50 protein-coding genes (1 of these 50 only partly in view) are annotated in these 57,671 nt (G+C 35.5%); 27 read left to right on the top strand and 23 right to left on the bottom strand.

The window, feature by feature from the left end; genetic code table 11:
- Window positions 1-129, top strand: the 3' end of a protein-coding gene (locus tag EGI22_RS00725) for a ThuA domain-containing protein (protein WP_255065680.1). It extends 834 nt beyond the left edge of the window; only the last 129 of its 963 coding nucleotides appear in the window; its start codon lies beyond the left edge, outside the window; its stop codon occupies window positions 127-129.
- A gap of 7 nt (window positions 130-136) precedes the next feature.
- Window positions 137-496, top strand: a complete 360-nt coding sequence (locus EGI22_RS00720; protein ID WP_255065678.1) for a hypothetical protein — start codon at window positions 137-139, stop codon at window positions 494-496.
- 7 nt (window positions 497-503) lie between these two features.
- Here EGI22_RS00720 and EGI22_RS00715 read toward each other — a convergent pair whose 3' ends face one another.
- Entirely contained in the window at window positions 504-1,364 is an 861-nt protein-coding gene (locus EGI22_RS00715) for a dienelactone hydrolase family protein (RefSeq protein WP_255065676.1), read from the bottom strand.
- Between the two features lie 226 nt (window positions 1,365-1,590).
- Between EGI22_RS00715 and EGI22_RS00710 the strand changes: the two genes are divergently transcribed.
- Genes EGI22_RS00710 through EGI22_RS00700 form a run of 3 tightly spaced genes read left to right on the top strand, consistent with a single transcriptional unit; the run spans window position 1,591 to window position 6,859 of the window.
- Window positions 1,591-4,335, top strand: a complete 2,745-nt coding sequence (locus EGI22_RS00710; protein ID WP_255065674.1) for a glycoside hydrolase family 2 protein — start codon at window positions 1,591-1,593, stop codon at window positions 4,333-4,335.
- A 34-nt stretch (window positions 4,336-4,369) separates the two neighbouring features.
- Entirely contained in the window at window positions 4,370-5,353 is a 984-nt protein-coding gene (locus EGI22_RS00705) for an esterase-like activity of phytase family protein (protein WP_255065673.1), read from the top strand.
- Between the two features lie 18 nt (window positions 5,354-5,371).
- Entirely contained in the window at window positions 5,372-6,859 is a 1,488-nt protein-coding gene (locus EGI22_RS00700; protein WP_255065671.1) for an arylsulfatase, read from the top strand.
- Here the strand turns inward: EGI22_RS00700 and EGI22_RS00695 are convergent, their stop codons facing one another.
- On the bottom strand, window positions 6,860-8,035 hold the full coding sequence (locus EGI22_RS00695; RefSeq protein ID WP_255065668.1) for a hypothetical protein: 1,176 nt from the start codon (window positions 8,033-8,035) through the stop codon (window positions 6,860-6,862). It lies immediately after the preceding gene.
- A gap of 59 nt (window positions 8,036-8,094) precedes the next feature.
- Between EGI22_RS00695 and EGI22_RS00690 the strand changes: the two genes are divergently transcribed.
- Both EGI22_RS00690 and EGI22_RS00685 read left to right on the top strand, forming a co-directional pair.
- Window positions 8,095-8,910 (top strand): metallophosphoesterase, encoded by an 816-nt coding sequence (locus EGI22_RS00690; RefSeq protein ID WP_255065667.1) that lies wholly within the window; start codon window positions 8,095-8,097, stop codon window positions 8,908-8,910.
- Between the two features lie 379 nt (window positions 8,911-9,289).
- On the top strand, window positions 9,290-10,555 hold the full coding sequence (locus tag EGI22_RS00685) for an MFS transporter (RefSeq protein ID WP_255065666.1): 1,266 nt from the start codon (window positions 9,290-9,292) through the stop codon (window positions 10,553-10,555).
- 58 nt (window positions 10,556-10,613) lie between these two features.
- Here EGI22_RS00685 and EGI22_RS00680 read toward each other — a convergent pair whose 3' ends face one another.
- The 6 genes from EGI22_RS00680 to EGI22_RS00655 all read right to left on the bottom strand — a co-directional run bounded on the left by EGI22_RS00680 (window position 10,614) and on the right by EGI22_RS00655 (window position 14,385).
- Complete coding sequence (locus tag EGI22_RS00680) at window positions 10,614-11,303, bottom strand: triacylglycerol lipase (protein WP_255065665.1); 690 nt, start codon at window positions 11,301-11,303, stop codon at window positions 10,614-10,616.
- A 1-nt stretch (window position 11,304) separates the two neighbouring features.
- Window positions 11,305-12,111 carry an alpha/beta hydrolase gene (locus EGI22_RS00675; RefSeq protein WP_255065664.1) on the bottom strand — a complete coding sequence of 269 codons (807 nt, stop codon included), beginning with the start codon at window positions 12,109-12,111 and terminating at the stop codon, window positions 11,305-11,307.
- Window positions 12,111-12,569, bottom strand: coding sequence for a hypothetical protein (locus EGI22_RS00670; RefSeq protein WP_255065663.1), 459 nt, complete (start codon window positions 12,567-12,569; stop codon window positions 12,111-12,113). Before EGI22_RS00670 ends, EGI22_RS00675 begins: the two co-directional genes overlap by 1 nt.
- A 72-nt stretch (window positions 12,570-12,641) precedes the next feature.
- On the bottom strand, window positions 12,642-13,001 hold the full coding sequence (locus EGI22_RS00665) for a type II toxin-antitoxin system HigA family antitoxin (protein ID WP_255065662.1): 360 nt from the start codon (window positions 12,999-13,001) through the stop codon (window positions 12,642-12,644).
- 31 nt (window positions 13,002-13,032) lie between these two features.
- Window positions 13,033-13,827 (bottom strand): bacterial transcriptional activator domain-containing protein, encoded by a 795-nt coding sequence (locus tag EGI22_RS00660; protein WP_255065661.1) that lies wholly within the window; start codon window positions 13,825-13,827, stop codon window positions 13,033-13,035.
- A gap of 6 nt (window positions 13,828-13,833) precedes the next feature.
- A complete protein-coding gene (locus EGI22_RS00655; RefSeq protein WP_255065660.1) occupies window positions 13,834-14,385 on the bottom strand; it encodes a hypothetical protein in 552 nt (183 codons plus the stop codon).
- 86 nt (window positions 14,386-14,471) lie between these two features.
- Between EGI22_RS00655 and EGI22_RS00650 the strand changes: the two genes are divergently transcribed.
- On the top strand, window positions 14,472-16,295 hold the full coding sequence (locus EGI22_RS00650) for a wax ester/triacylglycerol synthase family O-acyltransferase (protein WP_255065659.1): 1,824 nt from the start codon (window positions 14,472-14,474) through the stop codon (window positions 16,293-16,295).
- A gap of 50 nt (window positions 16,296-16,345) precedes the next feature.
- On the opposite strand, the gene EGI22_RS00645 is transcribed toward EGI22_RS00650, so the two are convergent.
- The 3 genes from EGI22_RS00645 to EGI22_RS00635 form a co-directional block, all read right to left on the bottom strand.
- On the bottom strand, window positions 16,346-17,074 hold the full coding sequence (locus tag EGI22_RS00645) for a hypothetical protein (protein ID WP_255065657.1): 729 nt from the start codon (window positions 17,072-17,074) through the stop codon (window positions 16,346-16,348).
- Between the two features lie 273 nt (window positions 17,075-17,347).
- Entirely contained in the window at window positions 17,348-18,349 is a 1,002-nt protein-coding gene (locus EGI22_RS00640) for an NAD(P)H-dependent glycerol-3-phosphate dehydrogenase (protein WP_255065656.1), read from the bottom strand.
- A gap of 11 nt (window positions 18,350-18,360) precedes the next feature.
- Window positions 18,361-21,648: an HAD-IB family hydrolase gene (locus EGI22_RS00635; protein WP_255065654.1), complete on the bottom strand. Its 3,288-nt coding sequence runs from the start codon at window positions 21,646-21,648 to the stop codon at window positions 18,361-18,363.
- Window positions 21,649-21,862: 214 nt separating this feature from the next.
- On the opposite strand from EGI22_RS00635, the gene EGI22_RS00630 reads away from it, so the two are divergent.
- Complete coding sequence (locus EGI22_RS00630; protein ID WP_255065653.1) at window positions 21,863-22,630, top strand: triacylglycerol lipase; 768 nt, start codon at window positions 21,863-21,865, stop codon at window positions 22,628-22,630.
- Window positions 22,631-22,637: 7 nt separating this feature from the next.
- On the opposite strand, the gene EGI22_RS00625 is transcribed toward EGI22_RS00630, so the two are convergent.
- The 7 genes from EGI22_RS00625 to EGI22_RS00595 all read right to left on the bottom strand — a co-directional run bounded on the left by EGI22_RS00625 (window position 22,638) and on the right by EGI22_RS00595 (window position 27,728).
- Window positions 22,638-23,504 (bottom strand): hypothetical protein, encoded by an 867-nt coding sequence (locus tag EGI22_RS00625; RefSeq protein ID WP_255065651.1) that lies wholly within the window; start codon window positions 23,502-23,504, stop codon window positions 22,638-22,640.
- A gap of 482 nt (window positions 23,505-23,986) precedes the next feature.
- Complete coding sequence (locus tag EGI22_RS00620) at window positions 23,987-24,979, bottom strand: SDR family oxidoreductase (protein WP_255065650.1); 993 nt, start codon at window positions 24,977-24,979, stop codon at window positions 23,987-23,989.
- A gap of 56 nt (window positions 24,980-25,035) precedes the next feature.
- Window positions 25,036-25,293, bottom strand: a complete 258-nt coding sequence (locus tag EGI22_RS00615) for a Txe/YoeB family addiction module toxin (RefSeq protein WP_255065648.1) — start codon at window positions 25,291-25,293, stop codon at window positions 25,036-25,038.
- Window positions 25,290-25,544: a type II toxin-antitoxin system Phd/YefM family antitoxin gene (locus EGI22_RS00610; protein WP_255065647.1), complete on the bottom strand. Its 255-nt coding sequence runs from the start codon at window positions 25,542-25,544 to the stop codon at window positions 25,290-25,292. Before EGI22_RS00610 ends, EGI22_RS00615 begins: the two co-directional genes overlap by 4 nt.
- A 170-nt stretch (window positions 25,545-25,714) precedes the next feature.
- Window positions 25,715-26,380, bottom strand: coding sequence for a DUF1080 domain-containing protein (locus EGI22_RS00605; protein ID WP_255065646.1), 666 nt, complete (start codon window positions 26,378-26,380; stop codon window positions 25,715-25,717).
- A gap of 134 nt (window positions 26,381-26,514) precedes the next feature.
- Entirely contained in the window at window positions 26,515-26,910 is a 396-nt protein-coding gene (locus EGI22_RS00600) for a hypothetical protein (RefSeq protein ID WP_255065645.1), read from the bottom strand.
- A 128-nt stretch (window positions 26,911-27,038) separates the two neighbouring features.
- Entirely contained in the window at window positions 27,039-27,728 is a 690-nt protein-coding gene (locus EGI22_RS00595) for an energy transducer TonB (protein WP_255065644.1), read from the bottom strand.
- A gap of 170 nt (window positions 27,729-27,898) precedes the next feature.
- Between EGI22_RS00595 and EGI22_RS00590 the strand changes: the two genes are divergently transcribed.
- The gene (locus EGI22_RS00590; RefSeq protein WP_255065643.1) at window positions 27,899-28,702 is read left to right on the top strand and encodes a winged helix-turn-helix domain-containing protein; all 804 of its coding nucleotides are present in this window, start codon (window positions 27,899-27,901) and stop codon (window positions 28,700-28,702) included.
- Between the two features lie 5 nt (window positions 28,703-28,707).
- Here EGI22_RS00590 and EGI22_RS00585 read toward each other — a convergent pair whose 3' ends face one another.
- The 3 genes from EGI22_RS00585 to EGI22_RS00575 form a co-directional block, all read right to left on the bottom strand.
- Window positions 28,708-29,541, bottom strand: a complete 834-nt coding sequence (locus EGI22_RS00585) for a hypothetical protein (RefSeq protein ID WP_255065642.1) — start codon at window positions 29,539-29,541, stop codon at window positions 28,708-28,710.
- Entirely contained in the window at window positions 29,538-30,212 is a 675-nt protein-coding gene (locus EGI22_RS00580; protein WP_255065641.1) for a DUF2306 domain-containing protein, read from the bottom strand. The genes EGI22_RS00585 and EGI22_RS00580 overlap by 4 nt, the downstream gene beginning before the upstream one ends.
- 132 nt (window positions 30,213-30,344) lie before the next feature.
- Window positions 30,345-32,315 (bottom strand): von Willebrand factor type A domain-containing protein, encoded by a 1,971-nt coding sequence (locus EGI22_RS00575; RefSeq protein ID WP_255065640.1) that lies wholly within the window; start codon window positions 32,313-32,315, stop codon window positions 30,345-30,347.
- Window positions 32,316-32,430: 115 nt separating this feature from the next.
- Here EGI22_RS00575 and EGI22_RS00570 point away from each other — a divergent pair, with 115 nt between their 5' ends.
- From EGI22_RS00570 to EGI22_RS00560, 3 genes are all read left to right on the top strand, one after another.
- Complete coding sequence (locus EGI22_RS00570; RefSeq protein WP_255065639.1) at window positions 32,431-32,997, top strand: RNA polymerase sigma factor; 567 nt, start codon at window positions 32,431-32,433, stop codon at window positions 32,995-32,997.
- A complete protein-coding gene (locus EGI22_RS00565; protein ID WP_255065638.1) occupies window positions 32,990-34,198 on the top strand; it encodes a carboxypeptidase-like regulatory domain-containing protein in 1,209 nt (402 codons plus the stop codon). The genes EGI22_RS00570 and EGI22_RS00565 overlap by 8 nt, the downstream gene beginning before the upstream one ends.
- Before the next feature lie 211 nt (window positions 34,199-34,409).
- Entirely contained in the window at window positions 34,410-35,381 is a 972-nt protein-coding gene (locus EGI22_RS00560; RefSeq protein WP_255065629.1) for a DUF4382 domain-containing protein, read from the top strand.
- Between the two features lie 61 nt (window positions 35,382-35,442).
- On the opposite strand, the gene EGI22_RS00555 is transcribed toward EGI22_RS00560, so the two are convergent.
- Window positions 35,443-36,192: an NIPSNAP family protein gene (locus tag EGI22_RS00555; protein ID WP_255065627.1), complete on the bottom strand. Its 750-nt coding sequence runs from the start codon at window positions 36,190-36,192 to the stop codon at window positions 35,443-35,445.
- A gap of 179 nt (window positions 36,193-36,371) precedes the next feature.
- Between EGI22_RS00555 and mqo the strand changes: the two genes are divergently transcribed.
- The 9 genes from mqo (at window position 36,372) to gldJ (ending at window position 48,743) form a co-directional block, all read left to right on the top strand.
- Entirely contained in the window at window positions 36,372-37,868 is a 1,497-nt protein-coding gene (mqo, locus tag EGI22_RS00550) for a malate dehydrogenase (quinone) (protein WP_255065626.1), read from the top strand.
- Window positions 37,869-37,998: 130 nt separating this feature from the next.
- Window positions 37,999-38,883, top strand: coding sequence for a PPK2 family polyphosphate kinase (locus EGI22_RS00545; protein WP_255065621.1), 885 nt, complete (start codon window positions 37,999-38,001; stop codon window positions 38,881-38,883).
- Window positions 38,884-39,227: 344 nt separating this feature from the next.
- The gene (locus EGI22_RS00540; protein ID WP_255065619.1) at window positions 39,228-40,151 is read left to right on the top strand and encodes a cell envelope integrity protein TolA; all 924 of its coding nucleotides are present in this window, start codon (window positions 39,228-39,230) and stop codon (window positions 40,149-40,151) included.
- Between the two features lie 116 nt (window positions 40,152-40,267).
- Window positions 40,268-40,852, top strand: a complete 585-nt coding sequence (locus EGI22_RS00535) for a Uma2 family endonuclease (protein WP_255065617.1) — start codon at window positions 40,268-40,270, stop codon at window positions 40,850-40,852.
- A gap of 117 nt (window positions 40,853-40,969) precedes the next feature.
- Window positions 40,970-41,554: a transposase gene (locus EGI22_RS00530; protein WP_255065616.1), complete on the top strand. Its 585-nt coding sequence runs from the start codon at window positions 40,970-40,972 to the stop codon at window positions 41,552-41,554.
- Window positions 41,555-42,353: 799 nt separating this feature from the next.
- The gene (locus EGI22_RS00525; protein WP_255065613.1) at window positions 42,354-42,647 is read left to right on the top strand and encodes a hypothetical protein; all 294 of its coding nucleotides are present in this window, start codon (window positions 42,354-42,356) and stop codon (window positions 42,645-42,647) included.
- 420 nt (window positions 42,648-43,067) lie between these two features.
- Window positions 43,068-43,883, top strand: coding sequence for a sugar phosphate isomerase/epimerase (locus EGI22_RS00520; protein ID WP_255065611.1), 816 nt, complete (start codon window positions 43,068-43,070; stop codon window positions 43,881-43,883).
- A gap of 166 nt (window positions 43,884-44,049) precedes the next feature.
- Complete coding sequence (gene mfd / locus EGI22_RS00515) at window positions 44,050-47,421, top strand: transcription-repair coupling factor (protein WP_255065610.1); 3,372 nt, start codon at window positions 44,050-44,052, stop codon at window positions 47,419-47,421.
- Between the two features lie 53 nt (window positions 47,422-47,474).
- Window positions 47,475-48,743, top strand: a complete 1,269-nt coding sequence (gene gldJ / locus EGI22_RS00510) for a gliding motility lipoprotein GldJ (RefSeq protein ID WP_255065608.1) — start codon at window positions 47,475-47,477, stop codon at window positions 48,741-48,743.
- 32 nt (window positions 48,744-48,775) lie between these two features.
- Here the strand turns inward: gldJ and EGI22_RS00505 are convergent, their stop codons facing one another.
- Window positions 48,776-49,480: a ComF family protein gene (locus EGI22_RS00505; protein ID WP_255065607.1), complete on the bottom strand. Its 705-nt coding sequence runs from the start codon at window positions 49,478-49,480 to the stop codon at window positions 48,776-48,778.
- Window positions 49,481-49,486: 6 nt separating this feature from the next.
- Here EGI22_RS00505 and EGI22_RS00500 point away from each other — a divergent pair, with 6 nt between their 5' ends.
- The 5 genes from EGI22_RS00500 to EGI22_RS00480 are packed head-to-tail and all read left to right on the top strand — an operon-like array spanning window position 49,487 to window position 57,446.
- A complete protein-coding gene (locus EGI22_RS00500) occupies window positions 49,487-49,846 on the top strand; it encodes a hypothetical protein (RefSeq protein ID WP_255065606.1) in 360 nt (119 codons plus the stop codon).
- Complete coding sequence (locus EGI22_RS00495) at window positions 49,843-50,607, top strand: exodeoxyribonuclease III (protein ID WP_255065604.1); 765 nt, start codon at window positions 49,843-49,845, stop codon at window positions 50,605-50,607. The genes EGI22_RS00500 and EGI22_RS00495 overlap by 4 nt, the downstream gene beginning before the upstream one ends.
- A 53-nt stretch (window positions 50,608-50,660) precedes the next feature.
- On the top strand, window positions 50,661-53,957 hold the full coding sequence (locus EGI22_RS00490) for a DUF4175 family protein (RefSeq protein WP_255065601.1): 3,297 nt from the start codon (window positions 50,661-50,663) through the stop codon (window positions 53,955-53,957).
- A gap of 55 nt (window positions 53,958-54,012) precedes the next feature.
- The gene (mnmG, locus tag EGI22_RS00485; protein WP_255065600.1) at window positions 54,013-55,875 is read left to right on the top strand and encodes a tRNA uridine-5-carboxymethylaminomethyl(34) synthesis enzyme MnmG; all 1,863 of its coding nucleotides are present in this window, start codon (window positions 54,013-54,015) and stop codon (window positions 55,873-55,875) included.
- Window positions 55,872-57,446, top strand: coding sequence for an Ig-like domain-containing protein (locus EGI22_RS00480; protein ID WP_255065599.1), 1,575 nt, complete (start codon window positions 55,872-55,874; stop codon window positions 57,444-57,446). The genes mnmG and EGI22_RS00480 overlap by 4 nt, the downstream gene beginning before the upstream one ends.
- Window positions 57,447-57,671: the final 225 nt, after the last annotated feature.

The following is a 57,671-nucleotide window of genomic DNA, read 5'->3' as shown; positions in this document are numbered from 1 at the left end:
GAATGTGTTGGCTTTATAACTAGCTTACTAAGAGGTTCGCAGTGGGCGGCAACGGGAAAAGTGAATATTCCTATACCAAATGATTTCCCAACGGCAGATACATCGAGTTCAAGACCTTTCAAAAAATAACATGAATATGAAAAACTTAAAACTTGCTCTTACCCTAATTTTTGGAGCATTTATGGTTTCAGGAGGAATCAATCACTTCTTGAAACCTGAGATGTATTTTCCTTTCTTCCCAGATTTTTTACCGAAAGAAATACTCAATTATACTGCCGGGGCCATAGAAATAGTTGTTGGAATAGCTGCTTTTGTACCAAATTTCAGAAAAATGGCTTGTTTGGCTATTTTAATTATGATGATAGGCTTTTTGCCACTCCACATTTGGGACGTATTTAGGGCGGACCCAGCCATCGGAAGTCATTCTGCTGCTTTGGTTCGTTTGCCTGTACAAGCTTTGTTTATTTTATGGGCTTGGTATATTTGGAAAGACTAAGTCTAACTTATTTCAGTACCTCCTCAAACAAAGCCAAAGTCCTTTCCCATGCCAATTTGGCTACTTCTGGATTATATCGAGCTGGCGAAGCGTCGTTGTTAAATGCATGTTGGGCACCTTCGTATACAAAAACCTTATAATCAACTTTGTTGGCTTTTAGGGCTTCTTCATAAGCCGCAATTCCAGCATTGATACGCTCATCTAAACCTCCATATTGAAGCAGTAATTTTGCCTTTATTTTTGGCACGTCTTCAGCTTTGGCTTGTCTGCCATAATAGGCTACACCACCATCAAGCTCTGGATAATTTACGGCCATGTCGTTTACCAAGCCTCCGCCCCAACAAAAACCCACACATGCTGTTTTTTGGTTACTTTGTTCAAGACTATTTAAATACCCAAAACCACTCATTACGTTCTCAATGTTTTGTTTTGGGTCTAGTTTTGGAAACAATGCCCTACCTTCATCTTCATTGCTAGGCGTCCCCCCAAAAGGCGAAAGAGCATCTATGCCAAGGGCCAGATATCCCGCTTTCGCAATCCTTCTTGTAACATCTTTAATATGAGGTGTTAAACCTCTGTTTTCATGAATAACCAGCACTCCGCCTACTTTTCCCTTTAAATTTTTAGGCTTAACTAAATATCCCTTCATCGTACAGTTTGGGCCGGCAAAGCTTATATCTTCAGCAACAATATCCTCGTCATCTTCCGCTACTTTGTTTGCAAATGCATACTTACCCTCTAACATTGGCAAAACGGCCATAGCCGCAGCCGTCCCACCTACCATTTTGGTTAATTTCGACAAAAAAACTTCCCTAGAAAGAGGCTTGTGGGTATATTCGTCAAAAAGGTTAATGATTTTCTGATCCATGGTAAATATTATTTAAGTTTAAGGCAAATAGTTTTTCTTTAAAAATCCTTTCTAAAAAAATCAAAAGGATAATATTAGGTAAAGCTAAAATGTAACTCGCTTATTTCTAAAGAAAACTTTATAAATCTATAAAAATTTAATTTTTAATAGATATCACGAAGGTTTAATCCTTTGAGCATTTTATTTTTTAAACTATCTTGAACCATAATTCAACCATAATAAAAAAATGAAATCAATAATTCTAAGTTTTTGTCTTTTTCTCTTCTGTATTTCATCCATTGCACAGTCCATTCCTTTACCAGAACATCCTCGCCCAGACTTCGAGCGGGCAGATTGGCTAAACCTAAATGGTAAGTGGGGATTTGAGTTTGATAGCTTGCAAGTAGGCGAAAAACAAAATTGGCAAGAAGGCAATTTTAGATTTTCAAAAAGCATAAATGTACCATTTCCTTGGGGTTCACCTCTATCTGGCGTAAAAGACGAAGCAGATATTGCATGGTATCAAAAAACCATAGCTACACCAAGTTCATTCAAAAACAAACGAACTTTTCTGACTATCGGAGCATCTGATTGGGAAACCACAGTTTGGCTAGATGGCAAAATGGTAGGTAAGCACCAAGGTGGATATACGCCGTTTTCGTTTGAATTGACGGATTTTGTAAAATACAACTCCCCACAAAAACTTGTCATCAGAGTAGATGACGTCCGCCGTGATTTCATACTTTATGGTAAGCAAGGCTACGGAAATGCCCGTGGAATCTGGCAAACGATATATTTAGAAGCTCGTGGCCAAAACTATCTCGACTATGTGCACTTTAGCCCAAATATTGACGAAAATAAAGTGGCAGTAGAAGCAAAGTTTGGCGAAGTTTTAAGCCAAGATCAAAAAATAACGCTTGAAATAGAAACGCCAAATGGTAAAATAAAAGCAGATTTTTTAGGTAAAAAAGGAAGCGATATGGCACTTTCAACCATGGAAATTCCCAACGCTAGACTTTGGACGCTCGAAAATCCATATCTTTATAATGCAACATTAAAAACTGGAAACGATGAGGTGAAAACGTATTTCGGGATGCGTAAAATCTCCGTTTCCAAACTCCCAGGAACTGATATAAGCTATGTAGCTTTAAATAATAAACCAATATATTTACAACTTACCCTTGATCAATCTTACCATCCTGAAGGCTATTATACTTTCCCGTCGGACGAATTTATGAAAAACGAAATCCAGTTATGCAAAAACATAGGTTTGAATGGCCTTCGTACACACATAAAAGTGGATATCCCTCGCAAACTTTATTGGGCAGACAAACTTGGACTTTTGGTCATGGCCGATTTACCAAATTTTTGGGGTGAACCTACAGCACAAGCTCAAGAAGAGTCTGAATATACTCTCCGAGAAATGATAAAGAGAGATTACAATCACCCCGCTATTTTCTCTTGGATAGTATTTAATGAAACCTGGGGGCTAAAAACCAAAGTTACAAACCCTGAAACAGGCAAAGACCAATCTAAGTATTTACCCAAAACGCAAAATTGGGTAGCCTCAATGTATTATTTGGCTAAATCGCTTGACTTAACGCGTTTGGCAGAAGATAATTCTATCTGTTGTGGAGCCGGCCATACCGAAACCGACATCAACTCTTGGCACGAATATTTGCCTGGCTATGAGTGGGAAGCTCACATGCAGAAAATAGACAAAGGCACTTTCCCCGGCAGCAGTTTTCATTTCGAAAAAGGCTTTACGCAGGGTGACCAACCCATGATAAACTCAGAGTGCGGCAACGTCTGGGGATATGATGGAAGCACAGGCGATGTTGACTGGAGCTATGATTATCACCGTATGATGAACACTTTCCGTATGCACCCTAAAATGGCGGGTTGGCTATATACAGAACATCACGACGTAATAAACGAATGGAACGGTTACTGGAGATTTGACAGAACCATGAAATACACAGGCCTAAACGAAATAGCCAAAGGGATGACCGATAAAGATTTTCATTCTTTGGTGTATTTATCAAACGGACAAGACATTACGCATACTGTAAAAGCCAATGAAGAGGTTTCTGTACCAATATTTGTTTCTGTAATGGAAGACATTAAAATGGTTGACAATGTATTTTTAGTAGAATATATGCTCGAAGGGACAGACGTTTTAGGCAATTTCAAAACTATTAGCGAAGGAAAACTTAACCTTCCTTATACTCCATGGATGCAAAAAAGTTTTGATCCTTTAAAAATAAAAATGCCAGAAACTGATGGTATTTATACCTTAACATTTACCCTCAAAGACAGCAAAGGAGGTACTGTTTACCACAAAAACTTTGTTTCCTTTATAGTTAAAGATGGCGTATTACCCCAAAATACCGAAATTGTAGAAAAAGCACCAGATGCTTACTCTGATAGTAAATGGTCTTTGAAAAGTTGGGAAATAATGGATGGCAAAAAAATGAACGGTGCTGGAAATGGTTCATTTACTTATGTTTTTGAAGGAAAAAACAAAAAAGCAAAGTCTGGATATATTTTAATGGAATTGGGAGCAAAAGAACTTTTCTTTAAAGACCGCGAAGGCTCTGAAATAAAAAACAGCGACTATATGTTAGGAGCAAAAGCCGAACCAAGCCAAAACAAAAATTCGTATCCGATGACAGACGAAAAGAAATTTGCATCCAATGTCAAAGTTAGTATTGATGGTATATTGGTGAAAACCATAAAATTAGAGGACGACCCTGCTGACCATAGAGGCATATTAAGCTGGCATAATCAATTACAAAACCGTAAACTTTCCGAAGCAGGAAGCTATGGTTATTTAGTAAAAATACCTTTGACTGCCACCCAGATAAAAACATTGGATAAAACAGGAAAACTTAGCGTAAAACTATCTGTGGATAATAGCGGTGGATTGGCTGTATATGGAAAAGAATTTGGAAGATATCCATTTAACCCTTCCATAGTTTTACAAAAATAATAGAATTATATTATTGATTTTTAAATAGTTGTGAATGAGCAAGTGCTTAGTTTTGGTATTGTTTTTATGTTCGAATTTTGTAAAAGCTCAAATTAGTCCAGAGTTTAGCTTGGTAAAAATAGACTCTATTTTTACGTTTCCATCTGACTTGATGTCGGCATATCCACCTGAAGTAAAGTTTGGTGGTATATCTGGATTGGAATATTTTGAAGGTAGCCTTTACATGGTTTCAGACCGAGCATTTAAATCAACAGAAAATCAAAACTCTTACTTGTTCAAAACAGAAAACGAAACCGATATTACTGGGGCTTTTAAGTTCTTTGGTGTAGACAACGCCGAGTCCATTAGGATAGACAAGAATTCTCAAAAAATGTATTTTGCATTTGAAAGAGAAGATTCGACAGGTATTGGTTATATCAACGAAAATAACGTTCCGAATAATCTAGCTGTGTTTTCGATGACAAATGATACGCTGACAAGTGAAAACCGAGGAATAGAAAGTCTCTGTTTTGACGAAAATCGAAATTTATGGTTCGCTTTTGAGTCAAGTCTTACAGGTTCTATTCCTTTTTTTACTTGCCCTTTTAATCTAGAAAACAACGCTTATGATTTTAACAAAAAGCAAGTTTTCCAATATCCTTTCGATGCAAGAATATGTTTGACCGAAAAACAAAACCTAAATGGTAACCTCGGAAACGGCGTAACGGAAATCTTACCCTACGGAACCAATTCTTTACTGGTGATGGAAAGATGTTTTGACAACGCTTTTGTGACCATGCGATTATTTAAAGCGGAAATCCCTACCGTAGGAGATACTATTTCGAAAGAAAAAATATTCGAGTTTACAATTCAAAACGAATATTTAGGCAAAAACCATGCACTCAAACCCGACAACATGGAAGGAATGACATGGGGCCAAAACGAAGATGGACAAAGGGTGTTATATATTATCAGTGACGATAATTTTAATCCAAAAAAACAAAGAACGCTCCTTCTAAAATTAAAAAATAAGAAGTAATATTCTAAAAATACAATTATGAAAAAACTGATTTTTTTCGGCCTGTTTTTTTTACAAACATTTGTTTTTACTCAAAAACCAAACGTCCTTATTATCTATGCTGATGACCTCGGGTATGGTGACGTTAGTGCCTACAAACAAGGCACATTAAAAACACCTAACATTGACAATCTCGCCAAAAGCGGTAGACGATTTACCAATGCTTACGCCACTTCTGCTACCTGCACACCCAGTAGGTTTGCTTTACTAACAGGCACTTATCCTTGGCGAAACGAGCGAGCGAGAGTATTGCCAGGCGACGCCCCAATGCTGATTGCCCCAAATACTTTTAGCATTGCTGACCTTTTCAAAACTCAAGGATATAAAACAGGAATAGTAGGCAAATGGCATCTAGGACTCGGCAATGGAAGCATAGACTGGAACCAAGAAATATCAGAAACACCCAATGACCTTGGCTTTGACTATTCCTACATCATGGCGGCTACCAACGACAGGGTGCCGACGGTTTACGTTAAAAACCGAAAAGTTGAAAATCTCGACCCTGCAGATCCTTTATGGGTAAGCTATAAAGAGAACTTCGATGGTGAACCAACCGCCCTTTCCCACCCTGAGCTCATGTACACCCAAAAATGGCAACACGGCCACAACATGTCGGTGCACAACGGCGTGCCACGCATTGGGTTTATGAAAGGCGGGAAAAGAGCCCTTTGGAAAGACGAAACCATGTACGAAGTTTTTCTAAACCAAGCCCAAGAGTTTGTAAAAGACCATAAAACCGAGCCTTTCTTTTTATATTATGCATTACACGAACCTCATGTTCCGAGAGTGCCAAATGCCAAGTTTGTTGGCAAATCAGGCATGGGGCCGCGTGGAGATGCAATTTTAGAAGCGGACTTTTGTGTAGGCGAAATAATTAAAACTTTAAAAGAAACTGGTCAACTTAAGAATACCATTGTGATATTTTCATCCGACAATGGTCCTGTGCTCAACGACGGATACTATGATGAAGCAGAAGAAAAACTCGGAAATCATACACCTGCGGGTACACTCCGAGGAGGAAAATACAGCCTTTTTGAAGGAGGAACAAAAGTTCCGTTTATAGTTTCTTGGCCTAGTAAAATCAAAGGAAATACTGTAAGTGATGCAGAAGTTTGTCAAATGGACTTGTTGGCCTCATTTGCTAATTATTTTAAAATAAAAAACCCAGAAGCCAATGATAGCAAAAACTTCTGGGATGTATTAATTGGAAAATCTAATAATGGTAGAACCGAACTGGTTTTAGAGTCCTCGGGAAAACTTGCTTTCCGCTACCAACAATATGCATATATACCTCCCCACAAAGGTCCGGCAGTAATAGAGCATGTTAAAAACGAAACGGCTTTTTCTGATTTAGAACAACTCTATGATCTTGAAAAAGACCCTGGTCAAAAAATCAACATTGCTGACAAAAATGCTGAACTTTTGAAAACCATAAAAGAGCAATTTATTGAAATTACAAAAATGTAATTATCTCTTAAACAGCTGGTAACCTAAAATAAATTGAAGCCTTGTATAGTTAGAATAATAGTTTTGGTAGTATCTAAACACGTTAGTATTACCAATATATCTACACTCTAAACTAATCTTTTTCTTTTCAAATCCTGCTCCAATTCCAAAATTATTGCCAGCAGAAAGTTTTACATTTCCAAATTTCGAACCGAATGAAGTTCCTTCACCCATATCATAATTTACATTGTAAAAAATTATGCCTCCTTTTTTTAAGTAGGACTTTCCTTTTATCCCAACAGGTACAGTAATAAATTTAAAACCTATATCTCTATAATTAACGTCAGGGTCGGTATCTTTTCTAACAGGACTATAGAAAAAGTTGGGTTCAATATACACGCTCCATTTATTCATGTTTATTGGTAAAATATAATCAAATTCAACGCCTACTCTATATTCAATATTTGATTCATAGTTATACGTTTTTTTGCCAGATACAAACGAAAAGTTAGAATACGAAATACCAGGCGTTAGTTTCAAAAACACCTTATCCCTTTTGACATTTGACCTTAATAGTGTGCCTTTTGAGCTAAATTTATTATTATATATTAAAAAAAAGCCTTCTAACCTCGGCTCTAGATAGGTCAACTTTAATACCGCTTCTTTGTCTATTTTTTCTGGATCAAATTCATTCAATATTTGTTGTTTATAAGTAATGTTTGAAGCCTCTTTACCATTTTTTAAATATTTTTTAAATATTAACGGTTTAATTTCACTGTCCCCTAAAGAATAAAAAAACCTGATTGCTTCCTTCTTTTTATATCTATATAAATTGACACTTCCTTCTACTAAAACTTTCAAAAAAATCGTTCTTTTTTCAAAGACTGGATTTTTGTCTGAAGATAAATTTCTAATATTATCACTTGAAACCTCAAAGTCAACTTCTTTTTTTATGAATTTAAAGTGGCCGTTTACCGAAAATTCCTTTATAAACTCTAAACTCCCCTCTTGTTCTTTTCCCTTTTCTGTAGTTCTGTAAACAAAGCTCCGGGGGTTATTATTCCAATCGTTGTTTTTTATAAAACAGTCAACTTTTTCTCCCTCTTCAGTAATTAAATAGCCTTTTTCAAATACAATTTGACCAATTGCATTGAAAGCAATAATTGTGTTAAAAATTAAAATTAGAATTGATTTCATTTTTTGTGAATTGTTTAAATTATGAGTAAATTAAATTTTTTAATAAAAAACCCTTTTTCATGAAATTAGACAGAAGATGTTTTCTGAAATCCCTTTCTATAAGCGGAGCAATATTTCTTTCCGGAAAAACTGTGTCTGCTGCTGAATTTTTTAATTCAAGAAAAAAAGTAAAACTAAGATTCATCGTTGCGTCTGATGGTCATTATGGTCAACCCAAGACTAATTTTGACGCATTTCATGAATCACTCGTAAAAAACATCAACAATTTTTGTAAAGAACAAACGGTAGATTTTTGTGTGATAAATGGCGACTTGTTTCACGACGAACCCTCGCTTTTGCCAATTGTCAAACAAAAATTAGACCAAATACAAATCCCGTATTTCGTTACCAAAGGAAACCACGATAAAGTGAGCGAAGCTCGCTGGGAGGAAGTATGGAAAATGCCAGCCAATCATACTTTTGAAATCAAAAACAACGCCATAATCCTTGGGAATACGGCAACTGAAAAAGGCGAGTACGTTTCGCCCAACTTGGAATTTATGAAAGAAAGCCTTGAGAAAAGCCAAGCACAAAAAAACACTTTTATATTCCTACACATACCCCAAATACCTTGGGTGGAGCACTGTATAGATAGTCCCGAATTGATAAAAATGTTTGAAAACTATAAAAACATCAAAGCCGTTTTTCATGGACATATTCATACACTTGACGACATAAAAGTCCACCATGGAATCCCATACATTTTTGATGCCCACTTTGGCGGAAGCTGGGGCACGGAATACAAAGGCTTCAGGGTAGTGGAAGTAATGAAAGACAATGCAATATTAACTTACATGATGAATCCTACTGAGCGGATTTTGGAGGCAAGGGTTTAGTTTTCCAAACCTCCCCCACAATTTCTGAAACCGAAGTATTGGCTCCCATACGAGAGTGACTGCTTTTGATTCCTAAATTTCTATTTTGGGCTGTTTCAAGTGTATCCATATAAACTTTCCATGGCACTATACCATCTTGTTTTGAAAATATAGCAAGTGTTTGTAAAGCTTGAGATATGGTTACATCCCGTCCAAACCATTAGACTTCTTTTAATTCATCAAATATTATAACCAATCGGTACTTAAAGCTAATTTTACTTTCCATCTTAATGCATGACAATTTTAACCCTCTAATAACAAAAGAGTTAAAAATGTTTTATACCTTGTTTATATAAAGTGTTGATCTTAAAATCAATACCCAAAAAACCTTAATAAAAACATGAAAGAATTAAACCCAAATTATAAGTGGAAAGTACTTCTTTTGCTTACCATAGTATATGTTTTCAATTTTATTGATAGACAAATATTGGTGATTCTTCAGGAGCCTATAAAAGCTGAACTTAGCTTGTCTGATACGCAACTTGGCTTACTTACTGGTCTCACATTTGCTGCATTTTATGTAATTCTCGGTATCCCTATCGCAAGATTCGCAGATAGAAGCAATCGCAAAAATATTATTGTTGCAAGTCTTGCTTTGTGGTCTGCCATGACGGCCATTTCCGGAATGTCAAAAAACTTTTTTCAGTTGCTTTTAGCTAGGGTTGGTGTTGGCGTTGGAGAAGCTGGAGGAAGCCCACCTGCTCATTCAATAATTTCTGACTATTTCCCATTAAAACAACGAGCCACTGCACTGTCTATTTATTCTATGGGAATCTACATCGGAATCCTGTTGGGCTTCATAATTGGAGGTGTAATTGCCAAATCGTTCGGATGGCGAAATGCATTTTATGCGATTGGAATTCCAGGTTTGTTGTTTGCAATTATTGTGTACTTTTCTATCAAAGAACCGATAAGGGGGCTTTCTGATGCCGCAGACTTGAGCTCCATTAATCCTACATTAAAAGAAGTATTGCAAACTTTAATGAAAAAAAGAACATTCATTTTTGTTGCTCTAGCCTCTGGTTTTCAGGGATTTAGTATTTATGGAATCGGTAATTTTATGCCTGCATTTTTGAACAGAGTTCATCATGTCGACATTGCCACAGCAGGTATTGTCCTTGGTTTAACTATGGGAATAGGTGGCGGTATTGGTACTTTTTTGGGAGGGTATTTGTCAGATAAAAACAGCCATAAAGATATGAGATGGCACATTTGGGTACCTATGATAGCAGGCATTATTTCCTTTCCTTTTGTAGCTATAACTTTCTTCAGCAATCAGGTTTCATTTGTTTATGTTGGAATTTTCTTAACCTCTTGCTTAACTGCTCTATATTTAGGGCCTACCATAGCCATTACCCATAGTTTAGTAAATGCAAAAATGAGGGCTTTTGCTTCAGCAATATTATTTTTTGTTCTCAATCTAATAGGATTGGGTGGAGGACCGCTTGTAATCGGTTTGCTCAGCGACGCCCTTTTACCAAGGTTTGGAGACTTGAGTTTAAGATGGGCTTATTGCGGCATTTTTGTCAGTTTAATAATAGCTTTACTTTTTCAGTATTTAGGCTCAAAAAACTATTTGAAAGACTTAAAAAATGCTGTTCTATGATTTTTGAAATTTTTAAACAAGAAATTCAAAGGGTTTTTTTGAAGAATAAAATAAAAAACTAGCCTTTCAAAACCTCCCCCACAGTTTTCAAAACCGAAGCATTGGCTCCCATCCCAAAATGGCTGCTTTTGATTTCAATATTTCGGTGTTGGGCAGTTTCTGGAATATCCATGCATACTTTCCATGGCACTATGCCATCTTGTTTTGAATACAAAGCGACTGTTGGTAAAGCTGGTGGTACGCCAAGCTGATCTACCGTTTCTTTTTTAAGGTCTGAAGCATTGTTTAATAAATCAAAAATCCATCTTGCGTGGTTTGGAGCATATACATTGGCGAAGGGGCTGCCCATTGTTAACACTTTTTCCACATATTCTGGCTTCATTTTAGCAAGTTCTCTTGCAAAAATCCCCCCCATGCTCCAGCCTATCAGTATAATCTTTTTGTTGTGTTTCTTGCTTAATTCTTCTATTCGTTGTGCAAGAGGCTGAAGATATTTCAACCTACCCAAGTTTCTACCCAATCCCCAACCATAAACCTGAAAACCGAGCTTGGTAAGGTATTTTCTAAGTATAGAAGTCGTAAAATCCGAGCTTAATAAACCAGGCAAAACCAATATTACTTTTCCGTTTTTTACAGAAGCGGTTTCAGTTTTTATTAAAAAAAACAGACCAAAGATAGTTTCAAAAAAAGCCCGAAAGATCTCGGTTAAGTGTAAAAAAAGCGATGGTTTTTTTATTTCTTCGTCCATATTAAATCCGCTCTTTTATCCAATGTGTAGTATATTGAATAATCTCATTTTTGTTTATTTCATTAAAAATCTCATGAAAGGCTCCATCCCATATTTTCAAGGTTTTGTCGGTGCTTGTGCATTGGCTATACAAAGCTTTTGAGCCTTCCGGATTTGCCAATTTGTCTCCTTCACCGTGCATTATTAAAACTGGATAGGTGAAATCTTTAAACTGCGATTTAAGTTTATTTATACCATTTAGCATAGCTAATCCCAATCCTGCTTTTGTACCTCCATGATAGTTTAGAGGGTCATTGGCGTATTTTTCAACTTCTTTGAGGTCTCTTGATACAGTCTTTGGATCAAGTTTCACGGTCGGCAACTTAGGGGCTATTTTTGCTAAAAATGTAACTACTTTTTGGGTAAATGGCGTAATGTCCTCTCCTATTTCAAGAGCAGCACCCGAAAAAATAACTCCATCAATATCTGTTCTTTCTCTAAACATCAGAAAATTGAGGGTAATCAATCCACCAAGACTATGACCCAAAATAAACGTTGGCAAATCTTTTGGAATAGAATTATAAACAACCTCAACATCTTCTCTAAATTCATCTATGCTTTTTACAAAAGCCCTAGGTCCATCTGATTTACCGTGTCCACGAAGGTCAAAACTATAAACATTGAGTCCAATTTTATTTAAGGCATCGGCTACATGAGCGTATCTGCCACAATGTTCAGCCAAACCGTGTACCAATAAAATATTGCCCACTGGCTTATCCACAAAATAATTTTGGGTAAATAGATTTATTCCTCCGGTCGATTTTAACATTATTTTTTAGTCTTTTTGTTTTTCAAAATAACTTTCAAAGGATTCTCGATAATATGGCTTTCCTTTATAGTTTCTACAGTTTCTTTAAATGCCTTTGCTGATGTCTCTCTTACAGTTTTCTGGTTGCTAACCACTACTTTAGTAGTATCTGCTAACAACTCTTTACCTATTTTAAAAGCAGACTTTCCAGCTTTTGAGTACATTCCAGCGATAGTTTTGGTTGTTTTCAAAGATGAATTTAATATTTTCCCACCCGCTTTACCAACAATACTCCCAGTAATTTTTCCAACTTCTATGGCTTTGTCTAAAGTAGATTTTTCTTTCGGACTTGCTGCTTTGGGTGCTTCTGTTTTTATTTCTTCTATTGGCTTTACAACCGTAACTTTAGGCTTTCTAGCTGTTGTTGTTTTTTTTGCAGCTGTTGTATTTTTTACTACTGTTTTTGGTGTATTTTCCATTATTTGTTTTGTTTAAAAATAAAATATACACAAATTTATTATCAAGGAGTTACAGATAAGTTACAAAGAAATTTATACACTAAGAGAAATCAAATAATTTAATGGAATATTGAGGCCTAGGCTTAGTTTTTTAATCATTAATACTGTTAATTCCTGTTTCTTGTTAAGCACTTTTGACACTTTTGATTTATCTCCAATAAATGGTATTAAATCCTTTTGCTTTAGATTTTCTTGCTGCATTTTAAAGTGTAAATAGGCAATAGGATCACTAGCACTCATTGGAAAATGAATATCTTCGTAGGCCTCAATTAAGGTTATCAACATTTCTAATTCTTGTCCTTCTAAGCTCGCCTTGTCTGGCTTTTTTAACATTAATGACTGGACTTTTTCTAAGGCCATTTCATAATATTTATCGTTTTCAATGTTATCCATTATACTTTATGTTTTTAGCGTCTTTTTATCATCATTCCGCTTCCACTATTTTATAATACATTTTTTTTGTGTCGGGCAAAGGCTTTATGCCCAATTCTTCTTGCAAAACTTTCTCACATACTTGATATGTTTTTATGGCCATTGGCCTATTGCCTTTTATAAAATATGCTTCCATCTGTATGCGATAGGCTTCTTCCCAAGCCACGTCCAAAAGTAATGCTTGTTGGCATAATTGTATGCTTTCGTTTGGGTTTTCATTTATAATAAGCTCGGCTAGGGTATTGCATGTGCTCAAAAACAACAATTGAATACGCTCCCGCTCATCACTGGTCCAATCTTCATAAATCCTATCTGGCAAAAAAGAACCCTCATGCATAGCTAAACTCTCTCTAAAAGCTTTTTCTGCAAGGCTTGGGTTTTCATTCAAATTTTGATTTCCAAGGTTTACCAAAGCTTCAAAGGCTATTGCATCTACCCAAATATCCTCCAGATTTAACTGATAAGTATGCCCGACTCTTACCACATATTTTGTTTCAGAATGGCTTTTTCTGGAAGGTTCTAGAGCCTTGTTGATGCCATGAAGTGCCACCTTAAATCCTTGGTCGTCGAGGTCATCTTCCCAAAGTTTATCTACAATTTGATCTTTGTGCATAGCCCGGCGATTGCGAGCTAAAAATAAAAACTGAAACAACTGAATAGACTTGTCTCTGCCCCAGTCTTTGGAGCTGAGTTTTTGGCCGTCAACCCACACCTCAAACTTACCTAAAGTGTACACCTTTACGCGAGCAGTGGTTTTTTTTGCCAAAATATTGTCTATTTCACGCATCAGAGCCTATTTCTTTTTGGTAGGTTTATTCATAGCCTCCATTTGCATGTTCAGTTTTTCCACTTGGGTGCTCAATGCCGAAAGCGTATCTAAAATCTGCTTTATTTCTGATTTTGATGGACTCAATATATTTTCAATGTCCAGCTTCCCTCCTATTTTTTCTTCAATTTTATGGCTAATAGCATCTCCAAATTGATGAATCTGATCTTGGATTTGTTCTTGAATCTGATGGGCTTGTTTTTTAGGGTCTTTTATGGAATCTATTACCAATTTTGGCGTAGCCGTTGCAACCTTTTTCCAAAAATCAAAACTCTTTGTCAATATACCTTTCTGCTCTTCTTCGGGCTTATCTTCTATGGCTTTTTTAGTCAGGTCCGTAAGTTTGGAAGACACAAATTCTTCAACTCCTTCAAAGCTAGTCAGCCTAGATTCATCACCTGATTGAACATGCCTAATGTTGCCACGATATTGAATATGCGACTCTCCGTCTTCTCCTTTGTATATCTTTTGAGACAACCTCAGAACAAAAGAGGCCGTTTCTTCTTTTTTTTCCGCCATTTCTTTATATTTCGTAAATATTTGTACTATTTCAAAATTTTATATAAAAATAAGGATTAATAGGCTCACTTCAAAAACAAATAAAAATGCTGGAAAAATTAACCGAAAACTTGACAATTGATAACCTCAAAGCGGTGTCTGGTATGGATGCGGCTTTTCTTTATACAGAAACTCCAACCAGCCCCATGAACATCGGTTCAGTGGTAATCATAGAAGGTTCTATAGATTTTGAGACTTTCAAAAAAACAGTACATTCTCGTATTCATCAGTTCGAAAAATTAAGACAACGCTTAATATATGTTCCGCTTAGTATTGATTATCCATATTGGGTAGATGACCCCAACTTTGACATTGATTTACACATCAAACATATCGCCTTGCCTAAGCCTGGTGAGTGGAAAGATTTAAGAAAAACCGCTTCAGATATTTTTAGTGAGCCATTGGACCAAAACCGTCCGCTTTGGTCTATGACTTTTGTAGAAGGGCTTGAAAACATTCCGCAAGTGCCCAAAGGGTCGGTTGCTATTATCTCTAAAATTCACCACGTAGCAGTAGATGGTGTAGGAGGTGCAGGTTTGCTCAGTTTATTCTTAGATTTTACACCCGAAACCAAAGAAATTCCCGAACCAAAACCATTTAAACCTGCCAAAATACCTAACGAGGCTGCTTTGATATTAAACAGTACGCTTAGTTTTGCAAAAGATCCTTTGAAGTTTCCGAAATTGGTCTCAAATACTTTAAAAGCAACACTGAAAGCTGGATTTTTGACACGAATTCAAAAGACCGAATTACCAACTGTACCGTTTACAGCACCACATACGCCACTAAATGGAATCATTGCGGCAAGAAGAAAATGGAATTCGGCTATACTTTCTTTGGATAGAATTTTGGTTTTGAAAAACACAATGAATGCTACCGTAAATGACGTGCTTTTGGCAATTTGCTCTGGTGCATTAAGAAGATACCTAAAAGAAAAAAACAAATTGCCGGAGAAGTCACTGGTAGCTATGGTGCCTATTTCGACCCGAAACAAGGACAAAGAAGAGTTTGACAATCAGCTTTCGGCGATGTTGGTACAGATAGCCACACATATAGAAGACCCGATTGCTAGACTTGAAGCTATACAGGAAAACACCAACCGAGGCAAAACCTATCAGGGTGCCATGGGAGCCAAAACACTCGCCAATATGGCCGAAGCAATCCCTTTCGGAATAGCCAACCAAGCAGCTCGCTTGTATTCGAAATACAAGATTTCGGAAATGCACAAACCTGTATTTAATGTGGCTATTACCAATGTACCCGGGCCAAAAATTCCGCTTTATATCAATGGACATAAAATGATAACGGTGATGGGCTCCGCTCCTATTATTGATGGTATGGGGCTGATAATAACCATATTAAGTTATGACGGACACGTAACCATTAGTCCGTTTTCTGACGTTAACTCCATGCCTGATTTGGATAATTTTACGAAATATATCAGAGAATCTGCCAACGAACTGGAGGCCGCTGTTTTGAACTTAGAAAAGAAACAAAAAGCAAAAGCACCAAAGAAAGTTAGCAAACCAGCCTCAGACAAATTGTTTGCGGAATTGGGAACATTTCTAAAGAAAATTCCTGATAATGGAAAACCAAAAACTGGTTTGTTTCAGTTTAATGTAAAAAATGATGCTAACTCAAAATGGATTGTCGATATAAGCAAATACCCAGGAACTGTGAGTGCCGGAAAAGCTGAAAACCCCGATGCCACATTTTCAATAAATGAAGAATATCTTGTAAAAATAGCAACTGGAAAGCTTGACGTACAGACGGCTTTTATTCAAGGCCGCCTAAAAATAGATGGGGATTTTGACCAAGCCATGCGTTTGGCTAAAATTTTAGGAAAGATGCTGGATGCTAAAAAGGGATAAAAAAACCTCCCACATAGCAGGAGGCATTTCATCTATTCAACCCTAACCTATTAATTCTTTAATAATTTTTTGAAACGATTGGTCGTTTTGCCGAATTGTGTTTTTACAGCTTCTAAAGTCGAGAATACTAATTCTTGCTGACTTTCAGCTAGTTTCAAACCACTTTTGATGGCTTTTTCAGAAACTTTCTGCCATTTCATTCCGTTTTCTTCAAGGCTTTCTATCAACTCCGACGTAGTGCTCAATGCATTGGCATTTACATTTACAACTGCTTTTTTAATAGCCGTAATTCTATCATTAATTTTCAAATTCTCCACAACTTCATTTGCCAATTTGGTCGTGTTTTTCTTCAATTCTTTCGCGTTTTCCATAACTTTGTCTTCTACATTTTTTGCAGTTGATTTTACTTTTTCTAAACCTGTATTGAAATCCGCCTCTACTTTTTTAGATAACTCTTTAGCACTTTTAGAAGCTACTTCCACTACGTCTTCGGTCATATCTTTTACTTCTTCAAATATATCAGTTGCCGTATCTTTTACTTGCGTATTAATCACTTTTACCGATGCTTTTATTTTGTCTACTCCTTCTGTAAACTCCACCTTGTCAGATACTTGATCAACCGCTTTTTTTACCAAGCCATTGATTTCTTTTGAGCTCTCTTTGATTTCGCCAACTATTGCGTTAGCTGAACTTTTCAATTGGTTTCCAGTAGTTTTAACTGTTGCTACTTTTGTAGTTTTAGTAGCTGCTTTTTTTGCTGATGTTGTTGCCTTTTCCATGATAATATGTTTTAAAGATTTGTCTTCGTTTTTTAATTATGCCACAAATCTAAAATATGGAAGTTACAGAAAAGTTACAAAAGTAGAGCGATTTTGCAAATCACTTATTATTAACAAAATAAATGAATTTTAAGAAATATAAAATTACTGTCGCTTTTGCAAAAAGGAGTTCTAATACCTAAATTTTCCAGCGATTTGAAAAATCGCTTTACAATAATTGGAGTGTTGAAACAATCATAGCTCTATTGTGCAATTTGAAAAATTGCACCACCGTTATCCTGGCTCAGCCTCTGAGCCTGATCTTGTTTTCAGTAAACCTTTAAATGCGTCTATTGCAGAAGTTTGATTATTTACTACTTTATATACTTCGGCAGCTATGGGCATTTCTATGCCTAAGTCTTGAGCCAACTCAAAAACCACCGAACTCGTTTTTACACCTTCTGCCACCATAGACATTTCGCTAATGATGTCTTTGATGTTTCTACCCATGCCCAACTGTACACCCACATATCTGTTTCTACTTAAAGGACTTGTGCAGGTAGCTATCAAGTCCCCCATACCCGCTAAGCCAGCGAAAGTCATAGGTTGGCCGCCCATTGCTACGCCCAAACGCGTCAATTCTGCCAGCCCTCGCGTTATTACAGCAGATCGAGTATTGTCTCCTGCTCCCATGCCGTCGCCCATACCTACAGCTATGGCTATCACGTTTTTAAGTGCCCCTGCTAGTTCACAGCCAATCACGTCGTCGTTGGTATATATTCTAAAAAGTCCTGTTCTAAAAACCTTTTGCAAAGCATGAGCTATACTGGCATCTACCATAGCCAATACTGCAGCGGCGGCCTGCCCTTGCATAATCTCTTTGGCAAGATTGGGACCTGTTAATACGCCAACGGGGTGACCGGGCATGGTCTCTTCTATTATCTGTGTCAGCCGCATTTTGGTACCTTGCTCAAGGCCTTTAGAAAGACTAATAATAGGAATCCAAGGCCTAATATACGGTTTGGCTTCTTCTAAAACATTCCTGCTGCATTGGGTTGGTACGCCCATTATCACCACATCGGCATCCTTTAGTGTTTCTTTTAATGAATCACTCGCTTTTAGAGCTTCGTTGAGTTTTATCCCCGCCAAATATTTTTCGTTTCGGTGATTTTTATTGATGTCTTCAACAGTATGTGAATCTCTTGCCCAAATCGTTGTTGGGCAGTTTCTAGAGACCAACGAAGCCACCGTTGTGCCCCATGAACCGCCTCCTATCAAGCCTACTTTTAAACTCATATTTTTACAATTTATACGCTCTCTTGTTGATGTAATTCATTCAAAAACTTTTCTCTAACCTCCGCAATTTTTTTGTCAAGATTGGTTTTGGACCAATCATGCGTATGAATTGGCGAAAGTACCACTACCTCTACTAAAGTAGGATTAAACACGTTTTTGCCACGTGGCATAGCATCATGGGCATTTTTTAAAATTATTGGAACAACAGGCACTCCCGCTTCCATGGCCATGTGGAAAGCTCCCTTTTTAAATTTACCTAAAGTATAGTCATAGCTTCTTGTACCTTCTGGAAAGATTACCACAGAAGTGCCACTTTTCAAACTCTCCACTGCTGGCTTAAGGGCTTCTATCGACTTTTCTTTATCTGTTCTGTCTAGAAAAATAGTTCCTGCTGCTTTCAACATTTGACCTATTATCGGCATACTTTCCAGTTCTTTCTTAGCCACTCCCCTAGCCCCTTTTCTAATCAATTTAAGAGCTATTAAAAAATCTGCATTGCTTTGATGATTAAAAATAAATACCGCTGGACGGTGCGACCAGAGGTGTTCTTCGCCTTTTATTGCCAATTTAATCCCTGCCACGGTTGTTCCAAAATCTCCCAGAGAAGACATCATTGACTCAACACCTTCGTCCCACGACATTTTTGTGATACCATTGGCTAGGCCTTTCATTATAGCTGGAACAAATATTCCACTTGCCAATCCCGTTCTGACTACGTTGCTAATTTTTGAAGTATTGTCGTCCGAAAACCTTAAAACTGGCCAATCGTTTTGAAAAGCCAAAACAGAAAGTTTACTGTCAGGGTTTATCGGGCGTGGTTTTCCTACTATTTCCATTAGTGGAAGGTCCTCTGCACTATCTGTATAAAAATAACTTTTACCCAAATCCAGCTTATGGCTTTCCGCTAAGTCTCTTCCAGCTATTGCTTTTCCTTCTCCCCAACATGCGGGTTCTATTATTTTACCCGTAAAAACTCCTTTTTCCACTTCCATACGGGTGCATTTCACGATATCAACACTTAAATCTCTGGCTACAGGCTCGACTTGATATGGCGTGGCGGCAGAAACTATGGCCACTGTATGACCCATAGAAATATGTGCAGATACCAAAGCTCGAGACTCTGGATAAATTGCCTCCGCTAGTTTTTTTTGATAAACCTCCTCTCCTAAATCTATAAAAACCTGCTCATGTACGCCCTCCACTCCTTTGGCACTAAGTCCGGCCAAACTAGCAAAATTACCGTTGCCCGTAGCATAGGACAGCACTCCCGTGAATTGATTTAGAATTTCTTTTGAAGAAAACTTGCCGCTTTTTAGGCGTGATTGCACAAAGTTTTTTGCAGAAAATCCTTTGATAAGCGTTCGATCTAAATCAAAAAAAGCAGCTATATGGGGCCCTTTTTCACCTTCCAATATTTCTCTGGTGATATTATCAGTTTTAGAACCAGGCACTATTTCTCTCTCAAGTGGTACGTCCTCCATTTTGGGGTTACCGTGCATATCGAGTGTGAAGTTTTGAAGTTGGTTTACCCTCTGAGCCAAATCTTCAAGGTCGGTGTAATATTTAAAAATCTCGTCTTTTCTAGGCTCTGCAGCAGATGGAATCAGTTTTAAATTGTTTGCCAAGCGAATTCCATTTAACAAAAAAGGTTTGGAAACGGCCTCCACTCTTTTTATTTGACCCAACCAATGCATCTCTTCTCCTAAAAAAAGACAGTATTCAATAAATTTCTTCTCTTCAAATGGCACAGCAATATCCCAGTTTTGCAAACCATGAATCACCACTTTGTAGGCTTCTATGTAGTTATTAAGAATTACAGGAGCCACCAACATGCGTCTTTCTTTTAAGAATTTTAGAATATCGGTCTTCTTTTCAAAAAACACCTCTTCCCAGTTTGGATCCAAAAACTCAAGCTCAGATTCTATTTCGGCTACAAAAGTTTCTTTTTCAGAATAAAAAAACTCAAACTTAAAAAAACTTCTGAGAAACATTATTTCTGTCCAAAACTGAAACATTCGGTCTTTTACGCCTATTTCTGCCACTTTTAGCAAAGCCAACTCTATAAAGGCACGATGATAAAAATGATGCACCGACATGTTGGCATAATAGGTAGCGGGTAAATATTTCTCCCTGTTTACGGTGTATTTGGCATGTAAACTTTCGCCTTGTTGAAACAAAACCCCAGACTGCGTCAGAAGATTTAGGGCAACCTGTACACTTTCGCCGATTGGTCTGCCCCTATCTACTAGTGCGTCGTCTTTGTGCCGCTCAATCAACTGCATTAGACTGGCTACATGGCTTTCTACGCCTCTTTTGCTCAATGCAAACTTGCTCAAAACCGAAAGACAAACCAATGAAACTGTGGTAATTGGAGTTATGTCATTTATTTTATGTACCAAATCAAAGGCCAAGCTGGAGATATTCTTATCGTCAAGATTAACCTCTGAATCATCTTTTGTGGCTTCTTCTGGCAATTCAAACTTTTGGCCTTCCTCCATATCTACAGAATCGCCGATTCTTAATGAAATCTTCCCCATGTGGGTTTTTCCCATGGAGTTCCAATAGTTAAACAGCCATTTGATATTCTCAGGATTTTTGGTTTTGCCCCTACCCTCTTCGGTCATTTCAACTACGTCAGGAATGAGGTCAAAAACGATGGAAACTGGCACAAACTTCACCTTCTGGTGTGCGTCATGGTTAGCTTCCATTATATACTTCAATATGCCCATTTGCGGCCAAACCAGTTTACCTGTGCGTGAGCGAGTGCCTTCTATAGCCCACATAAAATTGGACTGTTTATTGAGTAAATAGGTGATATAGTGCCTGAGTGTAGCTTTATAAATTGGATTATCTTTAAATGATCTTCTTATAAAAACTAAGCCATTTTTACGAGCAACTTTACCAAACAGGAAGAAATCGAGGTTTTTGCCAGCGAACAAAAAGGGCAAAGGCAAACCGTGGCGGGCTAAAACCAAAGAAAGCACCAAAAGATCGATGTAAGACTTGTGCGTAAGTACAAAAGCCACGGGATTGCTCCGCATCAGTTTTGCCAAAGCCTTTAATTCGTCAGGGTTTGTGTCTATGGTTTTATCATATCCTTTAGAAAGCATATATTGAAACAACTCCACAAAACCGATATTGGTTGTGGGGTCATGTTCGGTAAATAGTTCTTGAAGATACGTTTCTGCCTCAATATTAGCTTGCACTTGGCTTAATCCTTTCTGAACTGAAATTCTCGCTAATTTTTTTTGAAAACCGTTTTCGCTTAAAACCTTTTGTATCTCGGCTTTTTTATCCATAATTCACAAGCTTTTGAAAGGTATATTTCTTAATTGTTGATGACTCAATATTACTTTATAAAGATGCAAAACTTTGATGACAAAAGACAAAAAATTTTAACATTTTGCTATTTTTTTGCATTATTTTAACAACATTTGTTTTGAAAACAAAATAATGGCTCGTAATTAGCAGTTAGATTATTGCTGAAAACATACTATTTCGGCCATTCAACCTATGGATCATATTATTAGACGTCCTTCAATGTTGCTTTTATTAAGCGAACCCAGCAGAGCTCTTTTAGAGTGGGGTCTTAATATTCCTTTTGGCGGTTTTAAGAAAAAAGAAAAAACTGGAGATGGACATCCTGTGCTTGTTATGCCTGGTTTTATGAGTTCTGCTCGATCTACAAGTTTTCTTAGAAAATACATAGCCGGCTTGGGTTATGATGTGTACGATTGGGGATTAGGAAGAAATGTTGGCAAGATTGAGTTTTTAGAATTGCTGATAGAGAAAATAGACGAAATTTATACTACCACTGGCGAACAAGTAAGTCTTGTGGGCTGGAGCTTAGGAGGCGTCTTTGCGAGACAAGTTGCCAAAGAAAGACCAGAGCAAATCAGACAGGTGATTACGCTCGGTTCGCCATTTTCTGGTCTTACAGAACCTAACAATGCTGCTTGGTTGTATTCTTTGATAACAGGAGGCAAAAAAGTAAAAAATGTAAATCAAACCTTTCTTGAGGACCTACCTTTACCAGCTCCCGTGCCTACTACAGCCATATATTCCAAAGAAGACGGCGTGGTGCCTTGGAAAATGTGTCTGGAAAAAAACGAAGACGAAATACACCAAAACATACAAGTTCGCGGCAGCCATATAGGCTTGGGCCTAAACCCTTCGGTACTCTCCATCATAGAGAATCGCCTAAAACAATCTACTGAAAACTGGACTAAGTTTAAGAAGCGAGGACTACTGAATAAATATGTGTTTTTTCCTAATCATTGATAACGATTTATGCCGAAATCCAACTTTTTATTTTCTCATAAACTTCCATTCTGGTATTAAGTTCAAAATGAAAAGTTTTAGCAAACTCAAAATGGTTTTCTGCTGGAAAATTGAACCCTTTATCACTTTTTGATCTGCCTAAAGCACTTTTTTTATTAACTAAAATATCCCCAAAGAGATAACTTACCCAGTGTTTTTCTTCAGTAGTTAGTCTTGCGGAAATCACATAATAATTTACTCCTACAAGTTTTGAAACCGGCATTTTGTTGTTTTTCAGTAATTTATCAGGATCTACGTTATTCCAATCGTCTTCGGTAAGATACCCAAATCGAAGATCTTTTATACCAGAACTTCTGAGATTAATTACCTTTCCGACCATTCTAGTGTGCCAATTGGGTACTTTTTCTAAAATATTAGTCGTGAGGTTCGCAAATTTTTCAAGAAAAGAACCGAAATGCGGAGTGGCTAAAAGAAATATGTTTTTTACTTTTTTGGCCCAAACCATCTGCTCCAACTGTGCATAATAACAAGCACTGTGGGTTATTAAACCACCCATACTGTGTGCAATAATTGAAATTTCCTCAATTTCAATTGGGTAATTATCTACTAATTCTTGGATTTTTTTTGAAAACGCTTTTCCGTTATCAGAAATATGCAAACCGGAGTTGTATCTTAAATTAAACGGAGAGTAATCTAACTCATTTTGCAAAAGTGTTCCATAGTCACTTTGGTCTGGAAATGACCAAATGGTTTCGTTATTTGTTAGCCCATGAACTAAAATACAAATTTTTGATGTAGCTCCTTTTTCATTAAAATTCTTCCCAAAACCAGCCTTGTTCAATTCAACTTTATGGTTTTTTTTATAAAAATCCATAGTAATTGCAATGGCAGTATTTTGAAGTCTATCTCCAATTACACCATTTATTACACTTACTCCTTGGTTAGCAATGTTTTTTGCTTTTTGTATAAACTTTGCGATTATCTTTCTTTATTATTTTATTTTAGAAGCCTATCATAAACACCGAATTTGGGTGATCAGACCGATAGGTCAAACCTTGAAAGGCAATTAGTTTTAAAACTTACCAAATTCATTTTAACTATACGAAATTAATAAAATAGTAATAAAGTATTTAGACTAAAGTCAAAAAAGAAGTCGCTTTCCTTTATCCTCAGACTGAAGCCTGTGGTAATAAAAATCAGATTATGGAAAAATCACAACGAGAACCAATTCCTACCAGCTTTAGCTGGCGTAATAAAAATGAATCATCGTATTGGCTTTAGCCAAACTTTAAATTGGTAAAACTTACACTTTTTCTTTAAAGATAATTTATCCCTGGGGACTCATTTCCAGAGTCCTCACCCCCACTTCTTCACCAAGCCATCCAAAAGCTTATTCGTAACAGGATTGATAATCATCCTTTTAGGGTCCGCTTCAAACCAAGCGATGGTTTCTTTAATTCCTTCTGCATAGGGAATGGTTGCCACGTAATCTGGTACTAAGCGTTTGATTTTTGTATTATCGAATATGGCACAGTGCGATTTATCGCCCCAAAGGCCACCTTCTTCTGACTCAAAACCGTTTTCGTCGGCGTATTCTATGATTTTTTTAGATGGCACATGTACTATATCCGCTTTTGCTCCAGCAGCCTCTGCTAACTGGATATATATTTGGTTCCAAGTCAAAACTTCATCTGACGTAATGTGATAAGCTTCGCCAATTGAGGCTAGTCTGCCCATCATACCCAAAAAAGCCTTTGCAAAGTCGCGAGCATGAGTAACCGTCCAAAGCGAGGTGCCGTCGCCTTGAACAACCACTGGTTGTCCTTTACGCATACGATCCACGGCATTGAATTCTGTCCAACCACCCAATGAAAGCGGAAAAACCGAATAGTAAGTATGCGATGGTCGAATGATAGTCATCGGGAAGTTTTGCTCTCTGAATGCTTTTACTAGCAAATCCTCACAAGCAATTTTGTCTCTTGAATATTGCCAATGCGGGTTTTTGAGCGGCGTAGATTCTGTGATGATATAATTGGTTGGCGGCTTTTCATAGCACGATGCCGAACTTATGAAAACATATTGCCTAGTTTTGTTTTTGAAAAGATTGATGTCTCTTTGCACTTGCTCTGATGTATATGCAATCCAGTTTACAACCACATCCCATTCGTGAGACTTTAATACTTTTTCAGTTTCGGAAATATTTTCAATATCAGCAACAAGGTTTTTTACGCCTAATATTGGCTCTCTATTTCCACGATTCAGGTGATAAAGGTCTATTCCACGAGCCACGGCCATTTCGCTAACTGGCGTACTTATATTTCCTGTGCCGCCTATAAATAATACTTTCATTTTTTTCTGGGGGGTGAATATTAATTCATAAATGGAAAATAAACTTAAATTAGATATTAATCATAATGAAACCTACATTTGGCAATCAAGATTTCGCCTTCTCGATACTGATAAATTAGTCGATGTTCGGAATCAATTCTACGAGACCAAAACCCCTTAAATTCATATTTTAGTGGTTCTGGCTTTCCAATACCTGAAAACGGTGTCCTAGATATATCTTTTAGTAATTCGTTAATTCGGGATAACATTTTTTTATCTGTTTTTTGCCAAAAAAGATAATCTTCCCAAGATTCATCTACAAAAATATATTTCATTCTTCTATCAATTCACGACTAACTCCATTTCCTTCTTTAAGCTTATCAATAGCGGAAATTAGACGTTCTTTATTTGACCTTGAAGACATTTCATGATTTGTAGCACACAAGGAATTATATTCATCTATAGACATAACTACCACACCTGTGTCTTTTCCACGGTTTATAACAAGAGTTTCAAAGTTATCGGTTACTTTGTCGAGATATGTTTTTATATCTTTTCTAAAATCTGAAATACTGGTAGTTAACATATTTTGTACGTAATTATGTACAAATTTATTAAAATTTTCTAAGAAAATACAGAAGCTTGTTAAAATTTTGAATGCCGACAGAATTAACCAAAACTGAGAAATCTTGAGTCAACACTTTTTTTGCCATAATGTTCGGATCCTAATTGGCCAAAAAAACAAGATTCAAAACCTCACAATTTCATCAACTCCACCTTTCTAAATTCCACCTCCGAGCCTTCGGCTTGTAGTGCTATTTGGCCTTTACTTGCTGTGGCTATGCCCTCGTTTACTAAAACGCCATTTTCCCAAACTGTGATTTTTTTGCCTTCGCATCTGACTTTCATGGTATTCCATTCACCTAATGGCTTTTCAGAATCATCGGTAAGGTTTTTTACTCGGCGTTCTTTACCTTCGGTTACGCCCCAATCTTCTTTTTTGCCACGACGGACTTCCATGTCGGGCGTAACTACGTCTTCGCCTATGCACCAAAAATCGCCTGCGTTGTCGTGCATAAGTTGACATTCTATAGATTTCGGGAACATTTTATAAAGTATCCTTGGCGTAGAAGCGTGTACCAAAACTCCGCAATTGCCCGGTTTGCCTGCAAAACGATATTCAACCGTGAGTTCGTAATTTTCATATACTTTGTCGGTGATGATATGTCCCTGTGGGTCCGCCAGACTCACCATCATACCATCTCTGATGATAAAAGGGTTTTTGCCATTAGGGTCATTATCCAAAGCTGGTACATCAATATGCCAACCTGTGTGGTCTTTGCCATTGAAGAGGCTGATGGGTTTTTGGGCAAAAGTGTTGGAAAGCAATAGCGAAAATAATAATGTTACGTATTTCTTCATTTTCATTAATCGTTGAATCCTATTGAAATTTATAGAAAATATTCCCAATTTAAAGAATTAAACGACATGATATATTTTTACTCGAAATTCATTACAAAACAAATTCAAAGCAAAAAAAAAGAATACCTTAAACTTCAATAAACTAAAAGTTCATTGTGTGGAAGCGAATATTCATCATCAGTAGTCATGATGATTACCGAATCGCCTCTTTTGCATTTCGCCAATACTTTTTCTGCTTCAATTTTTTTGAAAATTTTAGGCGAAAACATCGTAATTGTACCTGTTTCAGCATCTTTTATGGCAATACCAAAGGCAAATTTGCTTGTAATTTCTGCTTTTTCTCCAAGGCTTACCGTTCCTGCCGAAATCCAGCCTTTTGTGTCTTTGGCTATTTTGCATTTAGCATTTTTAGAATATTCCTCCACTATCATTTTGTCCTCAAGAAATACCGCTGAACAGTTAGAAAAATGATCTTGAGCAAATACTAATTTTCCCGCTAGAATAAACAATACCAATATTACATTTTTCATAATTTTAATTACGTTCCGCCGCCGCGTTTAATTTTGGACAAAACTAAATTTGGTAATACTAAGCATTGTAAAAAAGGTGTAAAACAATGTAAAGAATCTGTAAAAATCAGTTGTATATAAAGGAAATCCTAACACCCACCGATACCCATACTAAATTCAAATTTCTGATTTACTTTTTCACCATTGATGCTTTGAGCTGGGCTCCATTCTGGCATATTATTGAATATTTCAAGAAGAAAATTATCTAAATCAGTATCCCCAGACGATGCAGAAATCTCAACATCTATCACCTTCCCTGTAGTATCAACCACAAATTCCACTTTCCCTTTTTGAAATTCCACCGGCGTGTTTTCCACTACTCTCTGTACTATATTTTCCTTAAGATATTGTTTTAGCATTTCATATCCTCCTTTAAATACGGCTTGTTTATCAGGCACTACGGTCATTTTAACCAACATATTCATGTTCATTTTTTGCTCCGTCACCGAATTCTCGGTTTTGTACCAAACATTCACCTCCACTTCGGAATCTAATTTAGCTGTACTTAAAATCCTTTTTTGGTCAAGGTTTAATTGCTCGTTTTGTCCCACAGCCTTTAATGAATTCACCTTGTCAGATGCCAAAATTTCCACCGAAATAAAGTCTTTGACCCAATTCGCAGGATAACCTTCTATCAAATCCGCCAACGAGTTTGAATGTTCCATTACGTCCTTTGTAATAGTTCTCCCGTTCTTGCTTCTCACTTCGTATGCTAAGTCTTGGGCTAAAACAGCATTGGAAAATGCTGAAAAAACAATAATCAAAATAAACTGTTTCATTGAGTTTTATATAAGATTTTGATTTTGAAGAATTTCTTATCTTCAAAAAATAATTGATAAATAAAATTAGTTTAAAACATATAGATTGTGCCATGGCAAATGTAAAATAGTGTAAATTATATGTAAAGACTCACGAATATGATAGTTTTTGGAATAAATTGCAGGCGAATATGAAATCAAAAGCTCTTTTTCTTTTAATCATTTTGGGGTTTTTTCTTGCTTGCACAAAGAAAAATGAAAGCCAAATTTTCCGAAATATTGGCCATACCCTCTTACTACAATCTGGTGATTCTACATCAAGAGTATTGCCTATAAAATCACTCGGTGAAAACACCTACATGATTGAGTTTGAAAGTGATTTTCAACTTAATCCTGACACATTGATTAATATCGTTCAAAGTCATTTGGCATATCATTCTGCCAAAAACGAATATCGAGTGAACGTTTACAGCTGTCAAGAAAAAGCCATAGTATATGGCTACGAAGTCACAAAAAGCAATGATTTCAGTATTCCTTGCCTAGGAAGGGTTTATCCAAAAGCGTGTTATAAAATAGAAATTCAATTATTAGAAACGGCAATGCCTAAGAATATTGCAATTGGCATTTCGACCTTCGGATTATTATTAATTGGATTTTTTCTTTACAGAAAAAAAACCACCAAACCAGATGAAAACCAAGATTATACAACAATTGGGGCCTTTAAGTTTTATCCTAAAAGCAAATTTTTAATCTTTGAAAAAGAGCAAATCATATTATCCGAAAAAGAAACTAAACTGCTCCTACTTTTCTCCGAAAAACCAAACGAAATAATAGACAGAGACGCATTACTTAAGGAAGTTTGGGAAAACGAAGGCGTGTTTGTAATCAGTCGAAACCTAGACGTACTGGTGTCAAAACTACGCAAAAAACTCCAAAACGACCCGAACATCAAAATCAACAATAGCCATGGAAAAGGATATGGATTGGAGATGTAATATTGTTACATTTTAGTTTTCGAATCCACCCACCATTCGTCTTGCTCCCAATAATTGTCCCAACCGAGCGGCACATATTTTTCATTGATTTGGATGTCCCTTTCTCCATAACTGAAATCTGCAAGAATATCATTGGCAAACATGAAGATATCTTTTCCAAAAATATACGGTTTAACAGTCGGTTTTCCATATTGTTGCCAGGTACCCGCAGAAACATACCCGCCTCCTTTGGACCCAAAAGATGGTGAAAAATGCCACAAAAATCTATCTCCAGAAGCCATATAGGCCATTTCCATTCTAAAGTCGCCTGTAAAAACCCCTGCGAAATTTAGTTTTTTGTCTTCCTCAAACTGAAGTTTTCCTACTAAACTATACGAGCCTTTCAGCGAGTCATTTTCATAATTAAATTCATCAATATTAACCTTTGGATCAGTAAATTTCATGGCTTTTTCTAAAACTATGGAACCCTTAAATGGTGCGACGTTGGCTTTAAACTTCGTTTTACCTTCTATATGATACACTAAAGGATTCAGGCTGTCTTTCCAAACTTTTGAAAAATAAAACTGAATGCGGTAATGATCTTCTCCAAAAAAACCGTCTACCCGATTGTCAAAAGCACCTAGGGAGTCATAATTATAAAATATTTTAGATAAATCTGCGGTATCAAGTAATTTGTGAATATCAATATTGGTCATTTTCACAATGCTGTCATTGGAGCCTGTACTAAGTGAGTCCACGGCTTCTTTGTGAGTTTGAAGTACCATTTTCTTTTTGTCAGCACAAGACATTTGAGTTAGTAAAACTGCGATAACCGCAATCAACAATAATTTAGTTTTCATTTAGGTTTTATTATTTTAAGGTAAAATTTTTCAATATTTGATGATAGCATTATTTCTGCTAATAAAAGGTTTCCAACCCAACTTAGCCAAACCACTGTCAGGTATGTTTCTATGGGTTTTGTTCCTAAAAATTGATACATGACATAGCTTTCTGTTCTAAGACTAAACGCTGCATAAGTAACTGCTAAACTTCTCACCATATACCTAAGATGTTGTGTAATATTTCCTTCTTGGATATATTTAAAAGCCTTAAAAGTAGTAAACCACCAAACCAAACACTGCAAAGCAAAACCCACCTTAGCAGAAAGACCACCATTGGCAAATCGTGCCAAAATAAGTCCTGATGGGGCAGCCAAAAATAGGATTCCGAAAACGTAAACTTTACCTAACATTCGATGCCAGTTGGCATATTTTACAATGAATTCTGGCAAAAACTGTGGAGTCCCGACCAACCAAACTAACAGAGCCGAACTTATATGCACATAGAAACCAATCCTAAAAATCGCTTGAGAAGTAACCTCAAATGTTTTAGTGCCAAGGAAGCCTTTCCGAGGAGAAAAATCAAAATATGGAAGTGTATTTTCGGTCATTACGACAGCGAATACCAAGCCAGTAAAAATGAGCAACAACAAAGGAAGGCTATAATATTTACGCAATGATTCGATTCTCAATTAGGTTTCACATTGTAAAGCTATTATTCTATTTTGATACTTTTAGATTTTTGAAAAAATAAAATTTAAACACAAAAAACACCTTCTAATATATTCCAATTAGAAGGCGTTTTCACTAACGCTATTGCCAAATCAATTATCTGCTAATTCGCTCTTTACTAGTAACTTTGCTGTCTTTACCAATTTTATAAATTCCGCCCTATAGCCTTCTTCGTCTTTCCCTTTGGCTTCTTTTGCAATATGGATTACCTGATCATAATTTGCCTTTCCTTTATATTCAGAATCTCGAAGCAAAAGCCCAAACTCAGCAACAGCAGCCGCCATTTTAAAGTTTTCGGAAGTCTTTTCAAAATCTACCGATTTGTCAAATACTACTTTTTGCAAAAGCTGGCTTTTAGAAGCATCTGGGGTTTTGTACCTAAGTTTTATTGTTAATATTTCATCAGAGTTTTCCATCGCCAGTTCCTCTTTTTCGGATTTTACTTTTTGGTATTTCAGTTTATCTATAGATTTCAAATACTCACTTTTTACACCAAAAGGCACTATCTCGTATATGGCCGTAACAGTGTGTCCCGAACCCATTTCGCCGGCATCTTTGCGATCATCATTGAAATCTTCGTTTTGTAACATTCTGTTTTCATAGCCAATTAATCTATAAGCACTTACGTGCTGTGGATTAAACTCCAACTGCAACTTCACGTCTTTTGCTACAGTAAAAAGTGTACCTCCAAACTCACTAACAAACACTTTTTGAGCCTCCTGAAGATTATCGATATAGGCGTAATTTCCATTGCCTTTATCAGCCAAAACCTCCATTTTATTGTCTTTATAGTTTCCCATACCAAAGCCCAACACACTCAAAAACACCCCACTTTCTCTTTTCTTTTCAATCAATGCCTTAAGTTCTTTTTCATTAGAAACACCAACATTGAAATCCCCATCTGAGGCCAAAATCACTCGGTTGTTTCCATCTTTTACAAAATTTTGTTCGGCCATTTTATATGCCAACACAATCCCTTCGCCTCCAGCAGTAGATCCACCTGCTGATAATTTTTCCAAAGCATCTTTTATTTTCGTTTTATCTTTTCCAGAAGTCGGTTCCAAAACTTTTCCTGCTGCCCCAGCATAAACCACAATAGACACTTTGTCTTCTTCTCTAAGCTGATCTACCAACAGGCCAAAACCCTTTTTTACCAATGGCAATTTATTGGCATCTTGCATAGAGCCAGAAACATCTATCAAAAATACTAAGTTTGAAACTGGAAGCTTGTCCGTTTCTACTTTCTTGGCTTGAATCCCAATTTTCAAAAGCTTTAAGCCAGCGTTCCATGGCGAATCAGAATATTCGGTATTTATTGTCACTGGATCTTTACTTTCTGCACTTGGCTGAGGATAATTATAATCAAAATAATTTATCATTTCTTCTATTCTAATAGCATCCTTTGGAGGCATTATGTCATCACTTAGCATTCTTCTTACATTGCTATACCAGGCCCTATCCACATCTATCGAAAACGTCGTCAAAGCATCTTTTTTGACTTCCATAAATGCATTTTCCACGAGCCCATTATATTCTTCATTATTTTCTTTGTCAAAAAGCGTTTTAGATTCATAGGGTCTTCTTTCCGATTTTCTTTTATTATAACTAGGTTTTATATGTACGCCTGCCATTCTACCTTGAAGCTGCTCCACATTGGGCGTAAAGCTTGGAAAATCTTGCCCATAACCATTAATTTTTGTTACCGCACCCGACAAACTACTCTTTCTGACAGTTGAATATCCTATAACCACAACCTCCTCTAGTGCGGCTGCCTCGTAGTCCAAAGAAACATTTATGGTGTCTTTTTTACCCACTTTTACTTCTTTGGTTTTAAATCCAATAAAACTAAAAATCAAAGTGCTTTTTTCGTCTATAACGCCAATTTTGTACTTGCCATTTACGTCTGTAACGGTTCCTGTACTTGTACCTTTCAAAAGTACGGTCACCCCAGGTATGGGCAAACCATCGTCAGATGACAAAACAGTACCAGAAATATTACGATTAGGCGTAAAAGCCCAAATACCAAAAGCAATTGCTAAAAGAATCCAAATTTTCGTTTTCATAATTTTAATTGTTTATTTGTTTTGGATATGGATGCAGCACTTAAATAAAATCCATAAATATTTTTACATTTTTTTCTAAATTGCTCATTATCAAAGATTTTATTGAATCCTATTTATGTTTTTTAAAAGACTAACCAAAGCCCAACCCAAATCTGAAGCCGAACTATTGGCTCAGTATAAGGCTACGGAAAGTCTCGAAATTTTAGGCAATATTTATGAGCCTTACATGGATTTAGTTTTTGCGATATGCTACAAATACCTCCGAAACGAAGAAGAAAGCAAAGATGCTGTGATGCAGATTTTTGAACATTTGATTGAGAAACTTAAAACCCAAAACGTTGAAAACTTCCGCAATTGGCTTCATTCTGTCACTAGAAATCACTGTTTGATGATTTTACGCTCTGCAAAATCCAAAAAATTTGAAGGAGAAATTGTGGAATTAAGCACGGATGAGCATCTAATATATGATGTGTTTGAGATTGACAAAAATTTGACTAAATTAGATGACTGTCTTGAAAAGCTTTCGGATGAACAAAAAGCCAGTATTAAATTGTTTTATTATCAAGAAAAATGTTACCAAGAAATCGTAGAACTAACTGGTTATGAACTTAATAAAGTGAAGAGTTATATCCAAAACGGTAAAAGAAATCTTAAAAACTGTGTTGAAAACAACAATGAGTAAAATAAATAAAAATACCCATCTCGACGCAAAAGATATTAAAAAATACCTTGATGGATCCGCCATAAATAAACACCAAATAGAAAAGAAAACCCTAGAGGACCCATTAACAAACGAAGCCCTAGAAGGATTTGAAATGCTAAAAAAAGACAAAGTTGATGATATAAAAGCCATTTCAGATTTAAAAGCTCGACTGAATAATAGAACCCAAAAGGAGAAAAGTACTATTGTTATCGTTTGGAAAAGCCTAACGATTGCCGCTTCTATAATTTTGATGATTGCAGTTTCTACTTATTTTTTCATTAATAAATATGATACCGAAAACTTAAGTCTAAATAAAGAAAAACCTGCCATTGAAAATGATGAAATAAAAAATAGGAGTGAAGAAATTCAAGATATAGTTAATATTGAAAAAGAACCAACAGAAAAACCAGTAATTCTAAAAAAGAAAGAAGATTTTAAAGAAGAAAAGACTATCTCAAATGAAATTCTTTTAGCAGGAACTGAAGGTGTTGAAACTCCTCTTTCCGACCAGCAAATAGAAAAACCGCATGCCAGAGAAGTCGTTTCCGCACCAACATTATTCGAGTCAAAAACAATAAAAAACACGGTTTATTCTGGAGAAATAGTAGATGCCGAAAACGCTCCGATTCCTGGAGTAAATATTAAACTAAAAAACAAAAACGAAGGTGTTAGCTCAAATGCTAACGGGCAGTTTTTAATAAATAACCTAAAAGAAGGCGAAGTTTTAGAAATAAATATGATAGGCTATGAACCAAAAGAAATAATAGTCAAAAATGAAAACCTTGGTAAAATAATTCTCGAAGAAAATACTTCTTCCCTTTCAGAAGTTGTGGTTACTGCTCAAAGTTCCGCTAAAAAATCAAAAGAACCACAGTCCCTAAACAACCAAGATCCCAAACCAAAAATAGGCTGGACAAACTATGATAATTACTTACTTAATTCGATAAAACAAACTGGAGCGGTTTCAACCCTAAATTTTGACCAAACCATAAGATTTAAAGCTACTATAGAACCTTCGGGAGAAATCTCCAACATCCAAGTAGATGAAAAATCAATTGGAAAAGAAGGTGCTCAAAAGCTCTCTACTACAATAAAAAATGGTCCAAAATGGATTCCTGCAAAAAGGAAAGGGCGAAAAGTCAGAAAGGAGATTGAAAGAGAAATAAATCTAAAAAAATAGTTTTCTATTCTTCATAAAAACTAAATGCTTTATAATCAAAGCTTTAATTTCAAGATTTAGAATTTATTAAACTATCATTTTCCCTGGAACTAACACATGTAATAATTCTTAAGCCTTTTTTAATTTCAAATTAACATGATTTTAACACCTTCATGGCAGTTTTGTTCATCGTTCATAGGTTATTTAAAAATTCATCAAAATTATTACAATTATGAAAACGCTAAAAAACAAAGTATTCTATCTATTAATTCTTTCAATTGTCGGTTTTTCGTGTGACTTAAACATTTTCGAACCAAAATCCGACATTAATGACCCAAATGCTACACAAGGAAATCTCAGCTTGAGCATTACAGATGCACCAATTGACCAAAACGAAATTTCGGGTGCGTTCGTAACCATCTCCGAGATAAAAATTGATGGCAAAACTTACACTGGTTTTACTGGGCCTAAAACCATAAATATCCTCGCTTTGCAAAATGGTAACACCTTAAATCTAGGCCAAGGTGGAGTAGCTGCGGGATCTTACTCCACACTTACTTTAGTTTTAGATGCAGAAAAAGACGAAACAGGAAATGCCCCTGGTTGTTTTTTAACCAAAACAAACGGTGCCAAAGAGCAATTAGAGATTTCGGGAAATGGAAAAACGGAAATCGACCTAAAACCAAAAAACTTTACTGTTACTGAAAATGGAAATACTGAAATAATAATGGATTTTGATCTCAGAAAATCAATTAAATCTAAAAACAATGACTACTCATTTGTAAGTCTTGGCGAACTAAAATCTGCAGTAAGAGCTGAAAACAAGGCACAAACAGGTAAAATTACAGGTAAAATCGAGAATTACTCAGCCGTAAAATCTGACGTTATAGTTTATGTCTATAAAAAGGGCCAATTCAATTCAACTTCCGAAATAAACGGTCAAGGATCAAGCGATATAAAATTTGCAAATGCTATAACAAGTGCCAAAGTAGATGCAAATGGTAACTTCACTCTTGCGTTTTTACCAACTGGAAATTATGAAATCCATTGTGAAAAACCAGACAAAAGTGCATCATTAGGCTTGGGAATCAATACTTTACTTGACATAAACAGTGCTATAGATTTAAAAGCAGTTGGAGTAAATGCAGGAACTCAAACTAACCTGTCATTAAATATAAAACTTTCCGGTATTCTGGGAATTTAATTTGGGGTCGACATTAAATAAAAAGAGGCAGAACGATCATTCTGCCTCTTTTCTTTTTATTTTATTTTATTTTTGAAAAATCCGTTGGCTTCATATAAATAGAGTCCACTCTTTCTACAATTTTACCAGAGGCTTCTGAAGCATCCTTAACTTTTATCCAGTTAGGATCTGCTCTAAAATCCGCCCATGATTTTTTAGCCGATTCTGCATCTTTGTGGGCAATAAAATAAAGCAATGTTGGCTGAGCTCCATCTTTTTCGATAGTCTCAAAATACATCACATTTTCCATTCCACTTTTTTCAAACAACTTTCTGGTATGATCTCTAAATCTGGCTACGATATTGGGGTATTTATCAGGAAAACAAATATAATTCCTCATCTCAAACAACCTTTCGGGATTTGCTTGCTTAAACTTAATTTTCTTCGTTAATTCCGAATTTAAAGTCATAAATTTTGACTCCACTTTCGCCACTATTTTACCACTTTCTTCCGATTTTTTTGCTACTTCCTTCCATTCAGGATCTGCACCAAAAGCTTTCCAAGAGGCATCACGAGCTTCTTTGCTTGGATACGCCAAAATATAATAAAGCACGTTGTTGCCTTCTGTGGTTGGCGTCCAATAGCCAATGTTTTCCATACCATGTTTCTCAAAAATTTTTGTGGTATGGTCTCTAAATCTGGTCAAGAGGTTCGGTAAGCGACCTTCATGACAATAATAAATACGTAGTTCATAGTATTTTGAAGGCTTTGCTTTAGAAAATGCCATGGTACTTAGCATTGTAAATAAAAATAAAATCAGTAGTTTTTTCATTGAAATAATTTAGGTTGAATTGAAAATGAACGTAAAAATACTCTTTTTGAAGATTTCTTTTACTTTTTATTAATATTGTTTAAAATAACATTCTTAGAATTTTAAAAATAAAATTTTCTTTTTAAAAAACTGTTCTAAAATAAAGTATTTTAAGTCTATTTTTTGAAAAATTTACAACAATGACTACAAACAATACCCAAAACCATGCTGACGTAATCCTAGTTGGCGGCGGAATAATGAGTGCAACCTTAGGATTACTTATAAAAGAACTTCAACCTAATTTAAAAATAATAATCCTTGAAAGATTACCAAAAGTAGCAGAAGAAAGCTCAAGTGCTTGGAACAACGCTGGCACAGGCCATTCTGCTTTGTGCGAACTCAACTATACGCCAGAAGACGAAAACGGTAACATCAACATTTCGAAAGCTCTCAAAATTTTTGAGTCATTTCAATATTCCAAAGAATTTTGGGCATATTTAGTACAAAAAAGTATCATTAAAAACCCTGGCAGCTTCATAAAAACAGTTCCTCACATGAGTTTTGTTAGAGGAAAAGAAAACGTAGAGTTTCTTAAAAAAAGACAAGCGATTTTATCTAAAACTCCAGGCTTCGATACAATGCTTTTTAGTAAAAATCCTGAAGAAATTAAAAAATGGATACCGCTTGTAATGGTAGGCAGAAGCAAAAAAGAAGTGGTGGCCGCAACATATATAGAAAAAGGTACAGATGTAAACTTTGGTAGCCTAACCACACAAATTTTTGATTATTTAAAAACGCAAAAAAATGTCAAATTACGGCTAAGTCACGAAGTGCAAGATATTGAAAGAGAAGATGATAAAACATGGAAACTGACGGTTGACAACCTAGCTACCAAAAAGAAAAACCGAAAAGAGTTTTTTGGCAAATTCGTTTTTGTTGGGGCTGGGGGAGGAGCTTTAAATATTCTTGAAAAATCCGATATTGAGGAAAACGACGGTTATGCAGGTTTTCCTGTAAGTGGGCAATGGCTCCGCTGCATAAATCCAAAAATCATCAAAAAACACCAAGCCAAAGTATACGGAAAAGCTGAAATAGGTGCTCCACCTATGTCGGTTCCTCACTTGGATAGCCGTATGATCGATGGTAAAAAAGAGTTGCTTTTTGGTCCTTTTGCCGGTTTTACCACAAAGTTTCTAAAAGAGGGTTCATTGCTAGACTTAGCAAAATCCATAAACCTTTCAAATATTGTGCCTTTGGTGCAGGTGGGATTGCATAATTTTGACCTTACAAAATATCTAATAGAACAAGTAATCCAATCACCAGAAGACCGCTTGGAAGCATTGCAAACTTACTATCCAAAAGCAAAACTAGAGGATTGGGAATTGCTAGTGGCAGGCCAAAGGGTACAAGTTATTAAGGATGATCCAGAAAAAGGAGGCGTTTTGGAGTTTGGAACTGAGATGGTAAGTTCGGCAGATGGCTCAATTGCCGCATTATTGGGTGCGTCTCCTGGTGCATCTACATCGGTATATATTTTGTTAAAAGTATTAAAAAAGTGTTATCCCGCGGAATATGAAAGCCCTAAATGGAAAAATAAGTTAAAGAAGATGATACCAACAATTAATCAAAATATTATAGAAAATTTCAATAAATTTGAGAAAATTAACCAAAAGACAAATGCCATTTTGGAGCTTTAATTCAACCCAAGCAAATGTTTGTATGGTCAATGTTTGTGTTGCCAATGATTGTGTGGCGAATGTTTCTGTCCCCACAAACATCATGAAACAAACATCAAAAATCATTATTTAAATCAAAAAAAATTAGAATATGAAAAACTTCAAAATAGAAGACTATCAAATAACAGGAAAACAAAAATTCAAAATAAATAAATCTTCCACGAAAGTTGATGATTTTTACGATACAAAAGAAGAATACGAATCCATGTTAACAGACTTACAATCAGAAATGGACGAACTCCAAAGTATGATGTATGCTCATAATAAATACGGCGTTTTAGCTATCTTCCAAGCCATGGATGCCGCAGGAAAAGATGGAACCATGAAGGCTGTTTTCAAAGGTGTTCATCCATTGGGCCTGAGTTTTTATTCATTCAAAAGACCATCAGAAAACGAGCTTAACCACGATTATATGTGGAGATGTTACAAAGAACTACCCGAAAGAGGCAAACTTCAAGTTTTCAATCGTTCATATTACGAAGAGGTTTTGGTAGTCAAAGTACATCCCGAAATCCTTCAGAATTATCAAAAAATTCCTGACGAACTCAAAGGTGAAGACGTTTGGAAAAACCGTTATCTTGATATCAAAAACTTCGAAGATTATTTATCTAGAAATGGCATAATGGTTGTAAAATTCTTTTTGAATGTTTCAAAAGAAGAACAAGGCAATAGGTTGATAGAACGCATAGAAGACATCAACAAAAACTGGAAATTTGAAGAAGGCGACATAAAAGAAAGAGCACTTTGGAACGAATACCAAGATGCTTATGAAGAAATGATAAACGAAACCGCTACCAAAGAAAACCCATGGTATGCAGTACCTGCCGACGACAAAAAAAATATGCGTTTGATAGTGGCCAAAATAATGGCAGAAAACCTCAAAACATTAAAAATGAATTATCCCGAACCAGACGAGGCTCGTAAACAAACACTATTAAGCTTAATAGATACTATAAAACAACAAAATTTAGAGTGATTAAATAAAGGTTTGTACCTAAAATCAGACCTTAAAACAGCAAAATTTGGTGTAACAAAATTTTCCTAAATTGTGAAATATACTAAGTTCACACCGAGCAAAGGTCATAAAGCTATTCGAAATGGCTCTAAGCGATGGCCAGCCCGTAACTGAAATATTTATTAACAAAATTTAGAAAAGCAGTTACCCAATAATTTAGAAAAAAAACGTAGAAAAAGCAGATTTAAAAATTAACAACACCCAAAATTAATTCTATTTTGTAAACACCTTTTGGGGCATAAACGAAATACTCTACGTTTTTTTTCTTATTTTAGTCTAAACTTTAAATATTTCATCCAATTCACATGAGCAAAGACGAAACCATAAAGTCGATATTTAGAAAAATAAACCTAAAAGACGGCGTTTCCTTGAGTGATTTCAAGAAAAGCCTAGTTCATATAAGTGTTTACGAAGCCCAAAATCAGAAAAACCCAGGAAACTCCAGATATGTGTTTTTAGGTATGTATGCATTCAAAGGTTTTCTTGCAGATCTAGTATCAAAATACATCGCAGGTAATGGAAAACAGCTTCAACAATACCTTGGCAATGTCTTCTCTAATGACAGACTGAGTGAGATTTTTGACACATTAAATCTTCAAAAAGTTGTAAGCCTCCACCCCAGCTTAAAGCTTGAAAACCTCAAACACATATTCGCCTTATCATACTTAGGTTTTTTATATGAAAATGCTCAAAAAGAGTACATTAAGGAAATTTCTCTTAAATATTTCATAAACACCTCGGAACACTTCTTACCGAAAGTTCATGCCTTAAATACTATAGAAATTCTAAAGGCAAAAGCCGAAGAAATTTTGAAGCAGAAGATAACGTTTTTGCATTCAAGCATAGAAACAGAAAACCAGGTTTTGTTTAAAACCCAAGTTTTATTAAATTTGACTGGCCCAATAGCCGAGCATAGTAGCGTTAGCCAACTTTATGCCAAGAAAAAGGCAATCAAAATAGCTTTAAAGTACATTCTTGAAAAAGAAGCCGAAAAACCTGAATACAAAATTTTTATTGAGAAACAAAAAATAGCCGAAGAAGAAAAACAAAAGAGAGAAAAAGCAGAAAAACAGAAAAAACATCTAGCATTTATAAAAGAAAAAAGAGAGAAAAGAGAAATAGAAAAAGAAATTAAAAGAAAAGAAGCAAAAGAAAGGGAAATAAGGAGGGTGCTAAACAAACAAAACGCAAAAAACAGAAAAGCATCATCTCCAAAAACAGAAAAATAACGCAAGCGGCAGTAGTGTAGTGGTTAGCACACAGGCCTTCAAAGCCTGCGGGGCATCTCCAGTGTCCAGGGGTGGGTTCGAATCCCATCTGCCGCTCAATTTATATAATGAATAAAATGGAAATTACCAGTTTAAGCCAACTGGATCTTGAAAAGACATACAGCTATGCTGATTATTTCTCGTGGAAATTTCAAGAGAGGGTAGAACTACTGAAAGGAAAAATATTAAAAATGTCGCCCGCACCTAGCCGGCAACACCAAAAAATTTCATCCGACATCGGTTTTGCATTTAGAAAGCACCTAGAAGGCCAACTTTGTCAGGTATTTTATGCTCCTTTTGACGTTAGGTTAGAAGGTCTAAAAGACGACAGAAAAGCTAAAAACGTTGTTCAGCCTGATATTTCTGTGGTTTGTGATTTAAGAAAACTCGACGACAAAGGTTGTAATGGTGCCCCTGAACTCATCGTAGAGATACTTTCTCCCGGCAACACAAAAAAAGAAATGAAATACAAATTTGAACTTTACGAAGCGGCAGGTGTAGAGGAGTATTGGATAGTAGACCCCACCGAAAAAGTAATCTGGCAATACTTTTTGGAAAACAATCAGTTTGTAAATCGCCGCCCTTTGATAGAAGAAGACACACTAACCTCAAGAGTTTTGACAAGGTTTTCTTTGGCATTGGGAAGTGTATTTAAAGACTGATTTTTATAAATTCAGGTCAGACCGACCAGGTCAGCACCAAAGGTCAGACCGACATACTCAGGTCAGTACCAAAATTCAAACAGGCAAAAAAATATTTTATATAAAACCTATAATACCATGCCCCTATTCCCCAATTCAATTTACCACATCTATAACCAAGGCAACAATAAAGAACGAATATTTATAGAAACGGCAGACTACCAAAGATTCACAGAAAAACTCCGCTTTTGGTTAAAACCAAATTGTGATTTATTGGCTTTTTGTTTGATGCCAAATCACTTTCATATTTTGATACAAACCAATGAGAAAAGTCTAGAAAGCATCAAAATAGGTAGTTTAAATTTAACCCTGTTGAGCAACGGTATTCGGCTTTTACTTAGTGAATATGCACAAGAGTTCAATAAAAAATACAAAAGGACTGGTTCTTTATTTAGGCAAAAAACCAAATATAAATTAGTAGATAACGGTGACCCGAAATATATAAAACAAGTGTTTAAATATGTATTGGCTAACCCTCTAGAAGCCAAAATGGTATCAAATCTTAAAAATTGGACACACAGTTCTTTTTTAGACCAATTAAATGAAAACGAGGGAGGAGTTTGTGATTTAAAGATTTCAAAAGAAGTATTTCAATACACTAATACAGACCTCGAAGATATTGCAAATGGATATGATGATATTTTATATTTGAAGGATTTCTAAACAGTGTCAGTACCAAAGGTCAGACACTAATCCGCTCCAATAGTGTCAGCACCGAAGGTCAGACATTGATTCGCTCCAATAGTGTCAGCACCGATGGTCAGACACTGATCCCCTCCAAAAGTGTCAGCACCGATGGTCAGACACTGATCTTTGTCCGGTCTGACCTGCGGTTCTGACCTACATTACCAAAACCGCTCCAATAGTGTCAGCACCGAAGGTCAGACACTGATCTTTGTCCAGTCTGATCTGCGGTGCTGACCTACATTCTCCGAAAAACAAATTCTCTCTCAAAAATTTTGCAAATCTAAAAAACAATCCTATATTCGTTTTTACATTCAGTTCTTTGAAACCTTTTCTGATGAAAATCAGAATTTAGAAACAAAACGTTTTATTCGCTCCGCCCATAGGTTTTATTCGGCTTCATGAGGTTTAAGAGTAGAAAAATGCACAAGACACCCTATATTCGGTGAGATTTTGGGCAAGTAGAACTTTAAGAGTGCTTGCAGGGATGCAACATAAAGAATTTTCCAACTACCAATCTAGAATAAGCCAAAAAATAGAATATAAGCAAGCTACCTCTACTGTGGAGAGGGCAGAGGGTGAGGTTCATTATTAATAAAGCAAGTTTCAGGATATAAAAAGAATGGTTTTAAATTTTATTAAAAAAATGAAAAACAAAATTTTGGGATACTGACCTGCTCCGATGTCTACCTTAGACACAAATAACAACATCTCAGAAAAAGCAATAATGACTGATTGACAAAGCACAGAAACTAGTAAGCTAGGTAGTTATACTAAAATGGCTGTAGCGTCTATTTTGTTAGGAGCAATGACTCCATCTATTACTAGTTGCGAAAAAGATGCACCTAATCCAAGTGGAGGAGTAGTGACCCCAGTAATAACATATAAAGAATACACCGTAACTCCTAAACTAGGTGAGATATATTTTACATTACCTGACGGCACAAAAATTGCTGCTGATACTTTGGTTCAATTCAAAGTAAAGGAAAATCCTAACACCGGCTCTAAAGATATAAAACTTCAATTTGATGCTATTAAATTAAAAACATCAATAGAAAATATTCTTATTTGACTTAAGAATCATTATATGTGAATCTTGGATCAGGCTGTCGTATTGCAATTCTCTAAGATTTTGCAAGACTGAAGTGAGAAGGAATTTGCTTCTACATTAGCATTTACGGAAAAATACAAATCTTGAACAACGGCTGTATGAATTAATCAGTTGGAGGATATTATTAAAAATAAATCAAGTAATAATCAAATATTATCGTGGGTTGATCTTGTTAATCTTGCATGATGATCTGCGGCTACCTCTGGAAATACAACTGTTGAAACTTGAGAAAAAATCCAAATCACTTTAAAATGATATATAAAATCTTCAGAATTTAATTGATTTACAAGTCCTACAGTTTTAAAATTTCAATTTTAAATACTCACCGAAGGTCAGACCTCAGAAGAAAACAAATAGTTTTTCCTAAAATTCAACCCAAAAATGAAAAGAAATCAATTTATTAAAACCCTCGGAATAAGCACATTGGCACTAAGCACTAAAGCAAACTTCCAGAAACCCTACGAATTCCAAGGACTAAAAATAGGTTTGGCGTCCTACACCTTGCGGAAATATTCATTAGACCAAGTCATAGAAATAATGAAACGCTTGGCTATTAAAGACGTCTGCCTCAAAAACTTTCATTTACCCTTTGATGCATCTGCAGATGAACTCAAGAGCATTTCAGAAAAAATGAAATCCAATGGCCTAAACCTCTATGCGGCTGGGGTAATCTACATGAAAACCAACGAAGAAGTAGAAAAATACTTCAAATATGCCCAAAATGCGGGCGTTAAAATGATTGTTGGTGCTCCGGAGCATCATGTATTGCAGAAAGTGGAAGAAATGGTGAAAGCCACAGATATAAAAATAGCCATCCATAACCATGGTCCTGAGGACAAAATCTTCCCATCTCCAGCAAGCATCTATGAAAAAATCAAAAACATGGATGCCAGAATAGGCCTTTGTATTGACACTGGGCATACTTTTAGACTTAATGAAGACCCCGCTGCTGAATTTAGAAAATATCGAGACAGACTCTTTGACCTCCATCTTAAAGACCTCGATAGTCGAAATGCAAAAGCCGAAAATGTAGAAATTGGCCGAGGAGCAATGAACATTCCGTTGTACATTCAAGTGCTAAAAGAACTTAAATATGAAGGTATTCTCAGTGTCGAATATGAAAGAGATGCCGAAAATGCAGCTTATGGCCTAACCGAATCTGTTGGATATCTTAGAGGAATCTTGCGAATGTCTTGACAATTTAAAAAAACAAAATTCCTTCAAAATCATCTTTCTTAGTATCTTTGCCTTAGTTTTCACTTTGGCAGACAAACTGTCTGTATTGTTGAGTGCTTTTCAATAATAAATTTTTAGAACGGTAATAAATCAATAAAAGACTTTTACCACAAGAAACGGACTTCATTTGAACTCACAGGATTTCCTAAAAATATACACCGAAGACAGTTTTGTCCAGAATTTGATTCTGGCTCAAAAAACTCACCCTAATTTACACCTAGAAGGCACATCTGGGAGTCTTGATGCAGTTTTAGCTGCGGCAGTATTTCAAAAAGACCCGCATACGACACTCATTATTCAATCAGATAAAGAAGACGCCCTCTATTTTTTTAATGACCTCCAAAATATCTTTGGCTTTGAAAGTCCAAATATCGCCTATTTCCCAGCTTCGTTTAAAAGACCGTACGAATACGAAGAAATAGATAATGCGAATGTTATACAAAGAGCTGAGCTGCTAAATAAACTAAACAACTCCTCAGAACCTCTTTTAATCGTAAGCTATCCTGAAGCAATTGCAGAAAAAGTTATTAGCAAAAAAACTCTTGTAGCCAACACTTTACGTATAAAAGTAGGGGACACCCTAGATTTGAATTTCGTAACCGAAATGTTGGTTTCCTACGATTTCGAAAAGACAGATTTTGTATACGAACCTGGCCAATTTGCTATTCGTGGTGGTATTTTTGACGTATATTCTTATGCTGCAGATACGCCATACAGAGTAGAGCTCTTTGGCGATGAAATAGAAAGTATCCGTATTTTTGACACTGAAACCCAGCTTTCTAATCAAAATATTGAAGCCATAAGTATTGTGCCTAACATTCACGAAAAACTCCGTTTCGAGGAAACAGTACCTATTTTTAGTTTCATTCCCGAAAAATCTACTTTTTGGATAAAAGACTTTGCCTTTATTTTGGATAGGGTAGACGAAAACTTAAATAGAATCACTGAAATATATGATACAAACCAGGCAAAAGGTGGTGATATCAATTTATTGTTAAAACCTGATCATTCATTTTTAACAAAAAAACAAGTTTCTGATTTTATAAAAAACTATTCAATCGTTGAATTTGGTAGAAAAAGTCAATTCAAAGGTTCAGAAAAAATAACATATTCTTCTAAGCCACAACCTTCTTTTCACAAAGATTTCACGCTACTAATCAATGATATAGCTGAAAACCAAAGCAATGGCTACAGCTGCTATATAAGTTCGGCATCACTAAAACAGCTCAATAGACTCGAAACCATTTTTACAGAAATCAACCCAACTATTCGATTTCTTTCGGTTTATACCAATTTAAGAGAAGGCTTTATTGACGTACAAAACAAAATTCTGGTTTATACCGACCACCAGATATTCGAAAGACTCAATCGTTTCAAAGAAAAAGACCGACATTCAAAGTCCAAAGCTCTAACAATAAAAGAGTTAAAAACCTTACAAACAGGAGATTACGTTACTCACGTTGATTATGGAATTGGCCGTTTTGCCGGAATGGAAACCATAGATGTTGGTGGTAAAAAACAAGAAGCCATAAGATTGGTTTACAAAGACAACGACCTTTTGTATATCAACATCCACAGTTTACACAAAATCGCCAAATATTCGGGCAAAGAAGGCGATGCTCCAAACATGAGCAAACTGGGCTCGGGAGATTGGGAAAACAAAAAATCTAAAGCCAAAAGGCAAGTAAAAGACATAGCCAAAGAACTAATTGCCCTTTATGCCAAGAGGAGAGAGGTTCATGGTTTTGCTTTTTCACCAGATACTTACCTTCAAATAGAACTAGAGTCGTCTTTTATGTATGAAGACACACCTGACCAGGCCTCTGCTACTGCCAAAGTTAAAGAAGATATGGAAAAACCATATCCAATGGACAGACTTGTCTGTGGTGATGTGGGCTTTGGTAAAACTGAAGTTGCGATTAGGGCAGCATTTAAAGCCGTAAATGACTCCAAACAAGTGGCCATTTTGGTGCCTACTACTATTTTGGCTATGCAGCATCACCGTACATTTTCTGAAAGACTAGCAAAAATGCCTGTAAACGTAGATTATTTGAATAGATTTAAATCTGCAGCAGACAACACCAAAACTCTGAAAGGTCTAAAAGAAGGCAAAGTAGATATAGTAATAGGCACGCATAAGCTACTTAACAAAAACATAGAATTTAAAAACCTCGGACTTCTAATAATAGATGAAGAACAAAAATTTGGGGTAAAGTCAAAAGACAGAATCAAAGAGCTCAAACTCAATGTGGATGTTTTAACGCTTACAGCCACGCCAATCCCTCGAACTCTCCATTTTTCACTTATGGGTGCTAGAGATTTGTCCGTTATTGCTACTCCACCAGCCAATAGACAACCAGTAACTACACAAGTCGAAGTTTTCAAAGAAGAAATAATTCGAGATGCTATTAGCTATGAGCTGAATAGGGGAGGACAAGTATTTTTTGTTCATAACAGAGTAAATGACATTGAGTCTATTGCAAATATCATCTATAGATTAGTTCCCGAAGCCAAAATAGGTGTGGCACATGGCCAAATGGAAGGAGATAAACTTGAAAAAGTGATGATGCGTTTCATTGAAAATGAGATAAACATCTTGATTTCCACCAATATCATTGAGTCTGGACTTGATATTCCAAACGCCAACACTATCATTATTAATCAAGCCCACATGTTTGGGCTTTCCGATCTTCACCAAATGCGGGGTAGGGTAGGGCGATCAAACAAAAAAGCCTATTGCTTTCTCCTGGGACCACCATCATCTGGACTTACCAAAGATGCTCGCAAAAGACTTCAAACTCTCGAAGAGTTCACAGATTTAGGTGATGGCTTCAAAGTTGCCATGCGAGATTTGGATATTCGTGGAGCAGGTAATCTTTTAGGTGCCGAGCAAAGTGGCTTTGTAAACGACTTAGGATACGATATGTACCATAAAATCCTTGATGAAGCCGTTTCTGAATTAAAAGAAAATGAATTTAAGAGTCTTTTTGAAGGCGAGTTATCTCAGAAAACTTTCAAAATTGAAGATTGCCAAATAGAAACCGACCTTCAAATTTTAATACCAGAATATTACATCGCAAACATTTCAGAAAGACTTTCGGTGTATAATTCCATCGATGATTTAAAAAATGAGGAAGAACTCAGTAATTTTTCAAAATCTTTGGTAGATAGGTTTGGAAAATTACCAACTGAGGTAGAAGAACTTTTTAGGGTCGTAAAAGTGCGTTGGAAGGCTGAATTCATAGGTTTTGAAAAAATAACACTTAAAAATAATATCCTCAAAGGATATTTCGTTTCAGAAAAGCACCAAGATTATTATCAAACGGATAAGTTTGGCAAAATTCTTGATTACATAAAATTGCATCCAAAAGAGTGCAGTTTGAAACAAATCAAAGACAAATTAATATTTTCTGCAGAGAATGCTCATAATATTAACAATATCAATGCGTTGTTTGATAAAATTGTTGCTCACATAGGCGATGATAAAAGTTCTAGTTAAAAAATTTAAACTATTTTTGTGTTTTAATTCGCAGAAAACAAAATAAAAAAAGAATGAAGAGACTTATTTTCAGTGTAACAATTCTTACACTTTCTCTTTTTGTAGCTACCTCTTGTAGCAAAGGTAAAAAAGCTACCAGCTTACATCCAGGCAGCAAAAGCCGAACAACTGGCCAAGCTTACGCCAAAAAAGGAAAGGAAGGCTTCCAAGTAAATGATTTTGCTGGACAACCCGCTGGTCCTAACATGGTATTTATAGAAGGTGGGCGTTTCACAATGGGTACTCTTGAGGAAGATGTAACTTACACAAGAGACAACATCGAACGTACGGTTACTGTGGCTTCGTTTTACATGGACGAAACTGAAATTGCAAACATCGATTATTTAGAATACTTGTTTTCGGTAAGCCAAGATTCTACAAGAGAGTTTGTTCAGTCAGCCATGCCAGATACTACCGTTTGGGCGAATGAAATGTCATTTAACGATCAATACGTTGATCAATATCTTCGTTATCCTGGCTTTAGAAATTATCCAGTAGTGGGTGTTTCTTGGGTACAAGCAAACGATTATTGTAAATGGAGATCTGCAGTCGTAAATGCGGGATTATCTGCAAAATATGGAGATGGGTCTAAGAAAAAAATAGGCTTGCCTTTCGGAAAGAAAAAGAAAGGTGCTGCTGCTGAAGCTGCTGCCGCTCCAAAAGTAACAGGTAGAGTGCCAATCGAAACAGGTATCAATATTCCTGATTTCCGTTTGCCAACTGAGGCAGAATGGGAATATGCTGCTAAAAGTATGATTGGAACGCAATATCTTGACGAAAACCAATCTAATCAAAGAATTTACCCTTGGGATGGTTCGGCTATGCGTAAGTCTAAAGGAAAAAATAAAGGTAACATGATGGCCAACTTCAAGAGAGGTAGAGGTGACTATGCGGGTATAGCAGGTAAACTAAACGACCAAAACATCATTACTGCTGAGGTATATTCGTTTACTCCGAATGATTTTGGCCTTTATAATATGGCCGGAAACGTAAACGAATGGGTTTATGACTTATACCGTCAAGGTTCTTACCAAGACTTTAATGACCTGAATCCTATTCGTAGAAGTGACTTCCAAGACGAGGCAAAACTTTATGACAAAGAGAACTTTAACTCATTGATAGACAACAAAATGAGAGTTTATAAAGGTGGTTCATGGAATGATATCGCTTACTGGTTATCTCCAGGAACAAGAAGATACCTTGAGCAAGATTCATCCACTTCTACAATCGGTTTTAGATGTGCAATGATATCAGTAGGTCCAAAAGGAACTAAGAAACTGTAATTACTTAATTAAAATAGAATAGCCGCGGTTTATTAATAAGCCGCGGCTATTGTTATTATATACAGTTCCATACATCCAGCACCTAACAATGCATTTCCTGCTTCTTCAATAGTTGACCCAGTTGTTAAAACATCATCCACCAGAGCTATTCTTTTACCCTTTATTTGGCTTTTATCAATAACTTCAAATACCCCTTCGATATTTTTAAACCTAAAAAAACGACTTTTCGTCTTAGTTTGTGAAATTGTAAAGGTAGTTCTTACAAAAGAAGTAGTATCAAAAGGCACATTTAAACCCGCTGAAAGACCTTTTGCAAACTCATCAGCCTGATTGTAGCCCCGTAGCTTAAACTTGTCTGTATGAAGCGGAATTCCGAGAATTAGATCAATGTTTTTTGCAAAATCTATCTCCTTTAAATCATTTGCATACATTTTTCCAATATATTCTCCCAATTCTGGCTTATTTTTGTATTTTAGAGCATGTAGGATGTTTTGGACTTTCCCTTTTTTAGAAAATTTCAAAAAAGAATATACATGTTTAACGTTCAATTTTCCCCAAAACTTACGCTCAATAAGTTCAATCTGCTGGAAATGCGAATTTGTTTTAGGAATACTCATTATGCATTCAATGCAAATGTGTTTCTCCGCTCCGAGTACATTTTTCTCACAGCTGAGACAAATTCTCGGATAAACAAAATCTAAAAGAATATCTAAATAATTTTTAAATCGTGTTTTCATTAGTGTATGTCATTAGAAATCAAAGATAATAAAGAAATATGGGACAATTTAATTCGTTTTTTAAAACAAACAACGGGTAAAAAACCCAGCGATTTAAATGCGGTATTATTTTTAATAGGAATTCAGGAATTAGGAAAAGGAAATATACGTTTTTCGAAAGAAGAAAAACAAGATATATTACATATTGCCATCTGTAAAGTGCTTAGTTTGGGTGAATATTATAAATTAGAAGGAATTGATGCCGAAGGCTGGCCTCATTGGGTGAACATAAAACCGTTACCTCCATTTGATTTATTAAGTCAGGAATTATTATTGAAACATTTTATTATCGAATATTTTAGAAACGAAATAGGCTTACATATATGAAAATTACCACTTTTAATGTAAATGGTATACGTTCGGCACTAAACAAAGGACTTGAGGACTGGCTAAAAAATCATAATCCTGATATACTTTGTTTGCAAGAAATAAAACTTTCTGAAACCGAACTTGTTGAGCCTGTATTTACAGCTCTAGGCTACCATTGTCATTGGTATCCTGCTCAAAAAAAGGGATATTCTGGTGTAGCTATTTTAAGCAAAACTAAACCAGAAAACGTTTCTTACGGAATAGGTATTGATCAGTATGATTCAGAGGGTCGAACTATTATAGCAACATTTGAAAAGTTTCACGTGGTTTGTGCTTATTTTCCATCGGGTACCACTGGAGATATTAGGCAAGACATAAAAATGAAATTTTTAGACGATATATACACATTTGTTCATGCCTTTGAGAAAACGAACAAACCATTATTGCTTTGTGGAGACGTAAATATATGTCATGAAGAGATAGATATACATAATCCTAAATCTAATGCCAAAAGCTCAGGTTTCCTTCCAGAAGAAAGAGCATGGGTTGGCAAGTTTCTTGATAGTGGTTTTATTGATAGTTTCAGACACAAAAACACTGATCCCCAACATTATACCTGGTGGTCTTATAGGGCAGGAGCAAGGGCTAAAAATTTGGGTTGGCGTATTGATTACATTTTTGCAACGGCAGATGCAGAAAATATTATTGCAAATGCCAATATTCATGCTGACGTTGTGATGTCCGATCATTGTCCTGTTTCTGTTGAATTAAGCATTTAATAAATTCAACAGAATTTTATATAACTATTTGATTAATAGACATTTGAATTAAAATGATACAAAATAAAGAGCTCACAAATCTATTCGATAAAATATCGGAATACAAAAACAAATATTATAAAAATTTGCTTTTGAAAGGACTATTATTGAGCTTATCCTTGATATTAGCTTCTTATATATTCATAAATTTCTTAGAATTTTTTGGAAGGTTTGGATCTAATTTCCGAGCGGTCTTATTAATTGGCTTTATTGGAGTATCTGCGTACACACTATTTTTCTATATTCTAAAACCACTATTTTATTTACTTAATATTAATAAACCTATCAGTAATGAATCTGCAGCTGAACAAATAGGCACCTTTTTTCCAAACATAAAAGATAAACTACTTAATACACTACAATTGGCTTCAGGTTTGTCTGATTCAGACAACTCACTTCTAGATGCTAGCATTAGTCAAAAAACAAAGGAACTAAAGTTTATAAAATTTGCCGATGCTATTAACTTTAAAGAAAACAGAAAATATTTAAAATATGCCCTTCCTCCTTTGCTTTTAGTATTACTAATTTCTGCTATAGCTCCAACGTTTTTTAAGAGTACAGAAAGAATCGTTTTCTTCAAAAAGAATTTTGCAGAACCTGCCCCTTTTCAATTTGAAATACTAAACAAAAATTTAAAAGGTGTAAAAAACGAAGACTTCCAACTTAACCTACGCCTACTTGGAAATTCTTTGCCAGAAGATGTTTTCTTGGTTTATAATGATAGAAAATACAAAATGAATCTAAAAGATTCTAGAAATTTTGATTTTACATTCTCAAAACTACAAGAGGAGACAGACTTTCATTTTCTTGCAGGAGGGTTTACTTCAAATACTTTTACTTTGGCTATGTTATCTAGACCTAGCTTACTATCATTTAATGTTAACCTGAAATATCCAGGATATTTAAACAAACAACAAGAAACTTTTGATAATGTAGGTAATTTAATAATTCCGGAAGGAACTGTAGTAGAATGGAAATTTAAAACTGATGCAACGGATTCTCTAAAGGTTCTTTTCGAAAATGCTAAACCATTTAATGTTTCTAAAGGCCTTATTACCGATTATAACTTTCAAAAAAGAATGTCTCAATCAGCTAACTATGAACTGATTTTGAAAAATAAAAACGCAACAATCAATGCTGATAAAATCTCTTATTACATAAACGTAATACCCGATAAATATCCACAAATAAGCTTTGAACAAATAAAAGACAGCAGCCTATACAACTACATAGGAATAGGAGGGACTATCTCTGATGACTACGGTTTATCAGATTTTAAGTTTATGTATAGAACAAAATCAGGTAAAACCCCCTTTAAATCTGCGGATATACCTTTTAATAAAACTTCTATTTCTCAAACCTTTTTCTATCAAGTTAACATAAATTCTCTTGGCTTAGAAAAAAGTGATCAATTGGAATACTATTTACAGATAACCGACAACGATGGTGTGAACGGCCATAAAAGCACAAAGTCAACAACGATGACATTTGGTATGCCTACTTCACAGCAGTTTGACCAAGAAGTAGAAAAACAAATTGAAAAAACTGAAGATAAATTTGAGGACTTATTACAGAAATCTAAAGAATTTAAAAAATCACTTGAGAACCTTGAGAACGACTTAAAAAAGAAAAAAGAACTAGATTTTCAGGACAAAAAAGAATTTGATGACCTTCTTAAGAAAAAAGATGAACTTTTAAACGAACTAAAAGAACTCCAAAAAGAACTTCAGGATTTAAAAGACAAACAGAATAGGTTTGATAAACAAAGTCCTGAGCTTCAGCAAAAGATGGATATGCTTCAAAAAATGCTTGACGAACTTATGAAAAACGAAGATTCTATGGCTTTAGAAGAAATCAAAAAAATGATGGAAGAACAACTCAATGATAAATCCTTAGACAAGATGAATGATTTCAAAAAGAATCAGAGAAATCTAGATAAAGACATCGAGCGAACAATGAAACTTTTTAAAGATTTACAATTAAAACAAAAAGTAGAAGAAGCAGTAAAAGACCTTGAGAAACTTGCTGATAAACAAGAGAAATTAGCTGAAAAAACTGAAAAAGAAACGGATGAGAAGAAGTCTGAAGAGTTAAAAAAAGAACAGGAAGATATAAAGAAAGAGTTTGAAGAGAAAAAAGATAAACTAAAAGACATAGATAAACTTAGTAAAGAAACTAAAAAAGAAGTAGACACGCAGAAAGAAGAACAGAAAGAGGTATCCGAAGAGCAGGAAAAAGCTCAGAAGGAGATGGAGAAAAAAGACAATAAAGCTGCCAGTAAAGCTCAGAAAAAAGCTTCAAAATCTATGCGTAAAATGGCTGCACAAATGTCAGAAAGTATGATGGATGGCGAGATGAAACAACTAGACTTAGACATTGATGCATTACGGGATATTCTTGAAAACCTTTTGACAGTGTCACATGATCAAGAAAGAATCATGAAAAACTTCCGTAACATTTCGGTATCTGATCCAAGGTTTGTGGGTCTTTCACAAGAACAATTGAAGATAAGCGACGACTCCAAAATGATTGAAGACTCTTTGTATTCCTTAGCAAAAAGGGTGATGCAGATTGAATCTTTCATAACCAAAGAAGTAACAGATATGAAAAACAACATAGACGAATCTGTAACTCTAATCAGAGAAAGAAAGCTTCCACAAGCCGCAGCGAAACAACAATTCTCTATGACATCGATGAACAATCTAGCCTTATTACTAAGTGATACTTTCAAACAAATGCAACAAATGATGGCCATGTCGATGCCAGGATCTGGCAAAGGCGGCAAAAATGGAAACTCGCCAAGCGAAGGAATGGGCGATCAGCAGAAAGAAATAAATGGTAAAATTGAAGGATTGGGTAGCTCAGGGAAAGGAGGAAAACAAATGTCTGAAGAATTGGCTAAGATAGCCAACGAACAAGCCAAGGTAAGAAAACAACTCAAAGAACTTCAAGACCAGCTGAATGGAACCGAACAAGGGAAAAAACTTGGAAATGAATTGAACGAAATCCAACAAAAAATGGATGAAAGTGAAAACGATTTGGTAAACAAAAGAATCAATTCTACTCTATTGAAAAGACAAAAAGAAATTGAAGTCAGACTTTTGGAAGCAGAAAAAGCAATCAAAGAACAAGAACTTGATTCCAAAAGAAAATCAAATTCGGGTGTGACATTCAATCGTATTAGTCCTCCAGATCTCGAGAAATTCAAAAAAGAGAAAGCGAAACAAGTAGAACTAATTCGCACTACACCTCCAAGTTTCACTCCTTTTTACAAAAAACAAACAGATAATTATTTCAAAAGAATCAATTAAAAAATGTTTCACGTGAAACAAATCATTTAATGTTTCACGTGGAACCTAAAAATATATGTTCGAAAAATACGATGTTATAGTAGTAGGAGCAGGGCATGCTGGATGTGAAGCAGCTCACAGTGCTGCTACGATGGGTTCAAAAGTTTTACTTATCACCATGAACTTACAGACCATAGCACAGATGTCTTGTAACCCAGCAATGGGTGGCGTCGCGAAAGGTCAAATTGTTCGTGAGATAGATGCTCTAGGTGGAATGTCTGGAATAGTATCCGACGAAACTATGATTCAATTTAGAATGCTTAACCGCTCAAAAGGCCCAGCAATGTGGTCACCAAGGTGTCAATCTGATAGAATGGAGTTTGCCATAAATTGGAGAGATAAACTAGAAAAAAATCAAAATGTTTCATTTTGGCAAGAAATGGTAACAGGTCTTTTGATAGAAAATAATTGTGTAACAGGAATAAAAACATCTCTTGGATTGGAGATAAAAGCCAAAACTGTAGTACTAACAAATGGTACTTTTCTTAATGGAAAAATACACATAGGTGAAAAAAACTTTGGTGGCGGTAGAACAGGAGAGTCAGCAGCTTATGGAATTACAGAGCAATTAGTGGAATTAGGGTTTGAATCTGGTAGAATGAAAACTGGTACACCACCAAGAGTTGATGGTAGAACTGTAAACTACCAAGCAATGGAAGAACAGAAAGGAGATGAAAATCCTGAGAAGTTTTCTTACACGAATACACTACCTCTAAAGACTCAAAACAGTTGTTGGATCAGCTATACAAACTTGGCAGTTCACGACGAACTCCGCAAAGGTTTCGATAAATCACCAATGTTTAATGGTCGGATACAAGGACTTGGTCCAAGGTATTGCCCATCGGTAGAAGACAAAATAAACAGATTTGCTGACAAAGATAGCCATCAGATTTTTCTAGAACCCGAAGGTCGTACCACTATAGAAATGTATGTAAATGGATTCTCAACATCTTTACCTGAAGATATCCAATACGCCGCTATTCGTAAAATTCCAGGGTTTGAAAATATCAAAATGCTAAGACCAGGATATGCAATAGAATACGATTTTTTTCCTCCAACCCAGCTTAAATTAACTTTAGAAACTCACCTAATAAAAAACCTATTTTTTGCTGGTCAGATAAATGGAACCACAGGATATGAAGAAGCAGGAGCTCAAGGTTTAATGGCAGGTATAAACGCCCATAGAAAAGCGTTCGAACAAGAAGATTTTATCTTAAAAAGAGATGAAGCCTATATTGGTGTATTAATAGATGACTTAGTAAATAAAGGTACTGACGAACCTTACAGAATGTTTACCTCTCGAGCAGAATTCAGAACTATTCTTCGACAAGATAATGCAGATATAAGATTAACCCCCAAAGGTCATGAAATAGGATTAGCATCTACCGAAAGATTGGAAAACGTAAGTCGAAAAATAGAAAATTCTGATAAGCTTTATAAAGAATTAGAAGCAAACAAAATCAGTCCAGAAGATATTAATCCATTTTTACAAGAAAACAACTCTGCACTTATTAAAGAAAAAGCCAGCTATTATAATTTATTAAAAAGACCTGAACTAAATATATCTATACTAAAATCAGCTAACGATAAGATTTCGAACATTATAACAGCTTATCAAAAAGACGAAATAGAACAAGCTGAAATAAAAATTAAGTACGAAAAATACATAGAAAAAGAACTTCTCCTAGCACAGAAACTTTCAAAATTTGATGACCTCAAAATCAACCCAGACTTTGATTATGAAAATCTAAAATCAATATCTATTGAAGCAAGACAAAAATTAAAGAAAATGAAGCCTATCACTCTAGGTCAAGCCTCAAGAATAAGCGGTGTATCACCTGCAGATATCTCAGTTATTATGCTTCACTTAGGCCGATGAAAAAGTATATATTTATTATAAACTTAGTTTTTTTATTTGGCTGTGCCCAGTTTGTACCGCCAACAGGAGGTCCTAAAGACCTGACACCACCAAAGCTAGCTTTATCTATTCCAGAAAATAAAACAATAAATTTTAAAGGTAATACCATCACTTTGGAATTTGATGAATACGTAGATATCACAGCACTTAGACAGGAGTTAATTATTACTCCTGATCCTAAATCTCTTTACAACGTAAAACAAAAAGATAAAAATATTAAACTCATCTTTGATAAACCTTTTGAAGACAGCACAACTTATACTTTCAATTTTAGAAATGGCATAAAAGACTTGAATGAGAAAAACCCAGCAAAAAATCTAAAAATAGTCTTAAGTACAGGGCCACAAATCGATTCTCTAAGCTTAAAAGGTAATATAATAGATCTTCATACCAAAAAACCTATATTAGACGCTCTAGTGGGCCTATATAAATCAGATACATTGCCATTATCAAAGAAAAAGCCAGATTATTTCATAAAAACAGACACATTAGGCAATTTTCAGTTCGAAAATATAAAAAACAATAAGTATTTCGTAATGGCTTTTTATGACAAAAATCAAAATTTAATATTCGACCAAAAAAATGAAAACATTGGATTTCTAAAGGATTCAATAATTTTAAACCAAAATATAACTTTAGATACCATCCAAATATATCCTGCTAACTACACAAAAAATAAAATTAAAAAAATTATCAGCAGAGAAACAGAATTCATAATACAATTAGATAAAACGGCAAAAAAAGTAGAATTAGAACTTAAGGATCCATTTTTAGTGACTTATTATGATAAGTCAAATATAAACATATTTAAATTGGATCAACTAAATTCAGACACACTAACAACAACAATTATTACACAAGACTCACTAAATATAATAGACACACTAACACAAAAAATATATTTTGCTAGCCCTTTAAAAAACAAACGAAAAATACAAGCATTCCCAATATTAAACACTTCTATCTATAAACAAGAGCAAACTAAAAATATCAATTACAATTTGAACTTTCAATATCCTATAACAACTTTTGATAGTACTAAGATAATTTTCAAATCAGATACTGTGATTTCGGAACAGCCATCTTTCAATTGGATTAATAAAAATAGACTAAATATTACCATAACAACTAAAGCTAAAAATATTGTAGAATTACTTATACCCTCAAATACCTTTACAAACTATAGAGGCGATACTAACACACTATATAATCTAAAAACAAAAATTCTAGGCAAAGAAGAATTAGGAACACTCGAAGGCTACACGATAAATAAGGAAGGCACAAAAATTGCACAATTAATAAATGAAGATTCAGGTCTAATCACTGACGAACAAATCTTCAAAGACAAATTTTTCTTTGCTGATATTATTCCAGGAACTTATAACGTTAAAATCATAATAGACGAAAACGAAAACGGAATATGGGATCCCGGAAACATAACAACCCTAGTAATGCCAGAAAAAATACTTATTAACAAAACTTCAATAAGAGTTAGAGGTAACTTTGATTTAAAAGACATAAAAATTGAATAGTATGTGGAAAACCAAGTGGAAAAGACCATATAATTGTGGATTAACTGAAAGTAATATGGGGATAAATGTAAACTTATAGGAAAATAAAATTCTAAACATGAAGTTTTACCAATAAGTGTATACTTTCGTAAATATTCAAACAATTAATACACAGAAAAATTTAAAAATATTGAGCAATAAAATAAATACAATATTATTAACACATAAATGTAAAATATTGAAAAT

It is taken from the genome of Lacihabitans sp. LS3-19 (assembly GCF_024343575.1).
Classification (GTDB): domain Bacteria; phylum Bacteroidota; class Bacteroidia; order Cytophagales; family Spirosomataceae; genus Leadbetterella.
This window is presented reverse-complemented; position numbering and strand designations above follow the sequence as displayed.

Coding starts and splice junctions, on each gene's coding strand:
- EGI22_RS00720 (WP_255065678.1), top strand. CDS start 137: ATGAAAAACTTAAAACTTGCTCTTACCCTAATTTTTGGAGCATTTATG.
- EGI22_RS00715 (WP_255065676.1), bottom strand. CDS start 1,364: ATGGATCAGAAAATCATTAACCTTTTTGACGAATATACCCACAAGCCT.
- EGI22_RS00710 (WP_255065674.1), top strand. CDS start 1,591: ATGAAATCAATAATTCTAAGTTTTTGTCTTTTTCTCTTCTGTATTTCA.
- EGI22_RS00705 (WP_255065673.1), top strand. CDS start 4,370: ATGAGCAAGTGCTTAGTTTTGGTATTGTTTTTATGTTCGAATTTTGTA.
- EGI22_RS00700 (WP_255065671.1), top strand. CDS start 5,372: ATGAAAAAACTGATTTTTTTCGGCCTGTTTTTTTTACAAACATTTGTT.
- EGI22_RS00695 (WP_255065668.1), bottom strand. CDS start 8,035: ATGAAATCAATTCTAATTTTAATTTTTAACACAATTATTGCTTTCAAT.
- EGI22_RS00690 (WP_255065667.1), top strand. CDS start 8,095: ATGAAATTAGACAGAAGATGTTTTCTGAAATCCCTTTCTATAAGCGGA.
- EGI22_RS00685 (WP_255065666.1), top strand. CDS start 9,290: ATGAAAGAATTAAACCCAAATTATAAGTGGAAAGTACTTCTTTTGCTT.
- EGI22_RS00680 (WP_255065665.1), bottom strand. CDS start 11,303: ATGGACGAAGAAATAAAAAAACCATCGCTTTTTTTACACTTAACCGAG.
- EGI22_RS00675 (WP_255065664.1), bottom strand. CDS start 12,111: ATGTTAAAATCGACCGGAGGAATAAATCTATTTACCCAAAATTATTTT.
- EGI22_RS00670 (WP_255065663.1), bottom strand. CDS start 12,569: ATGGAAAATACACCAAAAACAGTAGTAAAAAATACAACAGCTGCAAAA.
- EGI22_RS00665 (WP_255065662.1), bottom strand. CDS start 13,001: ATGGATAACATTGAAAACGATAAATATTATGAAATGGCCTTAGAAAAA.
- EGI22_RS00660 (WP_255065661.1), bottom strand. CDS start 13,827: ATGCGTGAAATAGACAATATTTTGGCAAAAAAAACCACTGCTCGCGTA.
- EGI22_RS00655 (WP_255065660.1), bottom strand. CDS start 14,385: ATGGCGGAAAAAAAAGAAGAAACGGCCTCTTTTGTTCTGAGGTTGTCT.
- EGI22_RS00650 (WP_255065659.1), top strand. CDS start 14,472: ATGCTGGAAAAATTAACCGAAAACTTGACAATTGATAACCTCAAAGCG.
- EGI22_RS00645 (WP_255065657.1), bottom strand. CDS start 17,074: ATGGAAAAGGCAACAACATCAGCAAAAAAAGCAGCTACTAAAACTACA.
- EGI22_RS00640 (WP_255065656.1), bottom strand. CDS start 18,349: ATGAGTTTAAAAGTAGGCTTGATAGGAGGCGGTTCATGGGGCACAACG.
- EGI22_RS00635 (WP_255065654.1), bottom strand. CDS start 21,648: ATGGATAAAAAAGCCGAGATACAAAAGGTTTTAAGCGAAAACGGTTTT.
- EGI22_RS00630 (WP_255065653.1), top strand. CDS start 21,863: ATGGATCATATTATTAGACGTCCTTCAATGTTGCTTTTATTAAGCGAA.
- EGI22_RS00625 (WP_255065651.1), bottom strand. CDS start 23,504: ATGGATTTTTATAAAAAAAACCATAAAGTTGAATTGAACAAGGCTGGT.
- EGI22_RS00620 (WP_255065650.1), bottom strand. CDS start 24,979: ATGAAAGTATTATTTATAGGCGGCACAGGAAATATAAGTACGCCAGTT.
- EGI22_RS00615 (WP_255065648.1), bottom strand. CDS start 25,293: ATGAAATATATTTTTGTAGATGAATCTTGGGAAGATTATCTTTTTTGG.
- EGI22_RS00610 (WP_255065647.1), bottom strand. CDS start 25,544: ATGTTAACTACCAGTATTTCAGATTTTAGAAAAGATATAAAAACATAT.
- EGI22_RS00605 (WP_255065646.1), bottom strand. CDS start 26,380: ATGAAGAAATACGTAACATTATTATTTTCGCTATTGCTTTCCAACACT.
- EGI22_RS00600 (WP_255065645.1), bottom strand. CDS start 26,910: ATGAAAAATGTAATATTGGTATTGTTTATTCTAGCGGGAAAATTAGTA.
- EGI22_RS00595 (WP_255065644.1), bottom strand. CDS start 27,728: ATGAAACAGTTTATTTTGATTATTGTTTTTTCAGCATTTTCCAATGCT.
- EGI22_RS00590 (WP_255065643.1), top strand. CDS start 27,899: ATGAAATCAAAAGCTCTTTTTCTTTTAATCATTTTGGGGTTTTTTCTT.
- EGI22_RS00585 (WP_255065642.1), bottom strand. CDS start 29,541: ATGAAAACTAAATTATTGTTGATTGCGGTTATCGCAGTTTTACTAACT.
- EGI22_RS00575 (WP_255065640.1), bottom strand. CDS start 32,315: ATGAAAACGAAAATTTGGATTCTTTTAGCAATTGCTTTTGGTATTTGG.
- EGI22_RS00570 (WP_255065639.1), top strand. CDS start 32,431: ATGTTTTTTAAAAGACTAACCAAAGCCCAACCCAAATCTGAAGCCGAA.
- EGI22_RS00565 (WP_255065638.1), top strand. CDS start 32,990: ATGAGTAAAATAAATAAAAATACCCATCTCGACGCAAAAGATATTAAA.
- EGI22_RS00560 (WP_255065629.1), top strand. CDS start 34,410: ATGAAAACGCTAAAAAACAAAGTATTCTATCTATTAATTCTTTCAATT.
- EGI22_RS00555 (WP_255065627.1), bottom strand. CDS start 36,192: ATGAAAAAACTACTGATTTTATTTTTATTTACAATGCTAAGTACCATG.
- mqo (WP_255065626.1), top strand. CDS start 36,372: ATGACTACAAACAATACCCAAAACCATGCTGACGTAATCCTAGTTGGC.
- EGI22_RS00545 (WP_255065621.1), top strand. CDS start 37,999: ATGAAAAACTTCAAAATAGAAGACTATCAAATAACAGGAAAACAAAAA.
- EGI22_RS00540 (WP_255065619.1), top strand. CDS start 39,228: ATGAGCAAAGACGAAACCATAAAGTCGATATTTAGAAAAATAAACCTA.
- EGI22_RS00535 (WP_255065617.1), top strand. CDS start 40,268: ATGGAAATTACCAGTTTAAGCCAACTGGATCTTGAAAAGACATACAGC.
- EGI22_RS00530 (WP_255065616.1), top strand. CDS start 40,970: ATGCCCCTATTCCCCAATTCAATTTACCACATCTATAACCAAGGCAAC.
- EGI22_RS00525 (WP_255065613.1), top strand. CDS start 42,354: ATGGCTGTAGCGTCTATTTTGTTAGGAGCAATGACTCCATCTATTACT.
- EGI22_RS00520 (WP_255065611.1), top strand. CDS start 43,068: ATGAAAAGAAATCAATTTATTAAAACCCTCGGAATAAGCACATTGGCA.
- gldJ (WP_255065608.1), top strand. CDS start 47,475: ATGAAGAGACTTATTTTCAGTGTAACAATTCTTACACTTTCTCTTTTT.
- EGI22_RS00505 (WP_255065607.1), bottom strand. CDS start 49,480: ATGAAAACACGATTTAAAAATTATTTAGATATTCTTTTAGATTTTGTT.
- EGI22_RS00500 (WP_255065606.1), top strand. CDS start 49,487: ATGTCATTAGAAATCAAAGATAATAAAGAAATATGGGACAATTTAATT.
- EGI22_RS00495 (WP_255065604.1), top strand. CDS start 49,843: ATGAAAATTACCACTTTTAATGTAAATGGTATACGTTCGGCACTAAAC.
- EGI22_RS00490 (WP_255065601.1), top strand. CDS start 50,661: ATGATACAAAATAAAGAGCTCACAAATCTATTCGATAAAATATCGGAA.
- mnmG (WP_255065600.1), top strand. CDS start 54,013: ATGTTCGAAAAATACGATGTTATAGTAGTAGGAGCAGGGCATGCTGGA.
- EGI22_RS00480 (WP_255065599.1), top strand. CDS start 55,872: ATGAAAAAGTATATATTTATTATAAACTTAGTTTTTTTATTTGGCTGT.